Source organism: Fictibacillus nanhaiensis (genome assembly GCF_023715445.1).
Taxonomy (GTDB): domain Bacteria; phylum Bacillota; class Bacilli; order Bacillales; family Fictibacillaceae; genus Fictibacillus; species Fictibacillus nanhaiensis_D.
In genome coordinates this window covers 57,480-115,150 of sequence record NZ_JAMBOD010000003.1, presented here as the reverse complement: position 1 = coordinate 115,150, position 57,671 = coordinate 57,480, and the positions used below count along the sequence as shown (strand labels likewise).

The following is a 57,671-nucleotide window of genomic DNA, read 5'->3' as shown; positions in this document are numbered from 1 at the left end:
TGTTGATTTTAACAGAGACACAGGAAGTATCCGTGTTTTTTCAAGAAAAAATGTGGTTGAAGATGTTGAAGACGATCGTCAAGAGATCTCAGTGGCTGAAGCACAAGCGATCAACCCTGGCTATGAGGTAGATGATATTGTAGAAGAAGAGGTTACTCCAAAGGATTTTGGACGTATTGCTGCTCAAACAGCAAAGCAAGTGGTTACACAGCGTGTGCGTGAAGCAGAACGCGGAATTATCTTCTCAGAGTTTATTGATCGTGAGGAAGATATTATTACGGGTATCGTACAACGTCAGGACCACCGCTATATGTATGTGAGTCTTGGACGCGTAGAAGCATTATTGCCAGCAGCTGAGCAGATGCCTGGTGAATCACACACTACAAATGATCGTATTAAGGTTTACATCACAAAAGTCGAGAAAACAACTAAAGGACCTCAAATATTAGTTTCACGTACTCACCCTGGGCTATTAAAACGATTGTTCGAACTTGAAGTGCCTGAAATCTATGATGGAACAGTTGAAATTAAGTCTATTGCGCGTGAAGCAGGGGACCGTTCTAAAATTGCCGTTCATGCAGCTGATCCTGACGTTGATCCTGTTGGTTCATGTGTAGGCCAAAAGGGTGCTCGTGTACAGACTATCGTTAACGAACTTAATGGTGAGAAGATCGATATTGTCCGCTGGAGTGAAGACCCGGTTGTTTATGTGGCAAATGCTTTAAGCCCTGCAAAAGTTCTTGAAGTCCAAGTGAATGAAGAAGATAAAATGACTACTGTTATCGTACCGGACTACCAGCTGTCGCTAGCGATCGGCAAACGAGGTCAGAATGCACGTCTTGCTGCTAAATTAACAGGTTGGAAGATTGATATTAAGAGTGAGTCTGAAGCAGTAGAATCAGGAGTCTACAACCCTGCTAACACTGATAAGGATTCGTTCTATAATGACTCTGATGAGGATGAAGAGTAAGAAAAGACGAGGTGGAGACAATGAAGACCCGCAAAATTCCCATGAGAAAATGCGTAGCCTGCCAGGAAATGAAGGCAAAAAAAGAATTAACACGTATTGTCCGCTCACCTGAAGGGGAAGTCTCTGTCGACTCAACCGGAAAAAAATCCGGAAGAGGAGCTTATCTTTGTCATGAACTTGCGTGTATAGAGCAAGCAAAAAAGAAAAAGATTTTAGAGACACACTTAAAATCTAAAATTCCAGCTGAATTATACGAACAGCTTGAAAAAGGAAGTCATACATCTTGAACAGCAGCCGATGGGAAAACTTTCTTGGAATTGCAGCTCGTGCCGGGAAGGTGATTTCCGGTGAAGAACTCGTAGTGAAAAGTATACAAAAACAGAATGCAAAGATCGTCTTGTTATCAAAAGATGCATCTGAAAATACAAAGAAAAAAGTAACAGACAAGTGTCTTTTCTATAACATCGATTATGTTTGGATAGAAGATCGGAATGTTTTAGGAAAAGCTATTGGAAAAGAGCAACGAGTTGTTGTTGCTGTAAATGATCAAGGATTTTCAAAGCGTTTAAAGGAACTTCTTGATCACTAACCCGGGGGTGAACATATGAGTAAAATACGCGTATATGAATATGCGAAACAGAAAAATGTTCAAAGTAAAGACATTATCGAAAAGCTTAAAACAATGGATGTCCATGTGGCTAATCATATGTCTATGATTGATCAGTCTGCTTTAAAAAAGCTTGATGAAGCTTATAAACCAAAAGCACAAAACGATCAAACATCAGCAAAACCAAAAAATCAAAATCAACTCCCTAAAACAGATAAGAATAGAAACAACTCTGGTAACGACACCAAATCTACTAAAAAGGAAGTTCAAAAAGAGAGTAATATGAAAATTAAAAAAGAGACCGATAATCGTAACTCATCACAATCAAAAGGCCCGCAATCACAAGGGGCTAAGCCAGGTAATTCAAACAGCCAGAATGCTGCAAAGAATAACAATTCTAAAAACAGCAATAACAACAGAAACCAAACCAATAACAACAGCAATAACAACAGAAACCAAACCAATAACAACAGTAATAACAACAGAAACCAAACCAATAACAACAGTAATAACAACAGAAACCAAACCAATAACAACAGCAATAACAACAGAAACCAAACCAATAACAACAAAAATAACAACAACAACAACAGAAATAACAACAGAAACAACAACAATAAGAACCAAAACAGAAATAAGCAAAACAGAGGCGGTGGAAGCCAGCAGCCAGCTCCTCAAAAGAAGGTTCTTGAAACTCCGAGCAAAATCACTTTTACTGAATCTCTTCAAGTAGGTGAACTTGCAAAGAAATTGAACAAAGATACTTCTGAGATCATCAAAAAGCTTATGGGTCTAGGCATCATGGCTACCATCAACCAAGAGCTTGATAAAGAAGCGATTGAATTAATCGCTGCTGATTATGATGTTGAAGTGGAAGAAGAAATTATCGTTGATGAAACAGAATTTGAAAATTATGAAGTCGTTGACGATGAAAAAGATATGCAAGTACGACCGCCTGTTGTAACAATCATGGGACACGTTGACCATGGTAAAACAACGCTTCTTGATGCTATCCGAAACACGAAAGTAACTGCAGGAGAAGCTGGTGGAATTACTCAGCACATTGGTGCATACCAGATTACAAACAACGGAAAACAAATCACATTCCTTGATACACCAGGACATGCTGCGTTTACAACAATGCGTGCACGCGGTGCTCAAGTAACGGATATTACCATTCTTGTTGTAGCTGCAGATGACGGTGTAATGCCGCAAACAGTTGAAGCAATCAACCATGCTAAAGCTGCTGAAGTACCAATCATTGTTGCCGTTAACAAAATGGATAAAGAAGCTGCAAACCCAGATCGAGTTATGCAAGAGCTTACTGAACATGGACTTGTTTCTGAAGCATGGGGTGGAGATACGATTTTTGTAAACGTCTCAGCTATAAAAGGCGACGGCATTGATGACCTTCTTGAGATGATTAACCTTGTTTCAGAAGTAGAAGAATTAAAAGCAAATCCTAATCGTACTGCTGCTGGTACTGTAATTGAAGCACAGCTTGATAAAGGCCGCGGTTCTGTTGCGACGCTTCTTGTACAATCAGGTACATTAAAAGTCGGTGACCCTATCGTTGTTGGACACACATACGGACGTGTTCGTGCGATGGTTAACGACCTTGGACGCAGGGTGAAATCCGTAGGACCTTCAACTCCAGTTGAAATTACTGGATTGAATGACGTTCCTCAGGCAGGAGATCCATTCATGGTGTTTGCCGACGAGAAAAAAGCTCGTCAAGTCGGGGAATCACGTTTCAAGAAACAACAAGATGCACAACGTAAAGAATCTTCTAAACTGAATCTTGATGACCTCTTTAATCAAATTAAAGAAGGTGACATTAAAGAAATCAATGTCATCATCAAAGGTGACGTTCAGGGTTCAGTTGAAGCACTTGCTGGATCACTTCAAAAGATTGACGTTGAAGGCGTTAAAGTTAAAATTATTCACTCTGGTGTAGGAGCGATCAACGAGTATGACATCATGCTTGCATCTGCTTCAAACGCTATCGTAATCGGTTTTAACGTACGTCCTGATGCAGGGGCTAAGCGTACAGCTGATGCTGAAAAGGTTGATGTTCGTCTGCACCGCATTATTTATAACGTTATCGAAGAAATCGAATCAGCGATGAAAGGGATGCTCGATCCTGAATTCGAAGAAAAAGTTATTGGTCAGGTTGAAGTTAGAACAACTTTTAAAGTATCAAAAGTTGGAACAATCGCTGGATGTTATGTTACTGAAGGTAAAATCACGAGAGATTCCACAGTCCGTTTAATCCGTGATGGTGTTGTTTCTTACGAAGGTAAGATTGATGCACTTAAACGTTTTAAAGATGATGCGAAAGAAGTTTCAGCAGGTTACGAATGTGGTATTACTCTTGAAAAGTTCAATGATATTAAAGAAGGCGACATCATTGAAGCTTATATTATGGAAGAAATTAAAGTGAAATGATCGGTTTATTAACGGTTGAGTTTTTCATATATGAAGCACAGTCGTTAAAAGATAAGCGTTCAGTTGTACAAAAAGCGGTTAACAGACTTCGGCAACGTTTAAATCTTGCTGTTTCGGAAACTGGATTTCAAGATTTATGGCAACGAGCAGAGATAAGTATGGTAACCGTTTCTTCGGACAAAATAATAGCAGAAAAAGAATTGCAAAGAGCACTTGCAATTATTACATCTATTACTGAATTGGAAGTAACCGATTCTAAAGTGGAGTGGCTATAAAGCAAGTGGCAAGAAACGGGGTGTATAAATAATGGGCACAATCCGTTCCAACCGTGTTGGGGAACAGATGAAAAAAGAGCTTACCGATATTATAGGCCGGAAAATCAAAGACCCCCGCGTTGGTTTTGTAACCGTTACGGCGGTTGATGTAACTGGTGATCTGCAGCAAGCAACTGTTTACGTATCTGTTTTCGGAGACAGTGAACAAAAAGAACAGACTTTGCGCAGCCTAGCTAAAGCGACAGGTTTTATCCGGACTGAAATCGGAAAACGTATCCGCATGCGCAAAACACCGGACATCTTTTTCAAATTTGATGAATCCTTAAATTACGGAAGCAAAATCGAGAGTCTATTGTCCGACATTAAACGGGAAGACGAAGACAGCGAAGAAGACGAAGATTATCCGAAAGCATAATAGCAAATGGATAGGCAATTAAATAAATTGTCTATCCATTTTTTGCTTGCAATAAATGAAATAAACTTATGCAGGTATGTAAAAGGAGAAGTAGATATGATAGTAAGGCAAGGCATTTTAGCGCTGAAAAAACCTGGAGGAATGACATCGCATGACTGTGTAGGGAAAATACGAAGAATTTTTTCCACAAAGAAAGTAGGGCACACGGGCACTCTGGATCCTGAAGTGACAGGTGTATTACCGATTTGCATAGGCAGAGCGACAAAAATTGCTGAATATATGTCTGACTATGGGAAGGAATACATTGGTGAGGTTACGTTAGGTGTTTCAACTGAAACGGAAGATGCCCATGGCGAAAAAGTTATAGAAAAAAAAGTGGATGAAGATATTCAATTTGAGAAGATAAAGGAAATAATGAGGTCTCTTACTGGAAAAATTGAACAGATGCCGCCGATGTACTCAGCAGTTAAAGTTAATGGAAAAAAACTATATGAATATGCAAGGCAGGGAATACAGGTAGAGCGGCCAAAACGAAAAGTGACTATATATGAACTAGAACTGTTAACTGAAGGAGAAAAATTAAGTAAGGATCATCCTGTGTTTTCATTTAGAGTAAAATGCTCAAAAGGAACTTATGTCAGAACACTTGCAGTAGCTATAGGGGAAAAACTTGGATACCCTGCTCATATGTCTTCCCTGATTAGAACGGCATCAGGTCCATTTACTTTAAGCGAATGTGTGACATTTGAAGAACTGGAAAACAGCAGCGTTCCATTAGATCGTTATTTATTTCCGCTTGAAAGAGGAATTTCGCATTTTCCAAAATGGACTGTTGACAGTGATACAGAAGCACAAATAAAAAATGGTTCAGTGCTGCCAAGACCAAAAGACTTGGAACAAAGTCCGTTTGGTGTTTATAATGGAGAAGGAAAATGTCTAGCCATATATCAGTTCCATCCTTCTAAACCTGGTTTAATAAAACCAGCGAAAGTGTTAGCCATTGAATAACGAAACAGGTTAGTAGGTGAGTTTTTGGAAACAATCGTCATTAATCATCCTCATCATTACGAAAAAGAAAGCCTGCCACCATTAATTTTAGCCTTAGGCTATTTTGACGGCATTCATATCGGACATCAGCGTGTAATTAATACAGCTGTTGAACTTGCAGAAAGAAATGGAGCAATACCAGCCGTAATGAGTTTTCACCCTCATCCTTCTGTTGTTTTAGGAAAAGCGGATGAAAATTGGACATATATTACTCCTCTTGAAGAAAAGAAAAAGATTTTAGAAAGTATGGGCGTTAAACAATTCTATCTTGTGAAATTTGATCTTGATTTTGCATCACTTTCTCCAGAGGATTTTGTAAATCAATATATTATTGGACTAAACGTTCAGCACGTTGTTACAGGATTTGATTTTACATACGGTAAGTATGGAAAAGGAAATGTTGAAACACTCATTAAAGACGCTGATGGAAAATTTGGGCAAACTGTGATTGAAAAGATTGAAGAAGAAGGACAAAAGATCAGTTCAACACTTATTCGCCAATGTTTAAAAGATGGATTAGTAGAAAGGATCATTCCTTACCTTGGAAGACGATATAAACTTAACGGTACAGTCATTCACGGGGACAAACGCGGACGTACTATTGGCTTTCCGACTGCTAACTTAGAAACGGACGTATATACCCTGCCAAAAGTAGGGGTTTATGCTGTTGAAGTTTATGTAGATCAGGAAAAGTATTATGCTATGGCAAATGTCGGTTATAAGCCGACTTTTAAAAATGATCAAAAAAAACCGTCCTTAGAAGTCCATATTTTTGATTTTCAAGAAGAGATTTACGGCAAAACAGTCAGTGTTACATGGCTTAAGAGAATCAGGGATGAAAAGAAATTCAACTCTATTGATGAATTGATTCAGCAGCTGAAAAAAGATAAATCAGAGGCACTCAATATCATACAATCAATATGTTAAAAAAACTTGCATTTGTCTCTCAAAAGGGCTATGCTAATACATGTACATTTTTAATGTGCACATAACCGTTGCTTGGCAAGTCGAGTCACCGACGCTTGCTCGGTAATTGGTGTTTCTAATAATAAGGAGGTGAAAAGGATGGCTATTACTCAAGAGCGTAAGAACGAACTAATCAGCGAGTATAAGGTACATGATACGGACACTGGATCTCCAGAAGTTCAAATCGCTATCCTTACAGAACAAATTAATGAGTTGAATGATCACTTGCGTACACACAAGAAAGATCACCACTCACGTCGTGGTCTGTTGAAAATGGTTGGTAAGCGCCGTAACTTGTTAACGTACCTACGTAACAAGGATATTACGCGTTACCGCGAATTGATCGGAAGACTAGGATTACGTCGTTAATCCAACAAAAGCGGGATTTAATCCCGCTTTTTTTATTGCAAGCAATACCAATAATCAAGTTAAAATTGCATCATGTGTAATCAGGCATCTAAATTCTTTGCAGTTTTTCTTTTTAGGAAGGACTACGTTAGGATATAATAGAACCATAAATAATAGGATTTTTTAAGTGTTGAGAGGAGTACCAAGTAAAATGGATCAACAAAAACGAACTTTTACCACGGACTGGGCGGGCAGAACGCTTACGTTCGAAATCGGAGAATTAGCAAAACAAGCAAATGGTGCTGTTATGGTCAGATATGGTGATACAGCGGTGCTATCTACTGCAGTTGCTTCAAAACAGCCTAAAAATCTAAGTTTCTTTCCTTTGACTGTAAACTATGAAGAACGTTTATACGCAGTAGGAAAAATCCCTGGCGGATTTATTAAACGTGAGGGACGTCCAAGTGAGAAAGCAGTATTGGCAAGCCGTTTGATCGACCGTCCAATTCGTCCTTTATTTGCTGATGGTTTCCGTAATGAAGTACAAGTTGTAAGCACAGTAATGAGTGTTGATCAAAACTGTTCTTCTGAAATGGCAGCTATGATTGGATCATCACTTGCATTGTCTATTTCGGATATTCCTTTTGAAGGTCCGATCGCTGGAGTAACTGTTGGACGTGTTGACGAAAAGTTTGTGATCAATCCGACTGTTGAACAAAACGAGAAAAGTGATATTCAACTTATCGTTGCAGGAACAAAGCACGCAATCAACATGGTTGAAGCTGGTGCAGAAGAAGTATCAGAAGAAGTTATGCTTGAAGCGATCATGTTCGGTCATGAAGAGATTAAGAAATTAATCGCGTTCCAAGAACAAATTGTTTCAGAAATCGGCAAAGAAAAAATGGAAGTTATTCTGCATGAGCTTGATAAAGATCTCGAGCAGGAAGTTCGTGATTTTGTCGGAAACGATGTAAAAGAAGCAGTAAAGGTAATTGAAAAACATGCACGTCAAGAAGCCTTGGATGCAGTTGGTGCAAATCTTGCTTCCCGCTATGAAGAAGATGAAGAAAAAGCGAGTGAAGCAAAAGAGATTCTACATAAACTCATTAAAGAAGAAGTAAGACGTTTAATTCTTAAAGAGAAAGTACGTCCAGACGGCCGAAAGACTGATGAAATCCGTAAGCTTTCTTCTACTGTAGGCATTTTGGCAAGAACCCACGGATCAGGTCTGTTCACACGCGGTCAAACACAGGCGTTAAGTATCTGTACACTAGGTGCGCTAGGCGATGTTCAGGTCCTTGACGGACTAGGAGTAGAAGAATCTAAGCGTTTTATGCATCAATACAATTTCCCGCCGTTCAGTGTTGGTGAAACAGGATTTATGCGCGGACCTGGAAGACGTGAGATCGGGCATGGTGCATTAGGTGAGCGTGCATTAGAACAAGTTATTCCCAATGAAGAAGAATTCCCGTACACCATTCGTTTAGTGTCTGAAGTACTTGAATCTAATGGATCAACTTCACAGGCGAGTATTTGTGCGAGTACATTGGCATTAATGGATGCAGGTGTGCCGATTAAAGAACCAGTGGCCGGTATTGCGATGGGACTTATTTCAGACGGTGAAGATGTAACTGTTCTTACAGATATTCAAGGTATGGAAGATCATCTTGGAGATATGGACTTTAAAGTAGCGGGTACACCGAATGGTATTACTGCCTTGCAGATGGATATTAAAATTTCCGGAATCAACCGTGAAATTCTTCAAGAAGCACTGACGCAAGCTAAAGAAGGTCGTATGATCATCTTGGATTCTATGCTATCTACACTTTCTGAGTCCCGTAAGGAATTATCTCAGTATGCTCCAAAGATTTTAACAATGAAGATCAACCCTGACAAAATCCGTGATGTAATCGGACCAAGCGGTAAAATCATCAATAAAATCATTGAAGAGACTGGTGTTAAGATTGACATCGAACAAGATGGAACGATCTTTATTGCTTCAACTGAAGAGCCGATGAACAAGAAGGCAAAGAAGATTATTGAAGATATCGTTAGGGAAGTTCAAGTGGGCGAATATTACATGGGTAAAGTTAAACGTATCGAAAAATTCGGTGCTTTTGTTGAACTGTTTAGCGGAAAAGATGGTTTAGTCCATATTTCTGAACTTGCAGAAGAACGTGTTGGAAAAGTAGAAGATGTTGTTAAGCTTGGTGATGAAATCCTTGTAAAAGTTATGGAGATCGATAACCAAGGACGTGTTAACTTATCCCGTAAAGTAGTTCTAAAAGAAGAAAAAGCAAAAAATGAACAGCAGCAAAATGCATAAAATATTTACATTTATCAAAGCCAGCTCTTAAAAGAGCTGGCTTTTTTTCATTTGTTACACTCTCCATTATTCGTTCTAACCTGTCCAAATGGTACATACCTTGATTACAGGGAGGGGAGTAATGTGAAAAAACCTATTCTTCATTGGTCCATCATCATTTTAATCATTACAGGTACAGCATTTTCGGTCCATAATCCGTTTACGAGCACGTATATTGAAAGCATAAAAGCCCAGAGTACGGCAGTTTCACAAATGCAGTCAAACTCGATTTATAATCAGATCAAAGAAAGAGCAAAGGAATTGAATAAACCGCCTCAGAATGCTCAGATAGATCCTGTTTGGAAGGCCACTCCCGGCTACAATGGTCTAGTTGTAGATATGGAAGAATCATTTAAAGCAATGAAAAAAACAAATAAATTTGATGAAAAAAAACTGGTCGTAAAGCAAATAAAACCATCTGTTCATTTAGGGGATTTGCCAGCTTCTCCTATCTATCGTGGTAATCCTGAAAAGCCTATGGTAACTTTTCTTGTAAATGTAGCCTGGGGAAATGAATATTTGCCGGGTATGCTGCAAACCATGAAGAAGAATAATGTGCGTTCAACTTTCTTTCTTGATGGTTCGTGGGTAAAGAAAAATCCTTCCCTAGCAAAAATGATTGCAGAGGAAGGACATGAAATAGGAAATCACGCCTACTCTCATCCGGATCTAAAAAAGATGACAAATACAAGAATAACAGAAGAGCTTAAACAAACAAATGAAGTTATACATGCAACACTGGATAAATCTCCAAAATGGTTTGCACCTCCAAGCGGAAGCTACAGAAATGATGTGGTTCAAATTGCTGCTGAACTGGATATGAAAACGATTCTTTGGTCGGTTGACACCGTTGATTGGCGAAATCCAAATCCTGATGAAATGGTTGACAGAGTCTTGAGTAAAGTCCATCCAGGCGCAATGATTCTCATGCATCCGACATCTTCCTCTGCAGCAGGCTTAGAGAAGCTGATCAAAGGAATTAAAGACAAAGGGCTAAGTATTGGAACAGTAACAGATCTTATGGATGAAAAAAGACTGCTTCCAAAATCGATCAAGTAAAGTTGTGCAGCGGTTACGATAATGGTATATTGTTCCTATGATTAATAGTGGAACAACTGACAGCTAGGGGGAAACAAGTTTGATAAAAAGACATACGTGTTCTAACGGCGTCCGCGTCGTTTTGGAAAATATTCCAACCGTACGATCAGTAGCGATAGGCGTTTGGATAGGAACAGGTTCCAGGTTTGAAAACACGAAGAACAATGGAATATCACACTTTTTGGAGCACATGTTTTTCAAAGGAACAAAAACGAGAACAGCAAGAGAAATCGCTGAATCATTCGACAGCATCGGCGGCCAAGTAAATGCTTTTACCTCAAAAGAATACACATGCTACTATGCAAAAGTACTTGATACACATGCACCTTATGCGCTTGAAGTATTAGCAGATATGTTCTTTAATTCAACTTTTGACGAAGATGAGTTATTAAAAGAAAAAAACGTTGTTTTAGAAGAAATAAAAATGTATGAAGATACACCAGACGATATCGTACATGATATGTTGAGCCGTGCAAGCTTTCAAAATCATGAACTAGGTTTTCCGATCTTAGGGACAGAGGAGACTCTTCATACCTTTAAGGGGAGCACCTTACGTGATTATATGAATTCTCATTATGTCCCTGAAGAAGTTGTAATCTCCATTGCAGGTAACATTGATGAATCATTTATCAGAAATGTGGAGGATTGGTTCGGCAGTTATAAGACAGACACCATTGTTAAAGCTGAAACGAATTCTCCGATTTTCCATCCGGAAAAATTAGCCCGTAAGAAAGAAACTGAACAGGCACACTTATGTTTAGGTTTCCCGGGACTTTCTTTAAAAGATAAACGGAGCTACAGCCTGATTATATTGAACAACATTTTTGGTTCAAGTATGTCAAGCCGTCTGTTCCAGGAAGTTAGAGAACAAAAGGGTCTTGCTTATTCTGTATTTTCATATCATTCAGCTTTTCAGGATAATGGTATTTTTACAATTTATGGAGGTACTGCGCCTCATCAGCTCGATGAATTATATGAGACGATCACTAACATCGTAAGTGACTTGAATGAAAACGGAATAACGGATAAAGAACTGAAGAATTCGAAAGAGCAGATCAAAGGAAACTTAATGCTCAGCCTAGAAAGCACAAACAGCAGAATGAGCCGCAACGGAAAGCACGAGCTTATATTAGGCTATCATCGTACATTGGATGATATGTTGGAGTCCATTGATAAAGTAACAAAAAATGAAGTGAATCAGCTGATTCATACCATTTTTAATGAAGGCTGTTCAGCATCACTAGTCAGTCCGCAAGGTGAACTTCCGAAGGGATTACAATAAAGAATATTATGAAAAATCCGGGTAATTGCCCGGATTTTTTTATTTTGCAAAAATGGGCTCAGTGTTTAACTAATGCCCCAAACAAGGATAGTAGTCGTGAATATAATGATGTTGATTGATACCAATAGCTCGTAAATGAAGCAAATTGTGTTCGGATTGTAAAAAAAGTAATGCCGTTGTATATGGGGTTTTGAGTAACCAGATAGGCGGAGCGTTCATATTATGGTGAACGTGGATAGCAATTCCCCTGCAGTATAAAGGAACAACGGAGAAAGGGGAGGAAGAATGTTAACGGATTTGCATATCGCTGTATTTGGCGGCGATGCGAGACAACTTGAAGTCATTCGAAAATTAACAGAATTAGATGCGATACTTACACTTATTGGCTATGACCAGCTAGATCATGGTTTTACTGGTGCATCAAAAATGGATATAGATGAAGTGGATTTTTCGAAGTTGGACAGCATTATTTTGCCTGTAAGTGGAACAGGACTTCAGGGGGAGATTGATACCATATTTTCAAACCGGAAAATTATTTTAACAGAAGATCAACTGAAAAAAACTAAGAGTCATTGTCAGGTATTTTCGGGAATCAGCAATGTTTATTTAGATACGATCACAGCAAACAGCAACCGAAAATTGACAAAGTTGTTTGAAAGAGACGATGTAGCAATCTATAACAGTATTCCTACAGTTGAAGGTACGATCATGATGGTGATCCAGCATACCGATATAACGATTCATCAATCAAATACAGTGGTGCTTGGTTTTGGCCGTGTAGGAATGAGTGTTGCAAGAACGTTTCAGGCGCTTGGAGCCCATGTGAAAGTCGGTGCCAGAAAATCAGAGCATATGGCAAGGATCTCTGAAATGGGGATGGTTCCTTTCCATTTAGATGATTTAAAAAATGAAGTTTATGAAACAGATGTGTGCATAAATACGATTCCTACTCAGATTGTCAATGCGGATGTCATCTCAAAATTTCCGTCACATACATTGATTGTCGACCTTGCCTCAAAACCTGGGGGCACTGATTTCCGATATGCCGAGAAGCGTGGGATAAAAGCTTTATTAGCTCCTGGGCTGCCAGGAATCGTCGCTCCAAAAACAGCGGGGAAAATTGTAGCCAATGTACTTTCGCAGCTGTTAATCAATGAATTTTATAAGCGAAAGGGGTAGTAAATATGGATTTTCAAGGAAAACATATCGGTTTTGGATTGACCGGATCACATTGCACATATGACGCGGTTTTTCCTCAAATCCAAAAGCTTGTGGGTCTTGGGGCAAAAGTGACGCCCTTTTTCACACATACCGTGATGAATACCACTACGCGTTTTGGTGCTGAAGGTGAGTGGGTAGAAAAAATTAAAGAGATCACGGGGAATGAACCTGTTGATTCTATTGTTAAAGCTGAACCATTCGGACCAAGAACCCCGTTGGATTGCATGGTAATAGCTCCTTTGACTGGAAACTCGATCAGTAAATTTGCAAACGCAATGACAGATTCCCCTGTATTAATGGGAGCAAAAGCAACACTTAGGAACCAGAAGCCAGTCGTTTTGGGAATTTCAACGAACGACGGATTAGGTCTTAACGGTGTGAATATCATGAGACTGATGGCAACCAAAAATATATATTTTATACCGTTCAGTCAGGATGACCCTGTTAAAAAGCAAAATTCATTAGTTGCACATATGGACACATTAGTACAAACAATAGAACTCGCACTACAAGGTAAGCAGCTTCAGCCTGTTCTCAGGGTTGTAGAATAATACAGCAGAAGAAAATCCGTTCATAACTGCGAAGTTTATGATAAAATATGATAAATTATATGGATTAACAAGGAGAAACGAAATTCATAGTTTCTCCTTCTGTTGTAGCTTGCTTACCTTAAACAATAAAGGAGTTAATAAAAGATGAGCCAAAAACTATATCATGTAGCCGTAGTAGGTGCAACTGGCGCAGTTGGCCAGCAAATGTTAAATACGTTAAGTGAAAAGAATTTTCCGATCGGCAAGTTATCACTTCTTGCTAGTAAAAGGTCTGCCGGACAGGTCATCACTTATAAGGGTGAAGAACATACGATACAGGAAGCAACACCTGAAGCATTCGAAGGTGTTGATCTTGCACTGTTTTCCGCAGGCGGATCTGTTTCAAAGCAGCTTGCGCATGAAGCTGTAAAAAGAGGAGCGATCGTTGTTGACAACACAAGCGCGTTCCGTATGGATCCGAACGTGCCCCTTGTTGTGCCAGAAGTAAATGAGCAAGATTTATTAAACCATAACGGAATCATTGCCAATCCGAATTGCTCTACGATTCAGATGGTAGTAGCCCTACAGCCGCTGCATGAAAAATATCGGCTTAAAAAAGTTATTGTTTCTACTTATCAAGCGGTTTCAGGAGCTGGCGCAAAAGCAGTTGAAGAATTAAAGGAGCAATCGAAAGCTGTTTTAAACGATGAGCCTTTTGAAGCTTCAATCATGCCTTGTGCATCTGATAAGAAGCATTATCAAATTGCGTTTAATGCAGTGCCTCAAATCGATAAATTTGAAGAGAACGGATATACATTTGAAGAATTAAAAATGATGAATGAGACAAAGAAAATTATGCATTTAGAGAATCTTGAGATCGCGGCCACTTGTGTCAGACTGCCAGTTGAAACAGGACACTCTGAATCTTTATATGCAGAATTTGAAAGCGGAAATCCTTCCGTTCAGGAAATAAGAGAATTACTAAGTAATGCTTCAGGTGTAACACTTCAAGATAAGCCCGCGGAACAAATCTATCCTATGCCGGCTTTAGCGGCAGGGCTGCCTGATGTGTTTGTAGGGAGAATCCGTAAAGACTTAGACCGCGAAAATGCTTATCACATGTGGGTCGTGTCAGATAATCTCTTAAAAGGGGCAGCTTATAACTCTGTACAGATTGCGGAAAGTTTAATCAAGCTAAACTTGCTTTAATTTCATAAAGAAGGTGCATTCATGAAGATTATCGTTCAAAAATTTGGGGGAACTTCTCTAAAAGAAGAAACAGGGCGTCTTGAAGCCGTTCGTCATATTCAAAAAGCTGTGGCTGAAGGGTATAAAGTAGTTTGCGTCGTTTCTGCTATGGGAAGGTTTGGCGATCCGTACGCAACTGATACATTGCTGAGCCTTTTAGGTGAAAAGAATAAAATATCAAACCGGGAACAGGATCTTCTTTTATCTTGCGGAGAAATTATTTCTTCGGTCGTATTTTCAGGTCTGCTTAATGCTTCTGGATTACCAGCAGCTGCTCTGACAGGTCCTCAAGCCGGATTCAGAACAAATGACGATTTTTCAAACGCAAGAATTATAGATATGAAATGCGAGCGTATTAAATCAGAGCTTGAAAATCACTCAGTAGTAGTTGTTGCCGGTTTTCAAGGCCAGTCTAAAAGCGGGGATATAGCTACACTTGGACGAGGCGGCAGCGATACGAGCGCATCTGCCCTTGGAGCCGCACTTCAGGCAGAGTTTATTGACATCTTTACAGATGTAGAAGGGGTAATGACTGCTGATCCAAGACTTGTAAAAGATGCACGGCCTCTCTCAGTGGTGACATATGCAGAGATCTGCAATATGGCTTATCAAGGTGCTAAAGTCATTCATCCGAGAGCGGTTGAGATTGCGATGCAGGCCAAAATTCCGCTTCGAATCCGTTCTACGTATTCAGACCTTCCTGGAACACTTGTAACTTCTTCATTAAAAGGACCAGCAGGTAAAGACGTACAAGAGTCTATCATTACAGGGATCGCACATGTATCAAACATTACACAGATTAAAGTGTATGCTAATGACGGCCAATATGACCTGCAGACAAAAGTTTTTAAGGCGATGGCACAAGAACAGATTTCTGTCGATTTTATTAACATCTCTCCTAAAGGTGTTGTTTACACGATCATGGAAGATAAGACAGATCAAGCATTGGCAAAATTAAAAGAAATAGGATATGAACCTGAAGTGACAAGGAACTGTGCAAAAGTTTCAGCAGTAGGTGCCGGTATCGCAGGCACCCCAGGCGTAACAGCTGCAATTGTGGAATCACTTTCAAGCAGAAATATTCAGATTCTGCAGTCCGCAGACTCCCATACTACCATCTGGGTATTAGTAAGAAAAGAAGATTTAATTGAATCAGTTAATGCTCTTCATACCACGTTTCGCTTAAATGAAGAAGGGATTTCTACCAACTTGCAAGAAATTGTACAGCAGCAGTTTAATGAGTATTGAGGAGTGAACGAAATGAATTTTGGAAGTATTAGTACCGCGATGGTCACACCTTTTGACAGTAAAGGAAATGTTGATTTTTCCAAAACAACAAAACTTATAAACCATCTGATCAATAATGGAACGGAGAGCTTAGTAGTATCAGGTACTACAGGTGAGTCACCTACTTTGACAACTGAAGAAAAAATAGCACTGTTCAAACATGTTGTTAAAGTAGTTGATGGAAAAGTTCCGGTTATTGCTGGTACAGGGAGCAACAATACAAAGGCGTCAATTGATCTTTCGAAAAAAGCTGAAGAAATTGGCGTCGATGCCCTCTTGATCGTAACACCTTATTACAATAAGCCCAGCCAGGAAGGAATCATCGCCCATTATAAAGCTATAGCAGAGGCAGTCAGACTGCCTATCATGGCTTATAATGTACCGGGCAGAACCATTGTTTCCACGTCAGTAGACACGGTTGTTCGATTATCTGAAATACCTAACATTGTCGCTTTAAAAGATGCAGGCGGCAACTTAGATACGATGAGTGAAATCATTGAAAAAACGCCTGATGACTTTTTGCTGTACAGCGGAGATGACGGGTTAACACTTCCATCTCTTGCGGTCGGGAGTGCAGGGATCGTATCAGTAGCTTCACATGTAATAGGAAATGAAATGCAAGCTATGATCCAAGCCTTTCATAATGGGGAGAACAAAGAAGCGGCACGTCTTCACCGAAAACTTCTTCCTGTTATGAATGAGTTGTTTAAAGCGCCAAGTCCGGCTCCTGTAAAGACAGCTTTACAATTAAAGGGACTTGATGTTGGCGGGGTCAGACTTCCTTTATTGCCCCTAAATCAAGCTGAAAGATCAGCACTTTCTGCATGTTTAAGTGAAATATAAAGAAGCAAACCGGGTTTCCGGTTTGTTTTTTTTACTAAAAAAGAGTTTAACTTTATCACTCATAGATCAACGATGAAGATCAGGAATAAAGTATAAGCACAACTAAGGCTGACGGATATGGGCTTTTCGACAGCCGCGTTTTCTTTATTTTTATTTGTCATTCGCTCAGTCTTGTTTTGTATTCCTCTGATACGGTATAATGTTTGTAAGTGACGTGATCGGGATTATTTTTTTACATACAACTTAGGAGGAATATACACATTGTCAAAACAAAATAGAGATAAAATAAAGGTTTTTGCCCTGGGCGGAGTAGGTGAGATCGGCAAAAACATGTATGTAGTGGATACGGGTGAAGAAATTTTTGTTATGGACTCCGGTCTAATGTTCCCGAAAGAGGAAATGCTCGGAATTGATATTGTCATACCGGATGTGACTTACTTAAAGGAGAACCTTGAACGTGTAACAGGAATTTTTCTGACCCATGCCCATGAAGATCATATCGGCGGACTTCCTTATGTTTTAAGACAAGTCCCGGTACCTGTCTATGGCACTCGACTAACTTTAGGGCTTGTTGAAGCAAAATTAAAAGAAGCAGGATTATTGCGTTCAACCGAACTGAATTTAATAGAAACAAACCAGAAATTATCATTTAACAGCGCAAAAGTGAGCTTTTTTCATGTTAACCACAGTATTCCAGATGCAGTAGGTATTGCAATTCACACGTCACAGGGAATCATTGCAAATACTGGTGATTTTAAAATTGATCACACTCCTATTGATGGGCAGCACACGGAATTCGGAAAGATTTCAGCTCTTGCGGAAGAAGGGGTGCTTTGTCTGCTTTCAGACAGTACCAACGCAGAACGGCCAGGCTCAACGGGTCCAGAAGCACAAGTAGGCCATGAGATTCTGGATGTGTTTCAAGTGGCAAAAGGCCGAATCATAATTGCTTCCTTTGCATCAAATGTACACCGGGTACAGCAAGTAATGAATGCAGCGGCGAAAACAAACAGAAAAGTAGCCGTGAACGGAAGAAGCATGGTGAAAGTTGTAGACATCGCTTCTCAGCTTGGGTACTTGAATATTGAAAAAGATCTGCTGATTTCAATCGATCAAGCAAACGATTACAGTGATGACAGAGTTGTTATTCTAACTACAGGAAGCCAGGGTGAGTCTATGGCTGCTCTGTCCAGAATGGCTCAAAAATCTCATAAACAGATTGCATTGCGTCCTTCAGATACAGTTGTCATTGCCGCTACCCCGATACCTGGCAATGAGACTTCGGTTGCGAAAATGGTCGACAAGCTGATGAGAACGGGTGCAGATGTGATCTTTGGACAGAAAAAAGTCCATGTTTCAGGTCATGGAAGTGCAGAAGAGCTTAAGTTTATGCTGAGTATGATGAAACCGAAATACTTTATCCCTGTTCATGGTGAGTATAAAATGCAAAAAGCCCATCAAAAACTAGCTGTAGAAGTTGGGGTAGAAAAGGATAACATCTTTATCATTGATAAAGGTGAGGTTGTGGAGTTTGCGAATGGACAGGCACAAAAGACAGGGAAAGTTCCGTCAGGGAATGTTCTGGTCGATGGTCTCGGAGTGGGTGACATTGGAAATATCGTTCTGCGCGACCGCAAATTGCTGTCACAAGACGGGATATTAGTTGTAGTTGTAACGATAAGCAAGGATTCTCACCAGTTGATTTCAGGACCGGAAATTATCTCCCGTGGATTTGTTTATGTCCGTGAAAGTGAAGCCTTACTTCAGGAAGCGAATACAAAAGTGCGTGAAGTACTCGAAAAGTGCATGAACGAAAACATGAAAGAATGGTCAAGCTTAAAATCAAATGTAAGAGATACTTTAAGTCAGTATCTTTTTGAGAAAACAAAAAGAAGACCAATGATCATGCCGATTATTATGGAAATTTAACCCGCTCCTGCAGCGGGTTTTTTTTATTTTCTCTCATACGTTTGGAAATAACGCCCATACTAAGAAGAACTAACAGAGAAGGGGTAGAAACTATGGACCAAACACCTGAAACAGAAACACCGAATCCGGATGCTCCGGCTCCTAAGAAAACAGATGATAACAGCTCTGGACTGATTCAAAAGATCCAGTCATTAGGACAAACAAACGTACCGACGATGGAAGGTTCGAGCATCCATTGTTTAACGATCGTAGGGCAGATTGAGGGACATATGCAGCTGCCTCCGAATAACAAAGCAACGAAGTATGAGCATTTAATTCCGCAGCTCGTTGCGATCGAACAAAATCATAAGATTGAAGGATTGCTGGTTATTTTGAATACAGTGGGCGGAGATGTGGAAGCGGGTCTTGCCATATCAGAAATGATCGCTTCCTTGTCAAAACCAAGTGTTTCCCTAGTATTAGGGGGCGGACATTCTATCGGCGTTCCAATCGCTGTAAGCGCAAAGTATTCATTTATCGTTCCAACTGCCACGATGACCATACATCCTGTAAGACTGACTGGACTTGTTATTGGAGTACCGCAAACCTTTGAATATCTGGATAAAATGCAAGAAAGGGTTATTTCGTTTGTAACAAGCCATTCGGAAATCAGTGAGGAACGCTTTAAAGAGCTTATGTTTTCTAAAGGGAATCTAACGAGAGATATCGGAACAAATGTGATAGGTACGGATGCCGTTAAGGATGGCCTTATAAATGAAGTGGGGGGTCTTGGGCAGGCTATAAAAAAACTGAACGAATTAATCGACGAACATAAAAATATTGAAAGCAATGGTATAAAGCAATGATATGGTATACCATGCAGCCTTACGAATTGATGTTTCCACAAGAAGGAAACGAAACAACTTTGCAGAATGTAATACTTTACAATGATGTTCCAGTTCTTGTGGAGCGTGTTGGAGATGAAACAAGAATCGTTCAGATCATGAGTACAGACCCTTCTCATTATTTATTAGAAGACTGTCAGCCAGGAATGACGCTGCGTAACTTTTAATTAGTCATCTAAAGAATTATGCTATACTAAATTTGAGCAGCCTTTCTTTTGCAGGGCTGCTTTTCTTTCCTTTTTTTGCATACATACATAAAAGAAAAATCAGCATGGTTGTGAGGTGAATCCAGTGGCAAAAAACAAAAAAAAGAAAGCTAAAAATAACGGCAGATGGAAAGAACAATTAACATATGAGATTGCAGGGCTTTCTTTATTGGCGCTTGCTTCTTTAGGTCTTGCCAAAATGGGGAATGTCGGTATGGCATTCGTCCATCTATTACGTTTTTTTAGCGGCGAATGGTACGGGATATTATTGCTTGCTTGTATACTTTTATCGTTTTACCTAATATGGAAACGAAGCTGGCCGGTTTTAATTTCAAAAAGATTATCCGGGATTTATATCCTGTTTTTTTCGTTTCTCGTATTAAGTCATTTAACGCTTTTTGAACATTTAACAAATGGGGGAGACTGGAAGGATGCATCTGTAATAAGAAATACTTGGGACCTGTATTGGCTGCAGCTGCAGGGCTCAACATCCACAGATGATCTAGGCGGCGGAATCATAGGTTCTATTGGTTTTGCACTATTTTATTTCTTATTTGGAGCTGGCGGTACTAAACTTGTTATCTTCTTTTTAATTATTGGAAGTCTGCTTCTAATAACAGGGAAATCATTATCTGTTGTTGTCCAGAAAATAGTTTCGGGGACAAACGAAACAACGGCAAGATTAAAAGAGTATCTTCTGGAAAAGAAAAATGCAATGGCTGCAGAACGTTCCAAGAAATCAAATGAAAAAAAGAAATTAAAGCCGCCTTCTGAGGATATTGATGATGAAGAAGAGACTGAAGAGATCATCATAGCAGAGGAACCGGTAATCGAGGATTTTACAAAACGTGTTCATCATACAGAGAGTGGTGTCCAATTAAAATTCGGTTCACAAAGCTTCAATGATGCCGATGAAGCTGCGAAAAAACAAAACACAGAAAAAGCAGAAAGTGGTCCGGCCGCGTCACCTCTTCCTGCAAACTTTGGTGATGAGGTTATTCAGAATGAACATTATCAGCTTCCATCCATGAAGCACCTGCGAACTCCCAAAAACAGCGGGCAGCATAAGGAAAAGCAGTATGCTGCGAGTAAAAGCAATGCTAAAAAACTTGAAAAAACATTTGAGAGTTTTGGTGTTAAAGCAAAGGTTCTAAAGGTTCACTTAGGACCTGCTGTTACAAAATACGAAGTTTATCCGGATGTTGGGGTGAAAGTAAGCAAAATCGTGAATTTAACAGATGACTTGGCATTGGCGCTTGCTGCGAAGGATATTAGGATTGAAGCACCCATACCAGGAAAATCGGCAGTTGGAATTGAAGTGCCAAATGGTGAGATCTCAATGGTTACTTTACGGGAAGTGCTGGAGGCTCCTCAGTTTTCGGGACAGAAGTCACCGCTTTCAATCGGGCTTGGAAGAGATATTTCGGGTGAGCCTATTATTGCGGATCTGGCCAAGATGCCTCACCTACTTGTAGCAGGTGCAACTGGCAGCGGTAAAAGCGTATGTGTTAACGGCATAATAACAAGTATTCTTATGCGGGCTAAACCACACGAAGTAAAAATGATGATGATCGATCCTAAAATGGTCGAGCTAAATATGTACAACGGGATTCCTCACCTGTTAGCCCCTGTTGTTACAGAGCCTAAAAAAGCTGCTCAAGCCCTTAAAAGAGTGGTTTCAGAGATGGAAAGAAGATATGAATTATTCTCTCATAGCGGTACACGTAATATTGAAGGCTACAATGAATCGATTAGAAAGCAGAATGGAAAGAGTGACGCAAAACAGCCATTTTTACCTTACATTGTTGTTATTGTAGATGAGCTTGCTGATTTGATGATGGTTGCATCAGGCGATGTGGAAGATGCTATCACACGTCTAGCTCAAATGGCACGTGCTGCAGGCATCCATCTGATCATCGCTACACAAAGACCGTCAGTGGATGTTATTACAGGAGTAATTAAAGCCAATATTCCTTCGAGGATTGCCTTCAGTGTATCTTCACAAACAGATTCAAGAACGATTCTGGATATGGGTGGTGCTGAAAAACTGCTGGGCAGAGGAGACATGCTTTTCTTCCCTTCAGGTGCATCAAAGCCTGTACGTGTGCAGGGAGCTTTTCTTTCAGATGAGGAAGTTGAAACGATTGTTGACCATTGTGTAAGTCAGCAAAAAGCTCAGTATCAAAAGGAAATGATTCCTACAGAAGAAGCTGAACCTGCTGTTATGGAATCAGAGGATGATCTGTTTTCTGATGCAGTTAAACTTGTTGTCGATATGCAGACGGCGTCGGTCTCGATGCTGCAAAGAAGGTTCAGGATTGGATACTCCAGAGCGGCAAGATTGATTGACACGATGGAGTCAAAAGGAATCGTAGGACCTTATGAAGGATCAAAACCGCGAGAAGTTCTGATATCTGCAATGCCTGAAGAAAAAGAAGCTTCAAGTTCATAAAAAAACGGGCTTTTATTGCCCGTTTTTTTATATGAAATTTCCCAACCTTTTGAAAAAATGGAAAATAAAAATAACACCCATTAAAAATTTGTAAAAATAGTATTTATTTATAGAATTAAAAATGGTATATTAATGTCGATTCTACTGATAATTTGTCATACGTCGAACAACTAGTTAAGGTGGTTTTATAAAATGACTATAAAAGTTGACCATCGCTTGTTATATATAAAAGTGATTGAAAAGTTAAAAAAAGATATTGAAGAAGGAATCTATAAAGAGGGAGAAAAACTACCTTCCGAATTTGAACTTTCTAAACAGCTTGGCATTAGCCGTGCGACATTGCGTGAAGCACTTCGTATTTTAGAAGATGAAAACGTCCTCATCCGTAAACACGGTGTAGGCACATTCGTAAGAACACGCGCTCTATTTTCCTCAGGTATTGAAGAACTGTACAGTGTGACCGATATGATAGAAAGAGGCGGAAAGAAAGCTGGCACAATTTTTCTTTCATCGCAAACTACAGATGTAACAGAAGAACTTCTTAATAAATTTAATAATTCTCTGCCAGACGGTCTTATGATGATGGAACGTGTCCGAACGGCAGATGCAGAACCGGTAGTTTTCTGTAAGGACCATATGCCTGCACATTTGTTTCCGGCAAAGGGACTTCACGACTATGAATCATTTTTAGAAATGCTGGAAAAAGAAACGGGTAGACGCGTTATGTATGCGGTTACAAATATTGAGCCCATCGGCTATCATGAGAGAATTTCTGAAATTCTGGAGAGTGACGAAGGAGTGCCGCTGCTGATTTTAAAACAGATGCACTATGATCAATACGATGAACCAGTACTCTACTCTTGCAATTACTTTAGATCAGATAAATTTCTCTTTTCGGTATTAAGAAAGCGTTTTTAATCTAAGTTTTTTTAGGGGGTGATCGGTACATTATTGCAGCTGGGTACAGTCATAAAAAATGAAAACATTTTTAGGGGGAGAATGACTTGAAAAAGAAATTAGGATTAGTGGTAACTGCAATGTTGACTGCCGGTACTATTCTAGCAGGATGCGGAAATTCTGATGATGGGAAATCATCAGGCGGAGATGCTAAAAAAGATTTTAAAGTAGCTATGGTAACAGATACTGGCGGAGTAGATGATAAATCATTCAACCAGTCAGCTTGGGAAGGGTTAACGAAATTCGGAAAAGATAACAGCTTAGAAGAAGGCAAAGGCTACAAGTATTTGCAATCTACAGCTCAAAGTGATTATAAGCCAAACTTAAACTCTTTAATCCGTCAAAAGTATGATCTTGTATTCGGAATCGGTTTCTTGATGGGAACAGATGTAGAAACAGTTGCAAAGCAGCAGCCTGATGCAAAGCTTGCAATCGTTGACATGGTAGTTAAAGGTGACAACGTAGCAAACATCACTTTCTCAGAGCATGAAGGATCTTTCTTAGTTGGATTAATTGCAGGTATGCAGACAACATCTAATAAAGTAGGTTTTGTGGGCGGAGTAAACAGTGAGCTTATTAAAAAGTTTGAAAACGGATTTAAAGCTGGTGTTAAAACAGCAAATCCTGATGCTGAAATTTTAGTTCAATACGCAGAAGACTTCAACAAAGCTGAAAAAGGTCAGCAGATTGCAAACACGTTCTATGAGCAAGGCGCTGACATCATCTATCATGCAGCTGGCGGAACTGGAATGGGTGTGTTCACAGAAGCGAAAAACCGTAAAAAGAACGGTGAAGATGTTTGGGTAATCGGTGTTGACCGTGACCAGCACGAAGAAGGTATGCCAGAGAACGTAACACTTACTTCAATGGTTAAACGCGTAGACCAAGCGGTTTATGAAGTTTCTGAGCAAACAGCAGCAGGCAAATTCCCAGGTGGAAAAATTGTAGAATTCGGTCTTAAACAAGATGGAGTAGGAATTGCTCCAACTCAGGAAAACGTTAAAGAAGATGCGCTTAAATCAGTTGAAGATTTCAAGAAAAAGATCATCGCTGGCGAAGTGAAAGTTCCTAAGACAGATGCTGAGTTCGAAGAGTTCGTAAAAAACTTAAAGTAAACTCTATCAAACTATCTAAATAACTGGCCAGGACTTGGCATTAGCCAAGTCCTTCCTTATGTACAAAAAAGGGGGGACAGCAAAAAATGGAATATGTAATTGAAATGCGGAATATCCGTAAAGAATTTCCTGGTATCGTAGCAAATGACGATATCACACTTCAAGTGAAAAAAGGTGAAATACATGCCCTTCTTGGAGAAAACGGAGCGGGAAAATCAACGTTAATGAATGTTTTGTTCGGTCTTTATGAGCCTGAGCAAGGTGAAATTTATGTTAAAGGTAATAAAGTGGTGAACAATGATCCGAATATTGCAAATTCGCTTGGTATTGGGATGGTTCATCAGCACTTTATGCTCGTTGATAAATTTACGGTTACAGAGAATATTATTCTTGGAAAAGAGCCTGTCAAAGGCGGAAAAGTAGATTTGCAAACGGCTGCAAAAGAAGTTAAAGCACTTTCCGACCAATATGGACTTCGTGTTGATCCATTTGCAAAGATTGAAGACATATCAGTAGGAATGCAGCAGCGTGTAGAGATATTAAAGACGCTTTACAGAGGAGCGGACATTTTAATCTTTGATGAACCAACTGCAGTGTTAACTCCTCAGGAAATTTTGGAACTTATTCAGATCATGAGGAAATTAGTCAGTGAAGGCAAATCAATCATTCTTATCACACATAAGCTGAAAGAAATTATGGAAGTGTGTGACCGATGTACGGTTATTAGAAGAGGAAGAAGCGTTGGTACAGTTGATGTAAAAGATTCTAATCCTGATTCACTTGCAGCGATGATGGTAGGACGTGAAGTTAATTTTACAGTCGTTAAAGGCGTTTCAGAACCAAAAGAACCTGTATTAACAATAAAAGATCTTGTTGTATTAGACAGCCGGAAAGTTGCTGCTGTAAACGGATTGAACCTGACCGTTAAAGCAGGTGAAATAGTTGGAATAGCAGGGGTTGACGGCAACGGACAGTCAGAGCTGCTCGAAGCGATCACCGGACTTCGCAAGGCGAATGAAGGTACGATCCAGTTAAGAGATAAAGATATTACAAATAAAACACCTAGAAGCGTTACAGCAAGCGGACTTGCACATATACCGCAAGACCGTCATAAGCATGGCCTTGTTTTAGACTTTTCAGTTGGAGAGAACATGGTTCTTCAAACTTATTATCAAAAGCCATACTCTAAAAACGGAATTCTGAAATTTTCGCCAATATTTGAAAAAGCTAATAAGCTGATCTCAGAGTATGATGTACGTACACCTGATGCTTATACACCTGCCCGGGCATTATCAGGCGGTAATCAGCAAAAAGCCATCATCGCACGGGAAGTAGACCGTGATCCGGACTTTCTTATTGCTGCACAGCCTACACGAGGTCTGGATGTTGGTGCCATTGAATTTATCCATTCAAAGCTTATTGAGCAGAGGGATAAAGGAAAAGCCGTATTGCTAGTATCGTTCGAACTAGATGAAATCATCAATGTAAGTGATAGAATAGCGGTCATGTATGAAGGCAAGATCGTCGCCGTTGTCGATCCGAAGGAAACAACCGAACAAGAGCTAGGTTTATTGATGGCTGGCGGAAAGAGGGGTACTGTAAATGCAGAATAAAAATAATAAGATGAAGCTCCTTGTGCCTCTTGTTTCTGTATTCTTCGGCTTGTTAATTGGCGGAATCATCATGCTTGTCAGTGGGTATAGACCGATTGAAGCTTATGCCGCTTTATTCGAGGGAATGGTTGGCGGCCCGTACTATATCGGTGAAACAGTCAGACAAATGTCACCTCTTATTCTTTCTGGTCTGGCAGTTGCTTTCGCATTCCGTACAGGATTATTCAATATCGGTGTTGAGGGCCAGCTTTTAGTAGGTTGGCTTGCGGCCGTATATGTTGGTGTTTTCGTAGATGCACCAGCTATTGTTCACATTCCGCTCGCAATATTGGCAGCAGGAGTTGCTGGAGCATTATGGGGAGCAGTACCTGGTATTTTAAAAGCCAGATTTAAAGTTCATGAGGTAATTACAACAATCATGATGAACTATATTGCCCTTTACAGCACAAATGAAATTATTCGTAACTACATGCTAGCTCCAGGTGAACGTACTGAGAATGTTAAAGAGACAGCCTCACTTGCTTCACCATTTTTGCAAAGCATTACCGAATATTCAACATTGCATTACGGAATTATAGTTGCATTAATTGCAGCTGTGATCATGTGGTTCCTGCTTTGGAGAACGACAATGGGCTATGAGCTCCGTGCAGTAGGATTCAACCAGCATGCTTCTCAGTATGCAGGTATCAATGTATCAAAAAATATCGTGTTATCAATGGCCATTTCTGGTGCTTTCGCTGGAATTGCTGGCAGCATGGAAGGTCTTGGTACTTATCAGTATATGACGATTAACGCGGCATTTACTGGTGTAGGTTTTGACGGAATCGCAGTAGCTCTTTTAGGAGCAAACAGTGCAATCGGAGTAGTATTAGCTGCTGCATTATTTGGAGGATTAAAGATCGGTGCATTAAACATGCAGTCTATAGCGGGTGTTCCAACTGAACTAGTTGGAGTCGTTATCGCCCTCATCATCTTCTTTGTTGCATGCAGTTATATCGTTCACTGGCTGATGAACCGTGTGAGCAAAGGGGGTAAAATCTAATGAGCTTTATGGATATTCTAGCATTGATTGTCCCTGCTGCTATTGTTTCGGCAGCTCCGCTGATTTTTACTGCTTTGGGCGGTGTGTTCAGTGAGCGTTCAGGTGTAGTAAATATCGGTTTAGAAGGTTTGATGCTGTTTGGTGCTTTTACAGGAGCTGTAACAATCTATTACGGTGAACAGCTCGGATTAGGCGGCGCGTCCCCTTGGGTTAGTTTTCTTGTGGCAATGATTGTAGGAGCTATGCTTGCTTCTATTCATGCACTGGCAAGTATTACGCTAAAAGCCGATCAAGTCGTATCTGGTGTAGCCTTAAACTTTTTGGCAGCAGGACTTGCCATCTTTTTAACTAAGAAAATTTTTAATGCGGGACAAACTCCTGTAATTTCTCAAAGAATCTCGAAGAGTGATATTCCTTTCTTATCTGATATTCCATTATTAGGTAAACTGTTCTTCTCCAATGCTTACCTGACGTCATATGTAGCCGTATTTGTAGCTGTTATAGTCTGGTATGTATTGTACAAAACACCTTTTGGACTGCGTCTTCGTTCTGTTGGTGAGCATCCAATGGCTGCTGATACAATGGGAATAAACGTGCCAAAAATCCGTTATATCGGGGTGTTATTAAGCGGAGCACTTGCAGGTCTTGGGGGAGCAGTATATGTTGCTTCGATCTCAGGAAACTTCACGCATTCTACGATTACAGGACAAGGCTTTATGGCTCTTGCAGCCATGATTTTCGGAAAGTGGCATCCGCTTGGTGCTTTAGGAGCTGCTTTGTTCTTTGGATTAGCGCAAGCGATCAGTATTTCTGGTTCACACATTCCTTTTTTACAGGATATCCCGAAGGTATTTTTATTGATTGCACCTTATGTACTGACTATATTGGCTTTAGCTGGGCTGGTAGGACGTGCAGATGCACCGAAGGCACTAGGAACTCCATACGAAAAAGGAAAAAGATAAACGCTCTAAAAGTTCGCCGACTGGCGGACTTTTTTTTATTTGAAAGAAGGAATGTCATGCTGAGTATAGAAAATGGGTAAACTAGGATGTAGGCAATCATGAAAGGGGCATTTATCCGATGGGAATTGTAAACCATGAAAAAACCGATCTGCATGGTATAACCGTACATACGATAGAAACAAAAAAGTATAAAACCACATCTTTTATCCTTCAGATAAAAGAAGCTATTGATGAAAAAAACGTAACAAAAAGAGCATTGCTTTCTTTTGTACTTCAAAGCGGTACAAAGGATTTTCCTTCGAGCAAAGAATTAAGAAGTGCTTTGGATGATCTTTATGGAGCAACACTTCACGCAGATCTTTCAAAGAAAGGTGAGAATCAGGTAATCAGTATCCGAATGGAAGTAGCGAATGAAAAGTTTTTGTCTAATTCAGAACCTGTTTTGGATAAAGCGTTTCATCTGCTTTCACAAGTCTTGCTGGCACCTGCTCTTGAGAATGGTGTATTTAAAGAGAATATCATCAAAAAAGAAAAGCGCAGTTTAAAACAGCAGATCGAATCGATCTACGATGATAAGATGCGCTATGCAAACAAACGATTGCTGGAAGAAATGTATGAAACAGAACCATACCGGTTAAACGTCTACGGCAATGAGAACGAAGTTGATGCTATTACTTCAAAAGAATTATTCGATTATTATCAGGAAGTTATAAGGAACGACAAACTTGATCTGTATGTGATCGGTGATATTTCTGCGAGTGAAATGGTCGAAAAGGTTAAGGAGCACTTTCGTTTTCCGGAAAACCGCAGCGGGGATAAAGTTTCAAATAATCGAACCAAAGATGAGAAGAGGATTTCTGAAGTTAAAGAGATTTTTGAAGAACAGGATGTACAGCAAGGAAAACTTCATATGGGATACCGTACGTATTCCACATACAGCGACGATGATTATTTTGCGCTTCAAGTTTTTAATGGCGTATTTGGAGGGTTTTCTCACTCTAAACTCTTTATCAATGTTCGAGAAAAAGAGAGCCTCGCTTATTATGCCGCTTCTCGTTTTGAGAGTCATAAAGGGGCGGTATTCGTAATGAGCGGAATTGAAACGGCAAATTATGAAAAAGCCGTAAAAATTATCAAAGAACAGCACGAAGAAATTAAAAATGGAAACATTACTGATTCTGAATTTGAACAGACAAAAGCGATGATCAACAACCAGGTACTTGAAACGATCGACCATCCGATCGGACTTTCAGAGGTACTGTACCACAATGTAGTTGCCGGAACGAACAGGACCATTGAAGAGTGGATAGAAGGCATTAAAAACGTAACAAAAGAGGACGTTGTGGAAGTTGCTAAAAAAGTTACTCTGGATACCATTTTCTTCTTGAAAGGAGCAGGCACAAATGGGAATTAAAACATTTGAATTTGAACAACTAGATGAAACGCTGCATTTTGAAGAACTGGAGAATGGGTTAAAAGTATACGTGCTCGAAAAGAAAGGTTTTAACAAGACATACGCTACTTTTACTACTCATTATGGATCCGTAGATAACCATTTTAAGCCGCTCGGAAAAAATGAAGAAGTTAAAGTTCCCGATGGAATCGCACACTTTTTAGAGCATAAGCTTTTCGAAAAAGAACATGGTGATGTCTTTCAGGATTTCAGCAAACAGGGAGCTTCTGCAAATGCTTTTACAACATTCAACAGAACAGCTTATTTGTTTTCAACAACAAGTGATGTAAAAAAGAATTTAACGACCCTGATTGATTTTGTGCAGGAGCCGTACTTCACTGAAAAAACAGTAGAAAAAGAAAAAGGGATAATCGGACAGGAAATTAGGATGTATGATGATAATCCAGATTGGAGAGTTTACTTCGGGCTGATCGAAAACATGTATCACCATCATCCGGTGAAGATCGATATAGCAGGCACGGAAAAATCAATAGCCGAAATCACGAAGGACACGCTTTATGAATGCTACGAAACCTTTTATCACCCGAGTAACATGATACTCTTCATAGTAGGTCCTATTAATGCATCTGAAATTCTTGATTTTGTTAGAGAGAATCAGTCACAAAAAACGTTCAAGGAAAAAGCGCACATCGAAAGATTCTTTGAGAAAGAACCTTCCTCTGTAGCTAAAGCAGAAAAAATAATTGAGATGACTGTTCAAACCCCGAAGTGTTATATAGGTTTTAAAGAAGCAGCTCCTAACCGTAATGGAAAGGAACTGATGAGACATGAGCTTTGTGTGAATCTGGCTTTAGAAATGATGCTTGGCAAAAGCTCTCCCAATTATGAGGCCCTGTACGAAGAAGGACTGATCGATCAGACGTTTTCCTTTGATTATACGGAAGAGTATGGATTCGGCTTCAGTATGCTTGGGGGTGATACTCAATCACCGGATGAATTAGTAGACCGTGTATCTGAAATGGTAGAAAAATTTAAACAAGAATCTGTTTCAGTGGATTCATTCGAAAGGGCCAGAAAAAAGAAAATCGGAGCTTTTCTTAGGTCTTTGAATTCTCCAGAGTTCATCGCAAACCAATTTACGAGGTATGCTTTTAATGAAATGGATCTTTTTGATGTTATCCCTGTTTTTGAGTCCTTAGAGGTAAATGACGTAGAAGAAGTTCTGCAAAACCACTTTAAAAAAGAAGCGATGACGGTTTGCCAAGTACGCAAAAAAAAGTCATAATGTAATCAAAAAACATCCTGTTTTCAGGATGTTTTTTAAAGTGAAGAGGGAACGTATTTTGAAAACTGCGCTCGTTACAGGTGCCACAAGTGCCATCGGCTTAAAGATTTGCCACATGCTCGCAAGACAAGGGTACTTTATATATTTGCATTACAATACAAATGAAGATCGTGCATTTAAACTTCAGGAGGAGCTTGAAAAAAGCTATAAAATAAAAAGTGTGCCAATTAAAGCTGATCTTTCTTCAGAAGAAGGAACTGAAAAATTAATAAGCCAAGTATCTTCTTCAGTGCATGTATTCATTTATAATTGCGGAGCACCTCATTATGGACTTTTGACGGATTTTACCGAAAAATCGATTCAAAGTACGATTCAGCTGAATCTCACAAGTGCTATTTCGTTAACTAAAGCCCTCGTACCAGTCATGATACAAAAAAAATCGGGCAAGATTGTCATGATCTCTTCTGTCTGGGGAGAAGTAGGAGCAGCATGCGAAACCGTCTATTCTGCAGCAAAAGGCGGATTAAATACGTTTGTTAAAGCCATTTCAAAAGAGCTTGCTCCGAGCAACATTCAAGTGAACAGCGTTTCTCCTGGAGTGATCTCTACACCTATGATGGAGCAATTTTCGGTATCTGAAAAACGTGAAATAGCCGAAGATATACCAGCCGGACGCTTTGGGGAGCCAGAAGAAGTTGCTCATGCGGTTGAGTTTTTAATAAGTGATAAGTCAAATTATGTATCGGGTCATATTCTTTCTGTAAATGGGTCATGGTTTACATAAAAATCATGTATAAAAAAGATTGAAGTTAGGGATATTAAAGCTGTATCAACCTTTAAGGAGGAGACAGCATGTCTGTATTAGACAACTTTGGCCAATGGAAAAATTTCTTGGCAGATCGCTTAAATCATGCTGAGCATGAAGGCATGAACCACGATACGATCTCAAATTTAGCGACAGAAATCGGTGGATATTTAGCTAACCACGTTGAACCTAAAAACGAGGAAGAAAAAGTTCTTGCCGATCTATGGAATGTGGCGGATGAAAACGAAAGACACGCCATCGCTAATATGATGGTCAAACTTGTGCAAAACGAAGGAAACCGCTAAGGCAGAGAGGATGTTAAGATTTTTTTCTTAACATCCTTTTATTTTGCTTTCATAATAAATTGAAATCATTTATTATTAATTACAAGAATAAATGTAGAAATTTGTTTCATTTTGAAGAATAAGGAGCTAAATGCATGGGAGAGCAGGAATGGTATTTAGAGTATGAAATACATAAAAACCGGCCGGGCCTCCTTGGGGATATATCATCCTTGTTAGGTATGCTGGGCATCAACATTATTACGATTAATGGTGTTGATAACGAGCGGCGTGGAATGCTGCTGATTATTGATAATGATGAGAAAACCAACCGGTTAAAATCAATACTGGAATCTATGGATAACATTACAGTAACAAAGTTTCGCAAACCTAAGCTGCGTGACAGACTGGCTGTCAGACATGGCCGATATATTGAACGTGATGCGGACGACAAAAAAACGTTTCGATTTATTCGGGATGAGCTTGGTATATTGGTTGACTTTTTAGCTGAATTATATAAGGTTGAAGGACATAAATTAATCGGCGTCAGAGGAATGCCACGTGTTGGGAAAACAGAAAGTATTGTAGCTTCTAGTGTTTGTGCGAATAAAAGATGGGTCTTCATATCATCTACTTTGCTGCGTCAAACTGTCAGAAATATGCTGGCGGATGATGAATATGATTCAGATCATGTATTTATCATCGACGGTGCTGTTTCTGCACGGAATATGAACGACAAGCATTGGCAGTTGATTCGTGAAATCATGAGGCTTCCTGCAGCTAAAGTTGTAGAACACCCTGATCTCTTAATACAGCATACTGAATATACGTTAGATGATTTTGATTATATTATCGAGCTGAGAAGTCATCGCGATGAAGAAATTACATATGAAGCTCTAAAAGAAGATCCAACTGGATTTGGAAATCTAGAATGACGTAAGTGGGTGGGAAGGTTGACAGAACTCGGAAAACTTTTAAAAGGAAAACGTGAAGAAAAAGGAATGTCACTTGAAGAACTTCAAACATCAACAAAGATACAAAAACGTTATTTAGCTGCGATTGAAGAAGGAAACTATGATGTGCTTCCAGGTACTTTTTATGCAAGAGCATTCATTAAGAATTACTGTGAAGCGGTAGGATTGAACTATGAAACGATTTTTGATGAATATGCACATGAGATTCCAAAGGCTGTTAAAGAATCTGCAACGGAATTTGAACCTCGGTCAAAGAGAGAACGCTCATCCGTTAACGAAGAGAATTCTTTTTTAAAGCGGTTAATACTCATTTTACTTATCGGAGGTTTAATTATCGCTTTGCTGTTCCTAGTCATGAAGCTGCTTCCTGAAGGAAATGACCAGGCTAAGAGCGGTGAAGATGTAAAATCAGTAGAAATGGATGCTGATAAGGACAAACCGGAAAAGAAAGAAGAAACTAACAAAGAAGCAGAAAAAGAAGAGACACAAAACGAAGAACCAGCAAAAAAAGAAGAGGAAGCTTCGGCACCAAAATTGACAAAGCTGCAGACATCCGGCAAAGTAACGACATATGAGATGTCAGAAGGCAATGAGCTGGTTGTTGAACTGACAGCAACTGGTCCGAGTTATGTAGGTATACAAGATGAAACAGGCAAGAGTTATTTTGACAGCCAGGTTAAAGATGGGGAAACAAAAACGTTTGATTTAACAGCGGCAAAAGAAGTAACTTTAAATATTGGTGCATCTCACGTAACATCTATTAAGATTAATGATGAACCATTTACTTATCCTGTGCCGCCTTCTGACCTCGTTCACCAGAAGATCGTTATAAAAAAGGCACAGTAATAAAGTCTATTATATTGACCGGATTTTGGAGGAATTTGCATTGAATTTACCTAACAAGATTACAGTATCTCGAATATTTTTAATACCAGTTTTTATGATCATTCTTTTGGGCGGGTTCGATTGGGGTTCTTGGAAGATGGCTGGTGAAGAACTGCCCGTTACTCATTTTGTTGCTGCGCTGATCTTCATAATTGCTTCCTGTACGGACTGGGTAGATGGCTATTATGCAAGAAAGTATCATTTAGTTACTAACTTAGGAAAGTTTTTAGATCCCCTTGCAGATAAACTGCTTGTTTCTGCAGCTTTCATTGCTTTAGTAGAGCTTGGTGCAGCACCTGCATGGATGATTATTATTATTTTAAGCCGCGAATTTGCAGTTACGGGTATTCGTGCAGTGGCTGCTGCTGAAGATGGAGAAGTTATTGCGGCAAGCCAGATGGGGAAAATTAAAACCTGGATCCAGATTATTGCCATCTCAGCTTTATTGCTGCACAATCTTCCATTTGCATGGGTAGGATTCCCGTTTGCAACGATCAGCTTATGGCTGGCAACTTTTATCACACTTTATTCCGGATGGGAGTATTTTGTAAACAGTAAACATATTTTACTAAAATCAAAGTAATGGTTAAAAACAGGAGCAAATCACTCCTGTTTTTTTATTCGGCTTTAAGCGAAAAACTGAAAAAGATAATCTGGTTTATTATATTTTGAAGTTTTTTGCATTTGAACTAAAATGAAAGAAAGATACAATGAGGAGAGTGACCGAGATTGAATGCAGAAATAATTGCTGTAGGCAGTGAACTTTTATTGGGACAAATCGTAAATTCAAACGCTCAATTCATTTCAAAAAATCTAGCTGACATTGGGGTGAACGTTTTTTATCACACAGTCGTCGGAGATAATGAAAAGCGGCTGGCTTCAGCAGTTCAAACAGCAGCTTCCAGATCTAATCTCCTTATTTTCACCGGAGGTCTCGGCCCCACAAAAGATGATCTGACAAAAGAAACGATAGCAAGAGTTTTTAACAAAGAATTAGTTCATGATGAAGATTCGCTGAAGTACATAATTCATTATTTTGCACAAACAAACAGACAGATGACTGAAAATAACAAGAAACAGGCTTTGATTATTAAGGATGCAACCGTTTTTCCGAACGAAAATGGCATGGCGCCTGGTATGGCATTCATGAACGACGGCATTGTCTGCCTACTGCTTCCGGGTCCGCCAAGCGAGATGAAGCCGATGTTTCAAAAGTATGCGATGCCATTTTTACTTACAAAAATGGACGTTCAAACAAGGTTATATACGCGTGTTTTAAAGTTTTTTGGGATAGGTGAATCGATCCTTGAAACAAAGCTTCAAGATTTGATCGATAAACAAACCAATCCAACTATCGCACCTCTTGCCTCTGAACATGAAGTGACCATACGGCTGACAGCTGCCCACAAAGATAAGGAAATAGCAATGAAACTGTTAGATGGAGCAGAATCTGAAATAGTGAAACGGACTTCTTCTTACTTTTACGGATATGCGGAAGATACGCTAGAAAAACAGGCGATGGATTCATTGCTTAAAAGTAATGCAACTGTTGCCTCAGCCGAAAGCTTAACAGGCGGTTTATTTGGCAGCATCCTGACAGACCTGCCAGGTTCGTCAGCGGTTTTTAAAGGCAGTATAATCGCATATTCGAATGAATTAAAGCAAAAATTGCTAAACGTACCGGATTCATTAATTAAAGAACATGGTGTTGTCAGTGAAGAATGTGCTGAATGGATGGCGAACCATATTAAAATTCTTGCAAAAACAGACTATGGAATCAGCTTTACTGGTGTAGCAGGACCAGATCAACAAGAAGAAAAACCCGTTGGAACGGTATTTGTCGGCATTGCCGGGCCGCTAGAAACGAAGGTTTTTTCTTTAAAGCTTGCGGGAACAAGAAAGAGTATCCGTGAAAAAACAGTCAAACACGGTTTTTATTTGTTAAACCAATTGGTCAAAGAAGGACAATAAAAAAATCGAATAAATGTTCGCAAAATGATTGGCAAAATGAGAAAAAAGAGATATGATAGAAAAGTAGTTAACACAGGAATTAATGAATTAAAAATAAATGATGATACAAATTAGAGGAGTGAATTTTGATGAGCGATAGAAAAGCGGCTTTAGATATGGCTCTGCGTCAAATTGAAAAGCAATTTGGTAAAGGTTCAATTATGAAACTAGGGGAACAAACAGATCAGAGGGTTTCGACGGTTTCCAGCGGTTCAATAGCTTTAGATATTGCACTGGGAATAGGCGGTTACCCGCGCGGGAGAATTATCGAAGTTTATGGTCCAGAATCTTCAGGTAAAACAACGGTTGCCCTTCATGCGATTGCAGAAGTTCAGAGAAACGGCGGACAAGCTGCATTTATTGATGCAGAGCACGCGCTCGATCCTGTATACGCACAAAAACTGGGTGTTAATATCGATGAATTGCTATTGTCCCAGCCTGATACTGGGGAGCAGGCACTGGAAATCGCTGAAGCACTCGTACGAAGTGGTGCAGTTGATATTTTAATCATTGACTCTGTTGCCGCGCTTGTGCCAAAAGCAGAGATTGAAGGAGAGATGGGAGATTCTCACGTAGGTCTGCAAGCTCGATTGATGTCTCAAGCTTTGCGTAAACTATCAGGAGCGATTAACAAGTCCAAAACGATCGCCGTATTTATTAACCAAATTCGTGAAAAAGTAGGGGTTATGTTCGGAAACCCTGAAACAACACCAGGAGGACGAGCACTAAAGTTCTATTCTTCAGTCCGTCTAGAGGTACGAAGAGCAGAGCAGCTTAAGCAAGGTCAGGAAGTTGTCGGAAATAAAACGAAGATTAAAGTGGTGAAGAACAAGGTTGCTCCTCCGTTTAGAACTGCTGAAGTTGATATTATGTACGGTGAAGGAATCTCATATCAAGGTGAGATTTTGGATATCGGTTCAGAGATTGATATTGTACAAAAGAGTGGTGCTTGGTATTCCTATGAAGGTGAGCGTTTAGGACAAGGCCGTGAAAACTCTAAGCAATTCTTAAAGGAAAATCCGGAGATTGCTTCGGCAATTGTTGCGGAAATCCGTAATTACTATCAGCTAGAAGGAAAAACAGCAGAGGTAGAAGCTCCTGCTTTATCAGAGGAATTCGAGCTGACAGAATAATAATTAATGAGGCCAGTCAAATGACTGGTCTTTTTATTTTAAATGAGCAAAATTTCGTCAAATACAGGCAGATAATGCTCCTTGCTATTTTTAGATCAACCTATTATTATAGAAGATTGACTCTCTTGACAAGCTATTGGCACACCTATAAAATGGAGATATATTTTGATTTCTTATGAAATTAAAAGATATGTATAGTATTTGTACGACATGAATGGTGCACAGCACATGTAACACGAATGACGCCAAGAAATGCAGTATGAAAAGCAGAAAAGCAAGAGGAGGTGGAAATATGCCCAATCTTTTAGTATTCATCTCCAGTTTGCTTGTCTCACTAGGTGTCGGTGCTATTGTCGGATATCTTGTTAGGAAATCAATTGCAGAAGCGAAGATTTCAAGCGCAGAGCGAGCAGCTGCGCAAATTGTTGAAGAAGCAAAGCGCGATGCTGACGCCAGCAAGAAAGAAGCGCTGTTAGAAGCAAAAGATGAAATCCATAAGCTGCGTACCGAAGCAGAGCGCGAAATTCGCGAACGTCGAAACGAGCTGCAAAAACAAGAACATCGATTGGTTCAAAAAGAAGAGATCCTGGACAGAAAAAGTGAAACTCTTGACAAGAAAGAGGAATCTTTAGAAAGACGTGAGGAATCTCTCACCAAAAAACAGCGACAAATTGAAGAGATTGAAAGCAAAGTGGAGGAATTGCTGGAGGAACAGCAACGAGAGCTTGAGCGCATTTCCAGTATTACCAGGGATGAAGCCCGCCAAATTATCATGACTGAAACTGAGAATGAGATGACACATGAATTGGCGATGATGGTAAAAGAAATGGAAAACCGTGCAAAAGAAGAAGCGGACAAGAAAGCGAAAGAAATTCTTTCACTGGCTATCCAACGCTGCGCAGCCGATCATGTAGCAGAAACAACTGTTTCTGTAGTAAATCTTCCTAACGATGAAATGAAAGGAAGAATTATTGGACGCGAAGGACGCAACATCAGAACACTAGAAACGTTAACGGGTATTGATTTAATTATCGATGATACTCCGGAAGCTGTCATTTTGTCTGGTTTTGATCCTATTCGCCGTGAGATTGCGCGAATGGCATTGGATAAACTTGTACAGGATGGAAGAATCCACCCTGCGCGAATTGAAGAAATGGTAGAAAAATCACGCAGAGAAGTGGACGAGTACATTCGCGAAGTTGGGGAACAAACTACTTTTGAAGTAGGTGTTCACGGACTTCACCCAGATTTAATTAAAATTCTTGGCCGTTTGAAGTACCGTACAAGCTACGGTCAAAACGTACTGAAACATTCAACAGAAGTTGCATACTTAGCTGGATTGATGGCAGCTGAAGTAGGAGAAGATGTACATCTTGCTAGACGCGCTGGATTGCTTCATGATATTGGTAAAGCAATTGATCATGAAGTCGAAGGCAGCCACGTTGATATCGGGGTGGAACTTGCTACTAAGTACAAGGAACATCCAGTAGTTATCAACAGTATCGCGTCTCATCATGGTGACACAGAACCTACATCGATTATTGCTACTTTAGTTGCAGCTGCAGATGCCTTATCAGCAGCAAGACCAGGAGCACGGCGTGAAACGCTGGAAACGTATATTCGCAGACTTGAAAAACTGGAAGAGATTTCAGAATCATTTGATGGCGTAGAAAAATCTTTCGCTATACAAGCAGGACGTGAAATACGAATCATGGTTAAGCCGGATCTGATTGATGATGTAGCTTCATACAGACTTGCCCGTGATATAACGAAAAAGATCGAGAGCGAGCTGGATTATCCAGGTCACATCAAAGTAACGGTCATTCGTGAGACGAGAGCAGTAGAATACGCAAAATAATAGAACTGGCTCAATAGGTACTTATGACCTAATCTGAGCCGGTTTTTTTGTACGTACGATCCAATTTACTGAACGAATTTTCCGAAAAGTCTAACTTTTAGAGAGGTTTGAATTATCTTTGTTTAGGGAAACAGATAACCGGGGTTTTATTCAGAAGGTCAATTCCGCAGGAAAAATATTATAACGAGTTCTCTGTAATTTTATTACTGCAGGAATACAAGCCTTGATCAATGAATATAGTAGAACAGGTATCTATCCTGAAGGAGGTTCAAAACAATGGAAATATTAAAAGTTTCAGCAAAATCCAACCCCAATTCTGTAGCTGGTGCACTTGCCGGTGTTCTCCGGGAAAGAGGAGGCGCTGAAATACAAGCAATCGGAGCGGGTGCATTAAATCAAGCAGTAAAAGCAGTAGCGATTGCAAGAGGATTTGTGGCACCGAGCGGAGTAGACCTCATTTGTATACCAGCATTTACAGATATCTTGATCGACGGGGAAGAAAGAACTGCCATTAAATTAATAGTGGAACCGAGATAATGGAAAAAACCTGTTTACTTTTAAGTAAGCAGGTTTTTTGTGTTTCTTTATTTATTTTGTGCAGCCTGCAGTGAAGGAAAACAGGCGGTATTACAAGAAATGATAATAAAGGATTTGTATCACAGATTTTAGTAGGAATAATAATCCTTACATGATTTGCCTGTTTTTGAAATAGTTTGAATAATTTTAGCCGAATACTTGCATTTTTATTAAGTTAAGTCTAGAATTGTAGACGTTTAGTACATAATTTATTTAACGTATAAAAACGTTGAAATCACCATGAAAGCAATACACAATACTAAAGTAATTTCTCAAAATTAACGTTTGGGTTACTGAAAGGGTGGAGTACATGATTGATCAACTTTCCTGGAAAGTTGGCGGACAGCAAGGTGAAGGTATCGATAGTACAGGAGAAATTTTTGCGATGGCACTTAACCGCCTTGGCTATTATCTCTATAGCTATCGACACTTTTCTTCTAGAATTAAAGGCGGTCATACCAACAATAAAATTCGTGTAAGCACGAGTGAAACCCGTTCTATTTCTGATGATCTTGATATTTTAATAGCATTCGACCAAGAGACCATTGATGTGAATGTACATGAACTGCGCGATGGCGGGGTTGTTATTGGAGATTCTAAATTCAATCCTACAGTGCCAGAAGATTTGAATGTTAGATTGTATGCGGTTCCATTTACTGAGATTGCGAGTGAACTAGGAACTTCACTAATGAAAAACATGGTAGCGATCGGCGCAACGAGTGCCGTTTTAGGTTTGCCTGTCGAAAGCTATTTAGAAGTAGTTGAGGAGATTTTCTCCCGCAAAGGTGCAAAAGTAGTTGAAAAGAACATGGAGGCTATTCAAAAAGGTGCTGATCATTTCAATGAATTATCAGGCGGCCAGATTGACGGTTTCCAATTAAATAAAGCAGATGGCAAAAAGAGAATGTTCATGATCGGAAACGATGCGATCGCACTTGGTTTTGTGGCGGGCGGCGTTCGTTTCATGGCTGCGTATCCTATTACTCCAGCCTCTGAGATCATGGAATATTTAATTAAAAAACTGCCTGAATTCGGTGGTACCGTAATTCAGACGGAAGATGAGATCGCAGCTTGTACAATGGCAATCGGTGCAAATTACGCTGGTGTAAGAACGATTACTTCTTCAGCAGGTCCTGGGCTTTCCTTGATGATGGAAGCACTTGGTCTATCCGGTATGACAGAGGTTCCATTAGTTGTGGTTGATACACAGCGCGGCGGGCCGTCTACAGGTCTTCCGACTAAACAAGAACAATCCGACTTAATGGCTATGATTTATGGAACTCATGGTGAAATTCCAAAGGTTGTTATGGCGCCGAGTACAGTGGAAGAAGCGTTTTATGATGCAGTTGAAGCATTGAATATTGCAGAAGAATACCAATGTCCTGTTATCTTATTAACAGACCTTCAGCTTTCACTTGGAAAACAATCTGTTGAGCCTCTGGATTTCAACCGTGTAGAAATCCGCCGAGGAAAGTTGGACCCTAGCCAGGAGCTCCCAGAAACTGATGATAAAGATGGATATTTTAAACGATATGAAGTAACTGAAGATGGTATCTCTCCTCGTGTAATTCCCGGAATGAAAAATGGTATTCACCATGTTACGGGTGTTGAGCATGATGAAACGGGGAAACCTTCTGAGGTTGCAGCTAACCGTCAAAAACAGATGGACAAGCGTCTTCGCAAACTAAATAGACTGCGCTTCAATGTACCTGTAGTAAAGCAGATAAAGCATGAACAGGCTGATATTCTTTTAGTTGGGTTTAACTCTACTAGAGGGGTTATAGAAGAAGCAATGCCGCGCCTGGAAGCAGAAGGGTTCAAGGTGAATCACGCACATATCAGATTGATTCATCCATTCCCGGCAGACGAGATGAAACCGTTAATCGATTCAGCCAAAACGGTGATTGTCGTTGAAAATAATGCTACAGGCCAACTAGCTAACATTTTAAAAATGAATGTTGGACAGCATGAAAAAATTAAGAATTTGCTAAAATATGATGGGAATCCTTTCTTGCCATCTGAAGTTGTCATGAAATGCAAGGAGCTGGTTTAATATGGCTACATTCAAAGATTTTCGTAACAGTATCAAACCTAACTGGTGTCCGGGTTGTGGAGATTTCTCAGTACAGGCAGCCATTCAAAGAGCAGCAGCAAATGTCGGTTTAGAACCAGATAATCTTGCCGTTGTATCGGGAATCGGCTGTTCTGGACGGATCTCAGGTTATATTAAGTCTTATGGTTTTCATGGTATTCATGGGCGTTCATTGCCGATTGCACAGGGTGTTAAGATGGCAAACCGAGACCTTACAGTAATTGCATCAGGTGGTGACGGTGACGGTTTTGCGATTGGAATGGGACACACTGTTCATGCGATCAGACGAAACATCGATATCACATACATTGTTATGGATAACCAGATTTATGGACTTACTAAAGGACAGACGTCTCCGCGTTCTGATGTTGGTTTCAAAACAAAAAGTACACCAGAAGGATCTGTTGAATCCGCTATCGGGATCATGGAGCTGGCTTTAACAGCAGGTGCAACATTTGTAGCACAAAGCTTTTCAACTGATTTGAAAGAGCTGACTTCTATTATTGAAGCGGGTATTAATCACAAAGGATTTTCTTTGATTAATGTGTTCTCTCCTTGTGTAACCTACAATAAAGTTAATACTTATGACTGGTTTAAAGAACATTTAGTACCATTAAGTTCAATTGAAAACTATGATTCTTCAAACCGCATGATGGCCATGCAAACATTGATGGAGAATAAAGGGCTTGTCAAAGGAATCATCTATCAGGATAAAGTGAAGCCTTCCTATCAGGATCTTGCCCACGGATACAGCAAAGAAGCTCTTGCTAAAATGGACTTGAACCTTTCAGAGGAAAAATTCAATCAGCTTATGACAGAATTTATGTAAAACAATGCCTTCTCCTATTTTTTGGAGGAGGCATTTTACTTCTTATTAAAAAATTTTTAAAATTTTTTTTGGTATCCCCGAATGTCCATCTGACGTGAACACTGCTCTTTACCTCATTATTTATTAAATGTACAATTGTGATGGATATGATATTTGATGTTTAGTGAGGAGTGTTCAGTTTGGAAGGAAAAATGAAAGCAATTGTTAAGCATCATGCAGGTTACGGTGCTAGATTAGAGACAGTCGATATACCTCAGATTAATGAGAATGAAGTATTGATCAAAGTTAAAGCTACTTCAATCTGCGGGACAGATGTCCATATTTATACGTGGGATGAATGGTCGCAGAGCAGAGTAAAGACTCCTTATGTATTTGGTCATGAGTTTTCAGGAATCGTAGAAAAAGTGGGAAGTTCTGTAACAAACGTTAACGTTGGTGATCATGTATCTGCAGAAACACATATAGTTTGTCATTCTTGTCCGCAATGTTTAAAAGGACAGTTTCATATTTGTAAAAATACAAAAATCATCGGTGTCGATACACATGGCTGTTTTGCAGAATATGTTGCAATGCCAGCTGAAAACATTTGGAAAAACGATTCCAATATGCCTTTTGAACATGGCTCCATTCAAGAACCGATGGGCAATGCTGTTCATACTGTTCTTGCTGGTGATGTAGCAGGGAAAACCGTTGCAGTCATCGGCTGCGGACCTATCGGCATTATGGCTGTAAACGTTGCTAAAGCTGCAGGAGCCAGCCAGGTCATCGCATTAGATCTTAATGAATACCGTCTGGATTTAGCGAAAAAAATTGGAGCTACTTCTGTGATCAACCCTAAGAATGAAGATCCAGTTGAAAGAGTGATGGAGCTTACAGACGGAAATGGTGTGGACGTGGTTTGTGAAATGAGCGGTCATCCAGTTGCGATCGACCAAGGGTTCAAAATGATCACTAACGGCGGACGTGTATCCATCTTAAGTCTGCCTGTTAAGCCTGTTGAAATTGACCTGACTAATGATGTTGTATTCAAAGGTGTAACAGTACAAGGTATCACAGGAAGAAAAATGTATGAAACGTGGCAGCAAGTATCCGGACTTTTACAATCCGGAAGCATGCACCCAGAAACAATTATCACCCATACGCTTCCAATGGAACAGTTTGAGGAAGGCTTTGACTTAATGATAAAAGGCAATTGTGGAAAAGTAGTTCTTATTCCTTAGAAAGGGGTTTGATAGTGATGAAAGGTTTTGAATACTTACAAGAAGAATTAGACCACATGAAAAAAGAGGGAACGTTTAGAAAGCTTGTCCCTCTAGAATCCGAACAGGGATCTAAAGTTGTGATTAACGGCAAGGAAGTTATTCAGCTTTCTTCAAACAATTATTTAGGGCTTACGAGTCATCCGAAAATGAAAGAGGCTGCTTTAGAAGCGGTTGAAAAATACGGTGTAGGGACAGGATCAGTGCGTACTATAGCTGGGACTCTTTCCATGCATGAAGAATTTGAAAAAAAACTTGCTGAATTCAAACACACGGAAGCATGTCTTGTTTTCCAATCTGGTTTTTCTACAAATCAGGGAATTCTATCTGCGATTTTGACAGAACAGGATGTTGTTATTTCTGATGAATTAAATCACGCTTCCATTATTGACGGAATTCGTTTAACAAAAGCAAAAAGAAGAATCTACAAGCATGTCGATTTAGAAGATTTAGAAGCAGCTTTAAAAGAAACACAAGAATATAGAAAAAGAATCGTAGTAACAGATGGTGTATTCTCGATGGACGGTAATATTGCACCTCTGCCGGGGATCGTAGAACTTGCAGAAAAGTATGATGCACTAGTTATGGTTGACGACGCTCATGCAAGCGGCGTGCTGGGATCAAACGGACGCGGAACAATCGATCACTTTAACTTGAATGGTCGCGTACACATTCAAGTAGGTACATTAAGTAAAGCAATTGGTGTTCTTGGAGGCTATATTGCAAGTACACAAACATTAAGAGATTATTTGATTCATAAGGGACGTCCCTTCTTATTTAGTACCTCTCATCCGCCTGCGGTTATTGCAGCAAGTTCAGCTGCTATCGATGTGCTCGAGGAAGAGCCGGAACATATGGAAAGACTGTGGGAAAACACAAAATTCTTTAAAGCTGGACTGAAGGATTTAGGATTTGATACTGGAGTAAGTGAAACTCCGATCACTCCAGTACTTGTTGGTGATGATGCTTTAGCACATAAGCTTTCCGATACGCTTTTAAAATATGGTGTATTCGCACAAGGTATTGCATTCCCGACCGTAGCAAAAGGAAAAGCACGTGTACGTACAATCGTAACTGCACAGCATACAAGAGAAGAATTACAGGCTGCTTTAGATGCGTTTGAAAAAGCAGGAAAAGAACTGGAAATTATTTAACGATTTAAAAAGAAGGAGTAATCCTTCTTTTTTGTTTGGCAAAATCATTCAATTTACCATAATAACATTATGTAAACTAGAAGGATTTCACGTTTTATTACAGCCATTTATTTGATATAATGTTACAGTTAGGTACAAATAAGCAATCTCATGAAATAAATAAACGTTAAAATGCAGTAAAAGGCAGTAAGGAGTGAAAGGGTCTTGGATACTACTAAAGACAACAAAACGGTCAATAATGATAAAAAAAGAGACTACTCACAATATTTCCAAACAACATATGCTCCACCTTCTTTGAAAGATGCGAAAAAACGCGGGAAAGAGCAGACTCAGATTTTAAAGGATTTCACTATTCCAGAAAACCTAAAAAATATTGGTGCCGGAAAAAAATTCTATATCCGTACTTACGGCTGCCAAATGAACGAACATGACACGGAGGTCATGGCTGGAATCTTGAATGAAATGGGATATGAAGTAACGAACTCAACTGAGGATGCGGATGTTATCCTGTTAAATACATGTGCGATTCGTGAAAATGCTGAAAATAAGGTATTTGGTGAACTGGGTCACTTAAAACATACAAAAGCAAATAATCCAAACTTGCTTTTAGGTGTTTGCGGCTGCATGTCACAGGAAGAATCTGTTGTAAACCGGATTTTATCGACTTATCCGCAAGTAGACATGATCTTTGGTACTCACAATATACACCGGTTGCCGCAGATCATTGAAAATGCTCTGTTTTCTAAAGAGATGGTTGTGGAAGTTTGGTCAAAAGAAGGAGATATCGTTGAAAATCTTCCCAGAAAGCGTAAAGGTAATGTAAAAGGCTGGGTTAACATTATGTACGGCTGTGATAAGTTCTGTACGTATTGTATCGTTCCATACACTCGCGGTAAGGAACGAAGCAGGCATCCTCAAGATATTATCGATGAAGTCAGACAGCTGGCAAGAGAAGGCTACAAGGAAGTTACATTGTTAGGGCAGAATGTAAATGCTTACGGCAAAGATTTCGAAGATTTGGATTATGGACTTGGAGATCTTATGGACGAGATCCGAAAGATTGATATCCCAAGACTCCGTTTTACGACCAGCCATCCGCGTGATTTTGATGACCGCTTGATCGAAGTGCTCGCGAAAGGCGGAAATATAGTGGATCACATTCATCTTCCTGTTCAACACGGTAATAGCGACATCTTAAAATTGATGGCTCGTAAATATACTCGAGAACATTATATGGAACTTGTAAACAAAATTAAAGCAGCAATACCAAATGCTGCTTTGACGACAGACATTATTGTTGGATTCCCGAATGAGACTGATGAACAGTTCGAGGATACGATTTCGCTTGTTAAAGAAGTGGAGTACGATGCAGCTTATACGTTTATCTATTCACCACGTGAGGGTACACCAGCAGCGAAGATGAAGGATAACGTCCCAATGGAAGTTAAACGTGAGCGTCTTCAGCGCTTGAACAATGTATTAAACGATATTTCACTCCGAAAAAATCAGGCTTACGTAGGTAAGGTTGTAGAAGTGCTCGTTGAGGGAGAAAGCAAAAAAAATCCTGACGTGTTAACTGGTCATACGGGTTCAAATAAAGTAGTAAACTTTAAAGCTCCTAAACACCTGATCGGTGAAATTGTTAAAGTTATGATCACAGATGCCAAAACTTGGAATCTTGGCGGAGAATTAGTAGCAGAAAAATCAGAGGTGGTAAGCTAATGACAACTTATACAAAAGAAGAAATATTAGGTAAAGCGAAAGAACTGGCAAAAATGATCGCAACAACAGAAGAAGTTGAGTTCTTTAAAAAAGCAGAAGCCCAAATCAATACGAATGCGAACGTCGCAAAATTGATGGGACAGATCAAAAATCTTCAAAAGCAAGCTGTAAACCTTCAGCATTATCAAAAGCATGAAGCGTCTAGAGAAGTTGAAGAAAAGATTGACGATTTAATGGCTGAATTAGACAGCATCCCAGTTGTGCAGGAATTTAAACAGTCTCAAAGTGACGTGAATGATATCCTGCAAATGGTTTCTCATACCATTTCAAACAAAGTGACAGATGAAATTATTGAATCCACTGGAGGAGATCTTCTTAAAGGAACAACTGGTTCCCAGGAAGGCTGTACACCTGGAGGCTGCGGCTGCCACTAATATTAATTTTTACAAACGATGCCTGATTCTGGCATCGTTTTTTTAGTCTTCAAACAGCAATTATGATCCTTCGAAATAATTTATGCTCGTATCTCATTTTTATTGGCTATTCGATAAATGCACCGTCATAATGGCATGAAGTTAACTTTATAGAACCACTATAAATTTCACGTACCGTACATAATAAATATTTCTTGAACATTGGACAACAAACGCCCATATACATAAACTAATTGTTTCGATTTAGGATTAGTAAGCACAATAGGCATTCGCCCTGCATAAAATGTATGGAGACCGGATATAGGAGGGATTCATGTATGTCCAGAAGTGTTGAACAGGAACTGACTTACAGAGAGATCATTACAAAAGCGGTGTGCGGGAAAGGAAGAAAGTTTTCTCAGGCAACCCATACGATCACACCGGCACATCGTCCCAGCAGTATATTAGGATGCTGGATTATCAACCATGCCTATAAACCAAAAAAAATTGACGAATGTGTTGAAGTTGAAGGAAGCTATGATATTAATGTTTGGTATTCGTATAACGATAACACAAGAACGGAAGTGGTAACTGAAACCATTCACTTTAAAGATAAAGTGGATTTAAGTGTACGGGATAAACATGCACTTGGAAATCAGTATGAAGTAACATGTCGTGCTCTGCAGGAGCCTAATACGTTAGAAGCTACTATTTCACCTAATGGCAATAAAGTTATTGTTCAAGTAGAACGAGAGTTTGTATGTGAAATTATAGGTGAGACTAAGGTATGCGTCTATGTAAACCCTGACGGATTCGATGATGAGAATATGAGAGATTGGGAATTCGATGTAGAAGATGAAAATTTTGAAGATCTTGATCCGAATTTTCTAGTCGGTGATTTAGAAGAATAATTACCTGAACGGGAGATTGTTTCCCGTTTTTTTCATGCCTATAAAAACGAAATGAAATGGTGAGTTATGATATAATAGCAACATCGAAATGTTATGAAGATAGGTGAAAAAATGTCGCAGTATACTCCAATGATACAACAATATTTATCAATCAAGGCAGCTCATCAAGATGCCTTTTTATTTTTTCGTTTAGGCGATTTTTATGAAATGTTTTTTGAAGACGCTGTTCAGGCAGCCCAAATTTTAGAGATTACATTAACGAGCAGAGATGGAGGAAGCAAGGATCGCATCCCAATGTGCGGTGTACCCTATCATTCTTCTTCCGGGTATATTAAGACGCTCGTAGAAAACGGGCATAAAGTAGCGATATGTGAACAAGTAGAAGACCCTAAGCAGTCAGTTGGTGTCGTGAAGCGTGAGGTTATTCAGATTATTACGCCAGGTACCGTTATCGATGATCATCTGCTGCAAGACCGGGAAAATAATTATCTAGTTTCTATTGAAACTGAAGAAGATCTATATGCTTACGTACTATGTGACCTGTCTACAGGGGAATTAAAAGGTTATACATACAGCGGAAGTCAGCTGTCATTCATTCAGTTGCTGTTAAGCCACGGTGTTAAGGAGATCGTAGGTGATGAAAATTTACATAACGATTGGAACGAAAAGATCTCATTGAATGGGCAGGCATCGGTATCTATCCAGACAGAGAATTCGATAGATGATAAGTTTCAGCATCTGGTAAGAGATGTTTCTCTGCCCTCATTGCTTAAAGCATCAGGAAGGCTGTTTCACTATTTAAGCTATACGCAGAAACGTTCCTTTCAGCATCTTAAACCAGTTGAATTCCAGCAGAACGATCAAAGAATGAAGCTTGATGCTTTTTCGAAACGAAATCTGGAATTAACAGAATCCATTCGTGCCAAGGGAAAGAAAGGCTCATTATTATGGCTGTTAGATGCAACAATGACAGCCATGGGCGCCAGAAAACTAAAGCAGTGGGTAGAGGAACCGTTGTTTGTAAAGAAAACCATCGAAAAACGGTTACAATTAGTCGAGAATCTAATCGGAGAGTTTTTTATACGGGAAGAAATGAAAGAACAGCTGAAATCAGTGTATGATATGGAACGGCTGATCGCTAAGATCTCTTATGGGAATGCAAGTCCGAGAGATTTAGTCCAGTTGAAAAAATCACTATTAAGCGTTCCAGTTCTTAAAGAAAAGATTAAACAGATACCTGGTGATTATGCTGCTGAACTTGATGAAAAGATGCAGGATCATAAAGAACTGGCTCAGTATCTGGATTCTGCTATACATGATGAAGCTCCTGTTCAGATAAAAGAAGGCGGAATCATTAAAAAAGGGTACAATGCTAAGCTGGATGAATATAAGGATGCAAGCATGAACGGGAAAGCATGGATTGCAGCCCTTGAGCAGCAGGAGAAAGTGAATACCGGAATTAAATCACTAAAAATCGGCTTCAATAAAATATTTGGCTATTATATTGAGGTTACTAAATCAAATCTTTCAATGGTTCCTGCTGAAAGATATGAACGCAAGCAGACTCTTGCCAATGCGGAGAGATATGTTACTCCTGAACTAAAAGAGAAAGAACGGATTATTCTAGAAGCAGAAGAAAAAATAACAGGGCTGGAACATACTTTATTCCTGGAAGTAAGAGAATATGTGAAGCAATACATCCCTGGGCTTCAGCAATTGGCAGGTGCCATTTCTGAGCTGGATGTCATGCAATCTTTCGCTGCGGTCAGTGAGCAATACCGTTATGTCAGACCAATAGTTTCAGAGGATGGGAATGTAGAGATCGTCGGCGGACGCCATCCTGTTGTTGAAAAAGTAATGGATGCTCAGGAATATGTTCCAAATGATATTTTATTAAATAATGATAGAAACATGCTGTTGATCACCGGACCAAATATGGCAGGTAAGAGTACCTATATGCGCCAGCTTGCTTTAACGGCTATCATGATGCAGATCGGATGTTTCGTGCCTGCTGAAAAAGCAGAACTCCCCTTGTTTGATCAGATTTTCACCCGTATTGGGGCAGCGGATGATTTAGTAGGCGGACAAAGTACTTTTATGGTAGAGATGCTCGAAACAAACTTTGCGCTTACTAGTGCGACTGAAAACAGCTTAATTCTTCTTGATGAAATCGGACGAGGAACTTCTACTTATGACGGCATGGCGCTCGCTCAATCTATTATTGAATTTATTCACGAAAGAATTCAGGCGAAAACCTTATTTTCGACCCATTATCATGAACTGACAGTTTTAGAAAAATCACTTCCATCATTGAAAAATGTTTTTGTAAGTGCAGTTGAAGAAAATGGAAGTCTTGTATTTTTGCATAAGGTAATTGATGGACAAGCAGACAAAAGCTTTGGTATTCAAGTAGCAGAGCTTGCTGATCTTCCGCAAGATGTCATCGAAAGAGCCAAAACGATTCTGCAAACATACGAAAAACAGGAAAAGAACGAATCACTTCCGAGTCAAGAAGTATCAGCGGCTAAAGAAGAAGATATAATGGAAAGCCAGCTTAGCTTATTTGCCGACCATAACGCGACTTCAAGAAAAAGAGACTCGAAGGATATGGATGTTATAAAAGAATTGAAAGCTATGAATGTGCTGGAAATGACTCCTCTTGATGCGATGAATGTTTTATATAAGCTTCAAACAAAACTGAAATAAAAGGAGGCGGAAATATGGGCAAAATCGTACAGCTAGATGAACATTTATCCAATAAGATTGCAGCTGGAGAAGTCGTGGAACGCCCTGCCTCAGTTGTGAAAGAACTTGTTGAAAACTCGATCGATGCGAATGCAAAGAGAATTGAGATCGAAGTGGAAGAAGGAGGATTGTCGCTGATTCGTGTGCTGGATAACGGTGACGGCATTGAAGCAGATGATTGTGTTCTCGCTTTTAATCGGCATGCGACAAGTAAGATCAAGAGCGAACAGGACCTTATCCAAATCCGGACGATGGGTTTTCGTGGAGAAGCATTGCCGAGTATTTCTTCCGTTTCTCAGGTTGAATTGAAATCTTCTACAGGAAATGGACCAGGAACGTACTTGTATATTGAGAATGGTAAAGTTACTAAACAGCAGCAAACAAACAGCAGAAAAGGTACGGATCTTACAGTAAGAAATCTATTTTATAATACACCTGCCCGTCTGAAACACGTTAAAACGATTCAGACTGAATTAGGTACCATTACCGATCTTGTTAACAGGCTTGCTTTAGCTAATCCGGACGTATCCTTCCGATTAAAGCATAACGGAAAAGAATTGCTTCATACTTCAGGTAATGGAAACCTGCTGCAGATTATTGCAGCAGTTTATGGCATCCAGACTGCGAAGAATATGATTCCGGTTTCTTGCACTTCGCTGGATTATGAAGTGACAGGATATATCGCCAAACCGGAGATGAACAGGGCCTCCAGACAATATATTTCCCTTTTTATGAACGGAAGATATATAAAGAACTTTGCTCTTTCAAAAGCCATACAAAATGCATATCATACTTTTTTGCCGATTGGGCGTTTTCCGATCGCTATCCTATCTGTTAAGATGGATCCAACCATCATCGATGTAAATGTACATCCCTCAAAACATGAAGCAAGATTAAGCAAAGAAACAGAACTCGTTCAGTTAGTTGAAAACGAACTCAGAAAAGTCATTAAAGCTCAGCAGCTCATCCCTGAAGTAAACTTTGAGAAGAAAGAGCAGAAGCATAAAGAAACAGATCTACAATCTTCTTTTTCATTTGAATACCGACAGAATAGTGAAGAAAGCAAGCCGGAGGATTCCGCAGATTTCTTGAATCAGAAAATAATGCATCCTGTAGAAACACCGATAAAGTTCCAGGAAGCAGAAAAAATCAACGAAGTGGTTGATACGCTTTTAGAAACCAAACATATTCCGGAAACTAATGAAAAGGTAACTCCATTATCTGAGAATCCTGAAATTAGCAATGAAAAAATACCAGTCTTATATCCGATTGGACAGATGCACGGAACCTACATCCTTGCCCAAAATGAAAAGGGCCTGTACCTAATTGATCAGCATGCTGCTCAAGAGAGAATTAAGTATGAATATTTTCGAAAAAAAGTAGGACAAGTAGAACGGGAACTGCAGCTTTTAACTGTTCCTTATACATTTGAGTACACTGCACATGAATCTGCATTTATCGAGGATCACCTTGAGTTTTTAAGGCAGGTCGGACTGTTTCTTGAACCGTTTGGACAAAATACGTTTATTGTAAGAGAGCATCCCCAGTGGTTTCCAAAGGGATATGAAAAAGAAACGATCATGGATATTATCCAGCAGGTCTTGGATCATAGAAGGATTGATATAAAAAAATTAAGAGAAGAAGCTGCCATCATGATGTCGTGTAAAGGATCTATTAAAGCGAACCATCACCTTAGAAACGATGAGATATTTGCTTTGCTTGAGTCTTTGCGTAAATCCGAAGATCCATATACATGCCCTCATGGCAGGCCGATCACGATTCATCTATCAACATATGAACTCGAAAAGATGTTTAAACGAGTGATGTAGGAGTTAAACATGAAGGATAAATTAGTCGTCATTGTTGGTCCAACAGCTGTTGGGAAGACAAAAACAAGCATTGAACTAGCTAAAGCGATCGATGGAGAAATTATCAGCGGGGATTCCATGCAGATATACCGCGGATTAGATATCGGTACAGCTAAAATAACGGAGGATGAAAAAGAAGGCATCCCGCATTATCTGATTGATATTAAAGAACCATACGAACCATTTTCCGTCGCTGAGTTTCAAGAAAAGGCACAGAAAATTATCAGTGATATTAATAATAGAGGGAAAATACCAATCATTGTTGGGGGAACAGGACTATATATTCGTTCCGTTACACATGATTATGAATTTTCAGAAGTGCACAAAAACAGTGAGATCCGGGAAAAGCTGCAAATTAGAGCGGATAAAGAAGGACCAGAAGCTTTACATGAGGAGTTAAGGTCTATCGATCCTGTCCGGGCAGAAGAAATACATCCTAATAATGTTCAAAGGGTAATCAGAGCTCTTGAAATATATTTTGAAACGGGTAAAATTCCTTCAGAGGAACAAAGTAACTTACAGGGCAAAGAAGAGTCACCATATAAACTTGCGTTAGTTGGTTTAACCATGAACCGCGAAACGTTATATGAACGTATTAATAAACGTGTAGATCTTATGATTGAGACGGGTATCCTCGAGGAAGCAAAGTGGTTATTATCTCAAGATATAAGCAATAGCCTAGCTGCAAAAGCGATAGGGTATAAGGAGCTTTTCCCATACCTGAAAGGTGAAATTTCATTAGAAGAAGCAGTATCCCTTTTAAAACGAAATTCAAGAAGATATGCCAAAAGGCAATTCACCTGGTTTAAAAATCAGATGGATGTTGAGTGGTTTTCGATGGATAAAGAGCCTTTTTCAAAAAAATTTAAAGAAATTCATCAGTTTGTGGAAGGGAAATTAGAAATTTCCGAGAATGTATAAAGGTAATGCCCAAAGAGGAGGATCTGTTCACATGAAGCAATCAATCAATTTACAGGATCATTACTTAAACCAATTACGTCGCGAAAATATTTATGCGACCGTATATTTGCTGAATGGCTTTCAGCTGAAAGGTTTAGTAAAGGGGTTTGACAACTTTACGGTTGTACTTGAGGCAGAAGGGAAACAGCACCTCATATATAAGCATGCTATTTCAACATTCACCCCGCATCGAAATGTCGATTTATCTTCTGCAAATATGAATGAATAAAAAATACTCCCTAAGAACCTGTTAAAGGTTTTAGGGAGTTTTTATTTGTGTCAGGTAGTTTTCATATCTTTGCAGAGTAAGTTGAGATTTTAACCCAAACCTTTCCTGAGCCTTTTCACCAGTTTTGCCTGATGCTAGATAGTTTAAGATAGCGGTTCTTCGAAGGTGATGGGAACTGATACCTTTTCTAATGCCAGACCTTCTGATCTCCTGTCTAAGCATCTTTTGAACCGCAATGACAGTTAAAGGTTTTGGTTCATAATTTCCATAATCAAACCGGAAAGTCCCTCTTTGATAATCAAATGCGATAAAAAAACGATCAGAGGAGTTATTTCTTGGTCTTATGGCGTCTGGGATGTCTTCCATATATGCATAAAGCAAGTGCCGCGTAAAATCGTCCAGAGGAAGGCGGCGCATTTCTGTTTTATTCAAAATTGATAACTGCTGCTGTGTAAAATGAACATGTTTCATTTCAATATTCGTCAATTCCTGCAATGATAAGCCATAATAATATATCAGTGACAAAATAGCTTCATTTCTTCTTATAAGCAAATGTCTGTGTTTTTGCTGTTTTTCAGTTAGTCCTTCATAAGAAGACAAGGTTTTAAATAACAGTTCAAATTCGCATTTCGTAATAAAATCTTCCTCATTAAATTGGGTATCTTCTTTTAAGTTCTTTTCAAGTTCTGAAAAGGGATTAACCTGAAGTTGTCTTTGAGAATGAAGGTAATGAAACAGACTTTTTATAACGGTAAATACTCTTTTGCTTGTCGAGGTACTATATTCACGCTGATCGGAAAGAAATTGGAAATAATCGTTTAAAACACTAGGATTCAAAGATTTAATATCATCAATATCATCACTTTTTTTAACGACACGAACCCAAGCTAAAAAATCAAGCAGATCATAGTAATACCTTTTAATTGTACTTTCTGTTCTGCCTTTCTTTTGTAAATGGGAGATAAACGATTCGGCATATCCGGGTAAGTGTGGATATTCTTCCATAATTGCCTCCTATAACCTCTTTTTCCCATTATAACAAAGCGGGGATTTTTTGCATATTTCGCATGCATCCTATCAAAACTATCTAAAAAAAGGATGATAATTATGCGGAAACTCTCGTTGATGTTAATTTGTGTACTTTTTAGTATAAGTGCATGTTCAGGGAAAAGCGGTTCTGGGGATGAAACACTCGATACCGAGCAGGTTAAATATGATACGTCTGAACGTAAACCGAACACACAGATCGATTCGCCTCTTGTAGAAGAAAAAAGCGAGGAACTCCATCAATCAAAAGATTTAGTCCAGCTTGCCGAGAAAGTTGAGGGTGTAGAAAAGGCTTATGTGCTTGTAAGCGGCATTTACACATTAGTAGGAATAGTTTCTTCAGAGCCTGTAGCTCCTGGAGAAGAAAATAATGAACTGCGCAAAGAGGTTTATAACAACTTAAAGGGTAACGCACACGGCAGGAATGCAGCGATTACCACCGATCCGGAAAAAATCACAAAAATAAAAGAGTTAGGTCAAAAAGTGCAACAGAGTAAAAATGACCTTCAAGGCGGAGTTTACAATGAACTTGGAATTTTAATCGGCCAAATAAAACCGCTTAAAGGACAATTGAAATCAACTGAGAGGCAAGATATGCATGAAGAGATGGACCAAAGCCGGGACGACTTATACGAATAAGAATATTATTTCCTAAGGAAGCGCATAAATAGACAGATTTTGACACATCGTCCGGTATATAATAAACATAATATTTGTTATGTAAACAACTCATGAAAAAAAGCATTTTCCAAAATACGGAAGATGCTTTTAATTATTTCTGATCGGTTCAGAATCAGCAGGTACATACACAGTAGTTAACGGCTTAGCTGTATTTCTTAATTTACCAGTTAAATAAGATGCAATTGTAATCGCAATTATAGATATAAGAGCATTTTTGAAACCAAACATAACCACTGCTGATGAAACAATAATAAAATCCGTTACAAAAAGAGAGACACCTCTGTTGATCTCAGACTTTTGTTCCAAATAGAGAGCCAGGATATGTATACCCCCAAGTGAAGCACCAGAATTAAGAACGAAACTGACACCAATTCCAATCAGAATACCGGCAGCAACTGCTGCAAATACAGGTGCAATGTGCGGAAATTGTATAAAGTCCATAAGATCAGAAAGTACAGAGATGAGCATGATACATAGAAAAGTTGAAATGGAGAATGCCCAACCCAGCTTTTTTATTGAAAGAATAAAAAATGGGAGATTAACTACTAAAAAAAGAACTCCCCATGACCATTCGCTCATAAAAGAACCAAGCGTTGCAATACCCGCAGTACCTCCAAAAGTCAATGAATGAACATTTAGTAATTTTATACCGGCTGCGGTTAAAAATAGCCCCAAAATAATCATCAAAATTTTATATAATTTCGTTTCCAAATGAGTTCCTACTTCCATTAAACAAATAGCTTGATTTTCATTTATTAACATATCACGGAAATCTTGTATAATTGAGTATTTTTATTCGTCTGAAAATAGGAAACGCTTACATTCAGGTTATAATTATTCAATTTAAAAAACAGGGCTTGTCATTGTGGTAGATAAAGAGGGATTGTCATAAATTGATAACAGTAGATACAAAAAGATATAGGCATTTGTCACAGGTATTATCAAACAAACATATAATGATTCGACTGGTAAAGAGAGGTGGTACCGCTTGAATGAACCTATCGCTATAAAGAAACAGCGGCAGATCAACATTGTTTTAAACCAGGGAAATGAAAAACTGAAGACAGATGATGCCATAATTTTGGCTAGTAAAGATAAAGCGAAGGAGCAGCATCTTCCATTATTAAAAATTGAGCAAGAACTTAACCGGCTCGTGGGAATGGAAGACTTGAAATATCATGTTAAGGAAATCTATGCATGGCTTCATATTAATAAATGCCGGATGGAAATGGGAATGAAGGCGGAAAAGCAGGCACTTCATATGTTGTTTAAAGGGAATCCTGGTACAGGGAAAACAACGGTTGCGCGAAAGCTTGGGACGCTTTTTCATGAGATGAAGGTATTGTCTAAAGGCCATCTAATAGAAGCTGAAAGAGCTGACCTGGTAGGAGAATATATCGGTCATACGGCCCAGAAAACGAGAGACTTGTTGAAAAAAGCAAGCGGAGGAATCCTATTTATCGATGAAGCTTATTCTTTAGGAAGAGGTGGAGAGAAGGATTTTGGCAAGGAAGCGATTGATACACTCGTCAAAGCTATGGAGGATCAGCAGCATGATTTTATTTTGATTTTAGCAGGTTATCCAAAAGAGATGGACCGGTTTTTAAAATTGAATCCAGGGCTTCCTTCCAGATTTCCGGTTGTAATATCTTTTCCTGACTATACTGCTGATGAACTGATGGAAATTGCGAAAAGAATGCTGACTGAAAGAGAGTATATATTAACGAGAGATTGTGAGTGGAAGCTAAAATCACATATAGAAAGAATCAGAAATTCAGAAAATGAGTCATTCTCAAATGGCAGATACATTAGAAATATGATAGAAAAAGCAGTAAGACGGCAATCCGTCAGACTTTTGAATGATTCAAGACAGGACAGGAAAACGTTAATGACGATACAAAGCGACGACCTCGTGCTAGAAGAACGTGATCCGATTTGATATGATGTAGAGAGACTATGGAAAGCAGGGATCGCGAATTTGAACAGACATAACGATTCAGTTCAGGAAAAAGCGATTCTCGTCGGCTGTCAGCTACCGCGGCAGGACGACGAGCGTTTTTTTTATTCAATGGAAGAATTAAAATCTCTTACAAAAACAGCAAATGGAACTGTATGTGCTGTAATTTCTCAAAAAAGAGACAGGTATGATTCTGCCACTTTTATAGGTAAAGGGAAAATTGAAGAGATCATAACACTTGAAGAAGAATTAGAGGCAGAACTAATTATTTTTAATAGTGAGTTGTCACCCTCACAGGTCCGCAACTTATCAAAACACTTTAAGGCTAGAATTATAGACCGTACACAGCTGATTCTAGACATTTTTGCTCAACGTGCAAAGACACGTGAAGGTAAGCTCCAGGTTGAGCTCGCACAGCTTGAATATCTATTGCCGAGACTTTCCGGAATAGGTACAAGCCTATCAAGACTCGG

General features: G+C 39.4%; 53 protein-coding genes (2 of these 53 cut by a window edge). 51 read left to right on the top strand and 2 right to left on the bottom strand.

Features of this window, described 5'->3' with window-relative positions; all coding sequences use genetic code 11:
* The 48 genes from nusA to hfq all read left to right on the top strand — a co-directional run.
* Positions 1 to 970 carry the 3' portion of a transcription termination factor NusA gene (gene nusA / locus M3196_RS10715; protein WP_251322284.1) on the top strand. The gene continues 137 nt to the left of window position 1, outside the view, so 970 of the gene's 1,107 nt are visible here — the last part of the coding sequence; the start codon falls outside the window, past its left edge; it ends in the stop codon at positions 968 to 970.
* A gap of 20 nt (positions 971 to 990) precedes the next feature.
* Positions 991 to 1,257 carry an RNase P modulator RnpM gene (gene rnpM / locus M3196_RS10710; RefSeq protein ID WP_251322282.1) on the top strand — a complete coding sequence of 89 codons (267 nt, stop codon included), beginning with the start codon at positions 991 to 993 and terminating at the stop codon, positions 1,255 to 1,257.
* Positions 1,254 to 1,559: a YlxQ family RNA-binding protein gene (locus tag M3196_RS10705; RefSeq protein WP_251322281.1), complete on the top strand. Its 306-nt coding sequence runs from the start codon at positions 1,254 to 1,256 to the stop codon at positions 1,557 to 1,559. Before rnpM ends, M3196_RS10705 begins: the two co-directional genes overlap by 4 nt.
* 15 nt (positions 1,560 to 1,574) lie before the next feature.
* Positions 1,575 to 4,025: a translation initiation factor IF-2 gene (infB, locus tag M3196_RS10700; RefSeq protein WP_251322279.1), complete on the top strand. Its 2,451-nt coding sequence runs from the start codon at positions 1,575 to 1,577 to the stop codon at positions 4,023 to 4,025.
* Positions 4,022 to 4,300, top strand: a complete 279-nt coding sequence (locus tag M3196_RS10695; RefSeq protein WP_251322278.1) for a DUF503 domain-containing protein — start codon at positions 4,022 to 4,024, stop codon at positions 4,298 to 4,300. Before infB ends, M3196_RS10695 begins: the two co-directional genes overlap by 4 nt.
* A gap of 31 nt (positions 4,301 to 4,331) precedes the next feature.
* Complete coding sequence (gene rbfA / locus M3196_RS10690) at positions 4,332 to 4,715, top strand: 30S ribosome-binding factor RbfA (protein WP_251322277.1); 384 nt, start codon at positions 4,332 to 4,334, stop codon at positions 4,713 to 4,715.
* A gap of 96 nt (positions 4,716 to 4,811) precedes the next feature.
* Complete coding sequence (gene truB, locus M3196_RS10685; RefSeq protein ID WP_251322276.1) at positions 4,812 to 5,723, top strand: tRNA pseudouridine(55) synthase TruB; 912 nt, start codon at positions 4,812 to 4,814, stop codon at positions 5,721 to 5,723.
* 24 nt (positions 5,724 to 5,747) lie between these two features.
* Positions 5,748 to 6,689, top strand: coding sequence for a bifunctional riboflavin kinase/FAD synthetase (ribF, locus tag M3196_RS10680; protein WP_251322275.1), 942 nt, complete (start codon positions 5,748 to 5,750; stop codon positions 6,687 to 6,689).
* 138 nt (positions 6,690 to 6,827) lie between these two features.
* Positions 6,828 to 7,097: a 30S ribosomal protein S15 gene (gene rpsO, locus M3196_RS10675; RefSeq protein WP_066240919.1), complete on the top strand. Its 270-nt coding sequence runs from the start codon at positions 6,828 to 6,830 to the stop codon at positions 7,095 to 7,097.
* A gap of 190 nt (positions 7,098 to 7,287) precedes the next feature.
* A complete protein-coding gene (pnp, locus tag M3196_RS10670; protein WP_251322274.1) occupies positions 7,288 to 9,402 on the top strand; it encodes a polyribonucleotide nucleotidyltransferase in 2,115 nt (704 codons plus the stop codon).
* Between the two features lie 123 nt (positions 9,403 to 9,525).
* A complete protein-coding gene (locus M3196_RS10665) occupies positions 9,526 to 10,500 on the top strand; it encodes a polysaccharide deacetylase family protein (protein WP_251322273.1) in 975 nt (324 codons plus the stop codon).
* 79 nt (positions 10,501 to 10,579) lie between these two features.
* Positions 10,580 to 11,821, top strand: coding sequence for a M16 family metallopeptidase (locus tag M3196_RS10660; protein WP_251322271.1), 1,242 nt, complete (start codon positions 10,580 to 10,582; stop codon positions 11,819 to 11,821).
* A 285-nt stretch (positions 11,822 to 12,106) separates the two neighbouring features.
* On the top strand, positions 12,107 to 13,000 hold the full coding sequence (gene dpaA / locus M3196_RS10655) for a dipicolinic acid synthetase subunit A (RefSeq protein ID WP_251322270.1): 894 nt from the start codon (positions 12,107 to 12,109) through the stop codon (positions 12,998 to 13,000).
* Between the two features lie 5 nt (positions 13,001 to 13,005).
* Positions 13,006 to 13,593: a dipicolinate synthase subunit B gene (gene dpaB, locus M3196_RS10650; RefSeq protein ID WP_251322268.1), complete on the top strand. Its 588-nt coding sequence runs from the start codon at positions 13,006 to 13,008 to the stop codon at positions 13,591 to 13,593.
* A gap of 144 nt (positions 13,594 to 13,737) precedes the next feature.
* The gene (gene asd, locus M3196_RS10645) at positions 13,738 to 14,781 is read left to right on the top strand and encodes an aspartate-semialdehyde dehydrogenase (protein WP_251322267.1); all 1,044 of its coding nucleotides are present in this window, start codon (positions 13,738 to 13,740) and stop codon (positions 14,779 to 14,781) included.
* 21 nt (positions 14,782 to 14,802) lie between these two features.
* Complete coding sequence (gene dapG / locus M3196_RS10640; RefSeq protein WP_251322265.1) at positions 14,803 to 16,068, top strand: aspartate kinase; 1,266 nt, start codon at positions 14,803 to 14,805, stop codon at positions 16,066 to 16,068.
* Between the two features lie 12 nt (positions 16,069 to 16,080).
* Positions 16,081 to 16,950: a 4-hydroxy-tetrahydrodipicolinate synthase gene (dapA, locus tag M3196_RS10635; RefSeq protein WP_251322263.1), complete on the top strand. Its 870-nt coding sequence runs from the start codon at positions 16,081 to 16,083 to the stop codon at positions 16,948 to 16,950.
* 261 nt (positions 16,951 to 17,211) lie between these two features.
* Positions 17,212 to 18,879: a ribonuclease J gene (locus tag M3196_RS10630; RefSeq protein ID WP_251322261.1), complete on the top strand. Its 1,668-nt coding sequence runs from the start codon at positions 17,212 to 17,214 to the stop codon at positions 18,877 to 18,879.
* 92 nt (positions 18,880 to 18,971) lie between these two features.
* Positions 18,972 to 19,724 (top strand): ClpP family protease, encoded by a 753-nt coding sequence (locus M3196_RS10625; protein WP_251322260.1) that lies wholly within the window; start codon positions 18,972 to 18,974, stop codon positions 19,722 to 19,724.
* The gene (locus M3196_RS10620) at positions 19,721 to 19,930 is read left to right on the top strand and encodes a YlzJ-like family protein (protein WP_251322259.1); all 210 of its coding nucleotides are present in this window, start codon (positions 19,721 to 19,723) and stop codon (positions 19,928 to 19,930) included. The genes M3196_RS10625 and M3196_RS10620 overlap by 4 nt, the downstream gene beginning before the upstream one ends.
* Before the next feature lie 124 nt (positions 19,931 to 20,054).
* A complete protein-coding gene (locus tag M3196_RS10615) occupies positions 20,055 to 22,421 on the top strand; it encodes a DNA translocase FtsK (protein WP_251322258.1) in 2,367 nt (788 codons plus the stop codon).
* Between the two features lie 192 nt (positions 22,422 to 22,613).
* Complete coding sequence (locus tag M3196_RS10610) at positions 22,614 to 23,339, top strand: GntR family transcriptional regulator (RefSeq protein ID WP_251322256.1); 726 nt, start codon at positions 22,614 to 22,616, stop codon at positions 23,337 to 23,339.
* An 86-nt stretch (positions 23,340 to 23,425) separates the two neighbouring features.
* On the top strand, positions 23,426 to 24,493 hold the full coding sequence (locus M3196_RS10605; RefSeq protein ID WP_251322255.1) for a BMP family lipoprotein: 1,068 nt from the start codon (positions 23,426 to 23,428) through the stop codon (positions 24,491 to 24,493).
* Positions 24,494 to 24,579: 86 nt separating this feature from the next.
* The gene (locus M3196_RS10600) at positions 24,580 to 26,106 is read left to right on the top strand and encodes an ABC transporter ATP-binding protein (RefSeq protein WP_251322254.1); all 1,527 of its coding nucleotides are present in this window, start codon (positions 24,580 to 24,582) and stop codon (positions 26,104 to 26,106) included.
* Entirely contained in the window at positions 26,096 to 27,148 is a 1,053-nt protein-coding gene (locus tag M3196_RS10595; protein ID WP_251322253.1) for an ABC transporter permease, read from the top strand. Before M3196_RS10600 ends, M3196_RS10595 begins: the two co-directional genes overlap by 11 nt.
* Positions 27,148 to 28,110, top strand: a complete 963-nt coding sequence (locus tag M3196_RS10590) for an ABC transporter permease (protein WP_251322252.1) — start codon at positions 27,148 to 27,150, stop codon at positions 28,108 to 28,110. The genes M3196_RS10595 and M3196_RS10590 overlap by 1 nt, the downstream gene beginning before the upstream one ends.
* 124 nt (positions 28,111 to 28,234) lie before the next feature.
* Positions 28,235 to 29,524: an EF-P 5-aminopentanol modification-associated protein YfmF gene (gene yfmF, locus M3196_RS10585; protein ID WP_251322565.1), complete on the top strand. Its 1,290-nt coding sequence runs from the start codon at positions 28,235 to 28,237 to the stop codon at positions 29,522 to 29,524.
* Complete coding sequence (yfmH, locus tag M3196_RS10580; RefSeq protein ID WP_251322564.1) at positions 29,520 to 30,809, top strand: EF-P 5-aminopentanol modification-associated protein YfmH; 1,290 nt, start codon at positions 29,520 to 29,522, stop codon at positions 30,807 to 30,809. The genes yfmF and yfmH overlap by 5 nt, the downstream gene beginning before the upstream one ends.
* A 40-nt stretch (positions 30,810 to 30,849) precedes the next feature.
* The gene (gene ymfI / locus M3196_RS10575; RefSeq protein WP_251322251.1) at positions 30,850 to 31,593 is read left to right on the top strand and encodes an elongation factor P 5-aminopentanone reductase; all 744 of its coding nucleotides are present in this window, start codon (positions 30,850 to 30,852) and stop codon (positions 31,591 to 31,593) included.
* A gap of 68 nt (positions 31,594 to 31,661) precedes the next feature.
* Positions 31,662 to 31,919 carry a DUF3243 domain-containing protein gene (locus tag M3196_RS10570; protein ID WP_251322250.1) on the top strand — a complete coding sequence of 86 codons (258 nt, stop codon included), beginning with the start codon at positions 31,662 to 31,664 and terminating at the stop codon, positions 31,917 to 31,919.
* Positions 31,920 to 32,053: 134 nt separating this feature from the next.
* Positions 32,054 to 32,830 carry a YmfK family protein gene (locus M3196_RS10565; RefSeq protein ID WP_251322248.1) on the top strand — a complete coding sequence of 259 codons (777 nt, stop codon included), beginning with the start codon at positions 32,054 to 32,056 and terminating at the stop codon, positions 32,828 to 32,830.
* A gap of 18 nt (positions 32,831 to 32,848) precedes the next feature.
* Entirely contained in the window at positions 32,849 to 33,715 is an 867-nt protein-coding gene (locus M3196_RS10560; protein ID WP_251322247.1) for a helix-turn-helix domain-containing protein, read from the top strand.
* Positions 33,716 to 33,755: 40 nt separating this feature from the next.
* Complete coding sequence (pgsA, locus tag M3196_RS10555; RefSeq protein ID WP_251322246.1) at positions 33,756 to 34,337, top strand: CDP-diacylglycerol--glycerol-3-phosphate 3-phosphatidyltransferase; 582 nt, start codon at positions 33,756 to 33,758, stop codon at positions 34,335 to 34,337.
* Between the two features lie 146 nt (positions 34,338 to 34,483).
* Complete coding sequence (locus M3196_RS10550; RefSeq protein ID WP_251322245.1) at positions 34,484 to 35,725, top strand: competence/damage-inducible protein A; 1,242 nt, start codon at positions 34,484 to 34,486, stop codon at positions 35,723 to 35,725.
* A 128-nt stretch (positions 35,726 to 35,853) separates the two neighbouring features.
* Positions 35,854 to 36,897, top strand: coding sequence for a recombinase RecA (gene recA / locus M3196_RS10545; protein WP_251322244.1), 1,044 nt, complete (start codon positions 35,854 to 35,856; stop codon positions 36,895 to 36,897).
* A 292-nt stretch (positions 36,898 to 37,189) separates the two neighbouring features.
* Positions 37,190 to 38,755: a ribonuclease Y gene (gene rny / locus M3196_RS10540; RefSeq protein ID WP_251322243.1), complete on the top strand. Its 1,566-nt coding sequence runs from the start codon at positions 37,190 to 37,192 to the stop codon at positions 38,753 to 38,755.
* Between the two features lie 276 nt (positions 38,756 to 39,031).
* Positions 39,032 to 39,292, top strand: coding sequence for a stage V sporulation protein SpoVS (spoVS, locus tag M3196_RS10535; RefSeq protein ID WP_010193268.1), 261 nt, complete (start codon positions 39,032 to 39,034; stop codon positions 39,290 to 39,292).
* A 349-nt stretch (positions 39,293 to 39,641) separates the two neighbouring features.
* Positions 39,642 to 41,384 (top strand): 2-oxoacid:acceptor oxidoreductase subunit alpha, encoded by a 1,743-nt coding sequence (locus tag M3196_RS10530; protein ID WP_251322242.1) that lies wholly within the window; start codon positions 39,642 to 39,644, stop codon positions 41,382 to 41,384.
* A gap of 1 nt (position 41,385) precedes the next feature.
* On the top strand, positions 41,386 to 42,252 hold the full coding sequence (locus M3196_RS10525; protein WP_066289611.1) for a 2-oxoacid:ferredoxin oxidoreductase subunit beta: 867 nt from the start codon (positions 41,386 to 41,388) through the stop codon (positions 42,250 to 42,252).
* Between the two features lie 179 nt (positions 42,253 to 42,431).
* The gene (tdh, locus tag M3196_RS10520) at positions 42,432 to 43,472 is read left to right on the top strand and encodes an L-threonine 3-dehydrogenase (protein WP_251322241.1); all 1,041 of its coding nucleotides are present in this window, start codon (positions 42,432 to 42,434) and stop codon (positions 43,470 to 43,472) included.
* A 17-nt stretch (positions 43,473 to 43,489) separates the two neighbouring features.
* Positions 43,490 to 44,665, top strand: a complete 1,176-nt coding sequence (locus M3196_RS10515; protein ID WP_251322240.1) for a glycine C-acetyltransferase — start codon at positions 43,490 to 43,492, stop codon at positions 44,663 to 44,665.
* Positions 44,666 to 44,869: 204 nt separating this feature from the next.
* Positions 44,870 to 46,387 (top strand): tRNA (N6-isopentenyl adenosine(37)-C2)-methylthiotransferase MiaB, encoded by a 1,518-nt coding sequence (gene miaB / locus M3196_RS10510; RefSeq protein ID WP_251322239.1) that lies wholly within the window; start codon positions 44,870 to 44,872, stop codon positions 46,385 to 46,387.
* Entirely contained in the window at positions 46,387 to 46,821 is a 435-nt protein-coding gene (locus M3196_RS10505; protein ID WP_251322238.1) for a RicAFT regulatory complex protein RicA family protein, read from the top strand. Before miaB ends, M3196_RS10505 begins: the two co-directional genes overlap by 1 nt.
* Positions 46,822 to 47,138: 317 nt before the next feature.
* Entirely contained in the window at positions 47,139 to 47,711 is a 573-nt protein-coding gene (locus tag M3196_RS10500) for an outer spore coat protein CotE (RefSeq protein ID WP_251322237.1), read from the top strand.
* 111 nt (positions 47,712 to 47,822) lie between these two features.
* Complete coding sequence (gene mutS / locus M3196_RS10495) at positions 47,823 to 50,417, top strand: DNA mismatch repair protein MutS (protein WP_251322236.1); 2,595 nt, start codon at positions 47,823 to 47,825, stop codon at positions 50,415 to 50,417.
* A 14-nt stretch (positions 50,418 to 50,431) separates the two neighbouring features.
* A complete protein-coding gene (gene mutL, locus M3196_RS10490) occupies positions 50,432 to 52,285 on the top strand; it encodes a DNA mismatch repair endonuclease MutL (RefSeq protein WP_251322235.1) in 1,854 nt (617 codons plus the stop codon).
* 9 nt (positions 52,286 to 52,294) lie between these two features.
* Positions 52,295 to 53,245, top strand: coding sequence for a tRNA (adenosine(37)-N6)-dimethylallyltransferase MiaA (gene miaA / locus M3196_RS10485; RefSeq protein ID WP_251322233.1), 951 nt, complete (start codon positions 52,295 to 52,297; stop codon positions 53,243 to 53,245).
* A 31-nt stretch (positions 53,246 to 53,276) separates the two neighbouring features.
* A complete protein-coding gene (gene hfq, locus M3196_RS10480) occupies positions 53,277 to 53,513 on the top strand; it encodes an RNA chaperone Hfq (RefSeq protein WP_251322232.1) in 237 nt (78 codons plus the stop codon).
* 30 nt (positions 53,514 to 53,543) lie between these two features.
* On the opposite strand, the gene M3196_RS10475 is transcribed toward hfq, so the two are convergent.
* Positions 53,544 to 54,518: a tyrosine-type recombinase/integrase gene (locus M3196_RS10475; protein ID WP_251322231.1), complete on the bottom strand. Its 975-nt coding sequence runs from the start codon at positions 54,516 to 54,518 to the stop codon at positions 53,544 to 53,546.
* Positions 54,519 to 54,620: 102 nt separating this feature from the next.
* On the opposite strand from M3196_RS10475, the gene M3196_RS10470 reads away from it, so the two are divergent.
* On the top strand, positions 54,621 to 55,199 hold the full coding sequence (locus M3196_RS10470) for a YhcN/YlaJ family sporulation lipoprotein (protein WP_251322230.1): 579 nt from the start codon (positions 54,621 to 54,623) through the stop codon (positions 55,197 to 55,199).
* Between the two features lie 129 nt (positions 55,200 to 55,328).
* Here M3196_RS10470 and M3196_RS10465 read toward each other — a convergent pair whose 3' ends face one another.
* Positions 55,329 to 55,952 (bottom strand): YitT family protein, encoded by a 624-nt coding sequence (locus tag M3196_RS10465; protein ID WP_251322229.1) that lies wholly within the window; start codon positions 55,950 to 55,952, stop codon positions 55,329 to 55,331.
* Positions 55,953 to 56,229: 277 nt separating this feature from the next.
* Here M3196_RS10465 and spoVK point away from each other — a divergent pair, with 277 nt between their 5' ends.
* Positions 56,230 to 57,180 carry a stage V sporulation protein K gene (spoVK, locus tag M3196_RS10460; protein ID WP_251322228.1) on the top strand — a complete coding sequence of 317 codons (951 nt, stop codon included), beginning with the start codon at positions 56,230 to 56,232 and terminating at the stop codon, positions 57,178 to 57,180.
* 39 nt (positions 57,181 to 57,219) lie between these two features.
* Positions 57,220 to 57,671, top strand: partial view of a GTPase HflX gene (gene hflX / locus M3196_RS10455; protein WP_251322227.1) — the start only. Its footprint extends 805 nt past the window's final position; 452 of the gene's 1,257 nt are visible here — the first part of the coding sequence; its start codon is at positions 57,220 to 57,222; the stop codon falls past the right edge of the window.

Excerpts from the sequence above, each read along its gene's own strand:
- rnpM (WP_251322282.1), top strand. The coding sequence starts at position 991 with ATGAAGACCCGCAAAATTCCCATGAGAAAATGCGTAGCCTGCCAGGAA.
- infB (WP_251322279.1), top strand. The coding sequence starts at position 1,575 with ATGAGTAAAATACGCGTATATGAATATGCGAAACAGAAAAATGTTCAA.
- M3196_RS10695 (WP_251322278.1), top strand. The coding sequence starts at position 4,022 with ATGATCGGTTTATTAACGGTTGAGTTTTTCATATATGAAGCACAGTCG.
- rbfA (WP_251322277.1), top strand. The coding sequence starts at position 4,332 with ATGGGCACAATCCGTTCCAACCGTGTTGGGGAACAGATGAAAAAAGAG.
- truB (WP_251322276.1), top strand. The coding sequence starts at position 4,812 with ATGATAGTAAGGCAAGGCATTTTAGCGCTGAAAAAACCTGGAGGAATG.
- rpsO (WP_066240919.1), top strand. The coding sequence starts at position 6,828 with ATGGCTATTACTCAAGAGCGTAAGAACGAACTAATCAGCGAGTATAAG.
- pnp (WP_251322274.1), top strand. The coding sequence starts at position 7,288 with ATGGATCAACAAAAACGAACTTTTACCACGGACTGGGCGGGCAGAACG.
- dpaA (WP_251322270.1), top strand. The coding sequence starts at position 12,107 with ATGTTAACGGATTTGCATATCGCTGTATTTGGCGGCGATGCGAGACAA.
- dpaB (WP_251322268.1), top strand. The coding sequence starts at position 13,006 with ATGGATTTTCAAGGAAAACATATCGGTTTTGGATTGACCGGATCACAT.
- asd (WP_251322267.1), top strand. The coding sequence starts at position 13,738 with ATGAGCCAAAAACTATATCATGTAGCCGTAGTAGGTGCAACTGGCGCA.
- dapG (WP_251322265.1), top strand. The coding sequence starts at position 14,803 with ATGAAGATTATCGTTCAAAAATTTGGGGGAACTTCTCTAAAAGAAGAA.
- dapA (WP_251322263.1), top strand. The coding sequence starts at position 16,081 with ATGAATTTTGGAAGTATTAGTACCGCGATGGTCACACCTTTTGACAGT.
- M3196_RS10625 (WP_251322260.1), top strand. The coding sequence starts at position 18,972 with ATGGACCAAACACCTGAAACAGAAACACCGAATCCGGATGCTCCGGCT.
- M3196_RS10620 (WP_251322259.1), top strand. The coding sequence starts at position 19,721 with ATGATATGGTATACCATGCAGCCTTACGAATTGATGTTTCCACAAGAA.
- M3196_RS10610 (WP_251322256.1), top strand. The coding sequence starts at position 22,614 with ATGACTATAAAAGTTGACCATCGCTTGTTATATATAAAAGTGATTGAA.
- M3196_RS10600 (WP_251322254.1), top strand. The coding sequence starts at position 24,580 with ATGGAATATGTAATTGAAATGCGGAATATCCGTAAAGAATTTCCTGGT.
- M3196_RS10595 (WP_251322253.1), top strand. The coding sequence starts at position 26,096 with ATGCAGAATAAAAATAATAAGATGAAGCTCCTTGTGCCTCTTGTTTCT.
- M3196_RS10590 (WP_251322252.1), top strand. The coding sequence starts at position 27,148 with ATGAGCTTTATGGATATTCTAGCATTGATTGTCCCTGCTGCTATTGTT.
- M3196_RS10570 (WP_251322250.1), top strand. The coding sequence starts at position 31,662 with ATGTCTGTATTAGACAACTTTGGCCAATGGAAAAATTTCTTGGCAGAT.
- M3196_RS10565 (WP_251322248.1), top strand. The coding sequence starts at position 32,054 with ATGGGAGAGCAGGAATGGTATTTAGAGTATGAAATACATAAAAACCGG.
- recA (WP_251322244.1), top strand. The coding sequence starts at position 35,854 with ATGAGCGATAGAAAAGCGGCTTTAGATATGGCTCTGCGTCAAATTGAA.
- rny (WP_251322243.1), top strand. The coding sequence starts at position 37,190 with ATGCCCAATCTTTTAGTATTCATCTCCAGTTTGCTTGTCTCACTAGGT.
- spoVS (WP_010193268.1), top strand. The coding sequence starts at position 39,032 with ATGGAAATATTAAAAGTTTCAGCAAAATCCAACCCCAATTCTGTAGCT.
- M3196_RS10530 (WP_251322242.1), top strand. The coding sequence starts at position 39,642 with ATGATTGATCAACTTTCCTGGAAAGTTGGCGGACAGCAAGGTGAAGGT.
- M3196_RS10525 (WP_066289611.1), top strand. The coding sequence starts at position 41,386 with ATGGCTACATTCAAAGATTTTCGTAACAGTATCAAACCTAACTGGTGT.
- M3196_RS10515 (WP_251322240.1), top strand. The coding sequence starts at position 43,490 with ATGAAAGGTTTTGAATACTTACAAGAAGAATTAGACCACATGAAAAAA.
- M3196_RS10505 (WP_251322238.1), top strand. The coding sequence starts at position 46,387 with ATGACAACTTATACAAAAGAAGAAATATTAGGTAAAGCGAAAGAACTG.
- M3196_RS10500 (WP_251322237.1), top strand. The coding sequence starts at position 47,139 with ATGTCCAGAAGTGTTGAACAGGAACTGACTTACAGAGAGATCATTACA.
- mutS (WP_251322236.1), top strand. The coding sequence starts at position 47,823 with ATGTCGCAGTATACTCCAATGATACAACAATATTTATCAATCAAGGCA.
- mutL (WP_251322235.1), top strand. The coding sequence starts at position 50,432 with ATGGGCAAAATCGTACAGCTAGATGAACATTTATCCAATAAGATTGCA.
- miaA (WP_251322233.1), top strand. The coding sequence starts at position 52,295 with ATGAAGGATAAATTAGTCGTCATTGTTGGTCCAACAGCTGTTGGGAAG.
- hfq (WP_251322232.1), top strand. The coding sequence starts at position 53,277 with ATGAAGCAATCAATCAATTTACAGGATCATTACTTAAACCAATTACGT.
- M3196_RS10475 (WP_251322231.1), bottom strand. The coding sequence starts at position 54,518 with ATGGAAGAATATCCACACTTACCCGGATATGCCGAATCGTTTATCTCC.
- M3196_RS10470 (WP_251322230.1), top strand. The coding sequence starts at position 54,621 with ATGCGGAAACTCTCGTTGATGTTAATTTGTGTACTTTTTAGTATAAGT.